Origin of the sequence: Mucilaginibacter dorajii, from assembly GCF_024808255.1 — a bacterium.
GTDB lineage: Bacteria > Bacteroidota > Bacteroidia > Sphingobacteriales > Sphingobacteriaceae > Mucilaginibacter > Mucilaginibacter dorajii.
The window spans coordinates 1-55,390 of the sequence record NZ_JANTYS010000034.1 but is presented as its reverse complement, the minus strand read 5'-3'; the positions used below and the strand labels follow the sequence as shown (position 1 = coordinate 55,390).

General features: G+C 42.6%; 43 protein-coding genes, 1 tRNA gene and 1 pseudogene. 19 read left to right on the top strand and 26 right to left on the bottom strand.

Going from position 1 to position 55,390, the window contains the following annotated elements; all coding sequences use genetic code 11:
* Positions 1–95 (bottom strand): annotated as a pseudogene (locus FHS10_RS29350) (glucosamine-6-phosphate deaminase); the annotation flags it as partial.
* Positions 96–199: 104 nt separating this feature from the next.
* Between FHS10_RS29350 and FHS10_RS27420 the strand changes: the two are divergent.
* Positions 200–1,387, top strand: coding sequence for an anhydro-N-acetylmuramic acid kinase (locus FHS10_RS27420; protein WP_259097222.1), 1,188 nt, complete (start codon positions 200–202; stop codon positions 1,385–1,387).
* Here the strand turns inward: FHS10_RS27420 and FHS10_RS27415 are convergent.
* Positions 1,358–1,612 (bottom strand): ISAon1 family transposase N-terminal region protein, encoded by a 255-nt coding sequence (locus tag FHS10_RS27415; RefSeq protein ID WP_259097221.1) that lies wholly within the window; start codon positions 1,610–1,612, stop codon positions 1,358–1,360. The genes FHS10_RS27420 and FHS10_RS27415 overlap by 30 nt on opposite strands.
* A gap of 552 nt (positions 1,613–2,164) precedes the next feature.
* Between FHS10_RS27415 and FHS10_RS27410 the strand changes: the two genes are divergently transcribed.
* Positions 2,165–4,111 carry a hypothetical protein gene (locus FHS10_RS27410; protein ID WP_259097220.1) on the top strand — a complete coding sequence of 649 codons (1,947 nt, stop codon included), beginning with the start codon at positions 2,165–2,167 and terminating at the stop codon, positions 4,109–4,111.
* 91 nt (positions 4,112–4,202) lie between these two features.
* Here FHS10_RS27410 and FHS10_RS27405 read toward each other — a convergent pair whose 3' ends face one another.
* Both FHS10_RS27405 and FHS10_RS27400 read right to left on the bottom strand, forming a co-directional pair.
* Positions 4,203–5,702, bottom strand: coding sequence for a hypothetical protein (locus FHS10_RS27405; protein ID WP_259097219.1), 1,500 nt, complete (start codon positions 5,700–5,702; stop codon positions 4,203–4,205).
* Positions 5,699–6,757: a nucleoid-associated protein gene (locus tag FHS10_RS27400; RefSeq protein WP_259097218.1), complete on the bottom strand. Its 1,059-nt coding sequence runs from the start codon at positions 6,755–6,757 to the stop codon at positions 5,699–5,701. The genes FHS10_RS27405 and FHS10_RS27400 overlap by 4 nt, the downstream gene beginning before the upstream one ends.
* 257 nt (positions 6,758–7,014) lie before the next feature.
* Here FHS10_RS27400 and FHS10_RS27395 point away from each other — a divergent pair, with 257 nt between their 5' ends.
* On the top strand, positions 7,015–9,231 hold the full coding sequence (locus FHS10_RS27395; RefSeq protein WP_259097217.1) for an AAA family ATPase: 2,217 nt from the start codon (positions 7,015–7,017) through the stop codon (positions 9,229–9,231).
* Positions 9,218–10,441 carry a hypothetical protein gene (locus tag FHS10_RS27390; protein WP_259097216.1) on the top strand — a complete coding sequence of 408 codons (1,224 nt, stop codon included), beginning with the start codon at positions 9,218–9,220 and terminating at the stop codon, positions 10,439–10,441. The genes FHS10_RS27395 and FHS10_RS27390 overlap by 14 nt, the downstream gene beginning before the upstream one ends.
* Here the strand turns inward: FHS10_RS27390 and FHS10_RS27385 are convergent.
* The 3 genes from FHS10_RS27385 to FHS10_RS27375 are packed head-to-tail and all read right to left on the bottom strand — an operon-like array spanning position 10,438 to position 16,337.
* Positions 10,438–11,637, bottom strand: a complete 1,200-nt coding sequence (locus tag FHS10_RS27385; RefSeq protein ID WP_259097214.1) for a GIY-YIG nuclease family protein — start codon at positions 11,635–11,637, stop codon at positions 10,438–10,440. The genes FHS10_RS27390 and FHS10_RS27385 overlap by 4 nt on opposite strands.
* Positions 11,630–13,627 carry a DEAD/DEAH box helicase gene (locus FHS10_RS27380; protein ID WP_259097212.1) on the bottom strand — a complete coding sequence of 666 codons (1,998 nt, stop codon included), beginning with the start codon at positions 13,625–13,627 and terminating at the stop codon, positions 11,630–11,632. The genes FHS10_RS27385 and FHS10_RS27380 overlap by 8 nt, the downstream gene beginning before the upstream one ends.
* Entirely contained in the window at positions 13,620–16,337 is a 2,718-nt protein-coding gene (locus tag FHS10_RS27375) for a class I SAM-dependent DNA methyltransferase (protein WP_259097211.1), read from the bottom strand. The genes FHS10_RS27380 and FHS10_RS27375 overlap by 8 nt, the downstream gene beginning before the upstream one ends.
* A 252-nt stretch (positions 16,338–16,589) precedes the next feature.
* On the opposite strand from FHS10_RS27375, the gene FHS10_RS27370 reads away from it, so the two are divergent.
* Genes FHS10_RS27370 through FHS10_RS27355 form a run of 4 tightly spaced genes read left to right on the top strand, consistent with a single transcriptional unit; the run spans position 16,590 to position 19,987 of the window.
* Positions 16,590–17,291 carry a uracil-DNA glycosylase family protein gene (locus FHS10_RS27370; protein WP_259097210.1) on the top strand — a complete coding sequence of 234 codons (702 nt, stop codon included), beginning with the start codon at positions 16,590–16,592 and terminating at the stop codon, positions 17,289–17,291.
* Entirely contained in the window at positions 17,245–18,177 is a 933-nt protein-coding gene (locus tag FHS10_RS27365; protein WP_259097209.1) for a hypothetical protein, read from the top strand. Before FHS10_RS27370 ends, FHS10_RS27365 begins: the two co-directional genes overlap by 47 nt.
* A 37-nt stretch (positions 18,178–18,214) precedes the next feature.
* On the top strand, positions 18,215–19,102 hold the full coding sequence (locus FHS10_RS27360) for a DUF488 domain-containing protein (RefSeq protein ID WP_259097208.1): 888 nt from the start codon (positions 18,215–18,217) through the stop codon (positions 19,100–19,102).
* Between the two features lie 6 nt (positions 19,103–19,108).
* Positions 19,109–19,987: a DUF8757 domain-containing protein gene (locus FHS10_RS27355; RefSeq protein ID WP_259097207.1), complete on the top strand. Its 879-nt coding sequence runs from the start codon at positions 19,109–19,111 to the stop codon at positions 19,985–19,987.
* Between the two features lie 67 nt (positions 19,988–20,054).
* Here the strand turns inward: FHS10_RS27355 and FHS10_RS27350 are convergent, their stop codons facing one another.
* On the bottom strand, positions 20,055–20,762 hold the full coding sequence (locus tag FHS10_RS27350; RefSeq protein ID WP_259097206.1) for a hypothetical protein: 708 nt from the start codon (positions 20,760–20,762) through the stop codon (positions 20,055–20,057).
* A gap of 289 nt (positions 20,763–21,051) precedes the next feature.
* On the opposite strand from FHS10_RS27350, the gene FHS10_RS27345 reads away from it, so the two are divergent.
* The 3 genes from FHS10_RS27345 (at position 21,052) to FHS10_RS27335 (ending at position 24,201) form a co-directional block, all read left to right on the top strand.
* The gene (locus FHS10_RS27345) at positions 21,052–21,318 is read left to right on the top strand and encodes a helix-turn-helix domain-containing protein (RefSeq protein ID WP_259097205.1); all 267 of its coding nucleotides are present in this window, start codon (positions 21,052–21,054) and stop codon (positions 21,316–21,318) included.
* A gap of 937 nt (positions 21,319–22,255) precedes the next feature.
* Positions 22,256–23,152, top strand: a complete 897-nt coding sequence (locus tag FHS10_RS27340) for a tyrosine-type recombinase/integrase (protein ID WP_259097203.1) — start codon at positions 22,256–22,258, stop codon at positions 23,150–23,152.
* Positions 23,149–24,201, top strand: a complete 1,053-nt coding sequence (locus tag FHS10_RS27335; protein ID WP_259097202.1) for a hypothetical protein — start codon at positions 23,149–23,151, stop codon at positions 24,199–24,201. The genes FHS10_RS27340 and FHS10_RS27335 overlap by 4 nt, the downstream gene beginning before the upstream one ends.
* Positions 24,202–24,296: 95 nt before the next feature.
* Here FHS10_RS27335 and FHS10_RS27330 read toward each other — a convergent pair whose 3' ends face one another.
* From FHS10_RS27330 to FHS10_RS27285, 10 genes are all read right to left on the bottom strand, one after another.
* Entirely contained in the window at positions 24,297–24,815 is a 519-nt protein-coding gene (locus FHS10_RS27330) for a hypothetical protein (protein ID WP_259097200.1), read from the bottom strand.
* A gap of 190 nt (positions 24,816–25,005) precedes the next feature.
* Positions 25,006–25,707, bottom strand: coding sequence for a nucleotidyl transferase AbiEii/AbiGii toxin family protein (locus FHS10_RS27325; RefSeq protein WP_259097198.1), 702 nt, complete (start codon positions 25,705–25,707; stop codon positions 25,006–25,008).
* Positions 25,665–26,165 carry a DUF6922 domain-containing protein gene (locus FHS10_RS27320; protein WP_147054148.1) on the bottom strand — a complete coding sequence of 167 codons (501 nt, stop codon included), beginning with the start codon at positions 26,163–26,165 and terminating at the stop codon, positions 25,665–25,667. Before FHS10_RS27320 ends, FHS10_RS27325 begins: the two co-directional genes overlap by 43 nt.
* Before the next feature lie 65 nt (positions 26,166–26,230).
* Entirely contained in the window at positions 26,231–27,451 is a 1,221-nt protein-coding gene (locus tag FHS10_RS27315; RefSeq protein WP_259097197.1) for a site-specific integrase, read from the bottom strand.
* Between the two features lie 251 nt (positions 27,452–27,702).
* Positions 27,703–27,776: transfer RNA gene (locus FHS10_RS27310), tRNA-Asp, on the bottom strand.
* Positions 27,777–27,963: 187 nt separating this feature from the next.
* A complete protein-coding gene (locus tag FHS10_RS27305; protein WP_259097196.1) occupies positions 27,964–30,345 on the bottom strand; it encodes a hypothetical protein in 2,382 nt (793 codons plus the stop codon).
* 61 nt (positions 30,346–30,406) lie between these two features.
* Positions 30,407–31,579: a DUF4249 domain-containing protein gene (locus FHS10_RS27300; protein WP_259097194.1), complete on the bottom strand. Its 1,173-nt coding sequence runs from the start codon at positions 31,577–31,579 to the stop codon at positions 30,407–30,409.
* A 5-nt stretch (positions 31,580–31,584) separates the two neighbouring features.
* On the bottom strand, positions 31,585–32,799 hold the full coding sequence (locus FHS10_RS27295; protein WP_259097193.1) for a DUF4249 domain-containing protein: 1,215 nt from the start codon (positions 32,797–32,799) through the stop codon (positions 31,585–31,587).
* A 4-nt stretch (positions 32,800–32,803) separates the two neighbouring features.
* Positions 32,804–35,581 (bottom strand): TonB-dependent receptor, encoded by a 2,778-nt coding sequence (locus tag FHS10_RS27290; protein ID WP_259097192.1) that lies wholly within the window; start codon positions 35,579–35,581, stop codon positions 32,804–32,806.
* A 92-nt stretch (positions 35,582–35,673) separates the two neighbouring features.
* Entirely contained in the window at positions 35,674–36,330 is a 657-nt protein-coding gene (locus tag FHS10_RS27285) for a hypothetical protein (RefSeq protein WP_259097191.1), read from the bottom strand.
* A 260-nt stretch (positions 36,331–36,590) separates the two neighbouring features.
* On the opposite strand from FHS10_RS27285, the gene FHS10_RS27280 reads away from it, so the two are divergent.
* Positions 36,591–37,205, top strand: a complete 615-nt coding sequence (locus tag FHS10_RS27280; RefSeq protein WP_259097190.1) for a hypothetical protein — start codon at positions 36,591–36,593, stop codon at positions 37,203–37,205.
* Positions 37,206–37,342: 137 nt separating this feature from the next.
* On the opposite strand, the gene infB is transcribed toward FHS10_RS27280, so the two are convergent.
* The 5 genes from infB to FHS10_RS27255 form a co-directional block, all read right to left on the bottom strand.
* Entirely contained in the window at positions 37,343–40,405 is a 3,063-nt protein-coding gene (gene infB, locus FHS10_RS27275; RefSeq protein WP_259097189.1) for a translation initiation factor IF-2, read from the bottom strand.
* 59 nt (positions 40,406–40,464) lie between these two features.
* A complete protein-coding gene (gene nusA, locus FHS10_RS27270) occupies positions 40,465–41,700 on the bottom strand; it encodes a transcription termination factor NusA (RefSeq protein WP_259097188.1) in 1,236 nt (411 codons plus the stop codon).
* Between the two features lie 4 nt (positions 41,701–41,704).
* Positions 41,705–42,169, bottom strand: coding sequence for a ribosome assembly cofactor RimP (gene rimP, locus FHS10_RS27265; RefSeq protein WP_259097187.1), 465 nt, complete (start codon positions 42,167–42,169; stop codon positions 41,705–41,707).
* 125 nt (positions 42,170–42,294) lie between these two features.
* On the bottom strand, positions 42,295–42,717 hold the full coding sequence (locus FHS10_RS27260) for a hypothetical protein (RefSeq protein ID WP_259097185.1): 423 nt from the start codon (positions 42,715–42,717) through the stop codon (positions 42,295–42,297).
* A gap of 454 nt (positions 42,718–43,171) precedes the next feature.
* Positions 43,172–45,535, bottom strand: a complete 2,364-nt coding sequence (locus FHS10_RS27255) for a S9 family peptidase (RefSeq protein WP_259097184.1) — start codon at positions 45,533–45,535, stop codon at positions 43,172–43,174.
* Positions 45,536–45,626: 91 nt separating this feature from the next.
* On the opposite strand from FHS10_RS27255, the gene FHS10_RS27250 reads away from it, so the two are divergent.
* On the top strand, positions 45,627–46,154 hold the full coding sequence (locus FHS10_RS27250; RefSeq protein WP_259097183.1) for a GNAT family N-acetyltransferase: 528 nt from the start codon (positions 45,627–45,629) through the stop codon (positions 46,152–46,154).
* A 25-nt stretch (positions 46,155–46,179) separates the two neighbouring features.
* Here FHS10_RS27250 and FHS10_RS27245 read toward each other — a convergent pair whose 3' ends face one another.
* A complete protein-coding gene (locus tag FHS10_RS27245; protein WP_259097181.1) occupies positions 46,180–46,674 on the bottom strand; it encodes a GNAT family N-acetyltransferase in 495 nt (164 codons plus the stop codon).
* Between the two features lie 30 nt (positions 46,675–46,704).
* Positions 46,705–47,955, bottom strand: coding sequence for a peptidase T (pepT, locus tag FHS10_RS27240; RefSeq protein ID WP_259097180.1), 1,251 nt, complete (start codon positions 47,953–47,955; stop codon positions 46,705–46,707).
* A gap of 76 nt (positions 47,956–48,031) precedes the next feature.
* Here pepT and FHS10_RS27235 point away from each other — a divergent pair, with 76 nt between their 5' ends.
* From FHS10_RS27235 to FHS10_RS27220, 4 genes are all read left to right on the top strand, one after another.
* A complete protein-coding gene (locus FHS10_RS27235; protein WP_259097179.1) occupies positions 48,032–48,790 on the top strand; it encodes a hypothetical protein in 759 nt (252 codons plus the stop codon).
* Complete coding sequence (locus tag FHS10_RS27230) at positions 48,787–49,143, top strand: MmcQ/YjbR family DNA-binding protein (RefSeq protein WP_259097178.1); 357 nt, start codon at positions 48,787–48,789, stop codon at positions 49,141–49,143. The genes FHS10_RS27235 and FHS10_RS27230 overlap by 4 nt, the downstream gene beginning before the upstream one ends.
* Before the next feature lie 76 nt (positions 49,144–49,219).
* Positions 49,220–50,962: a M14 family zinc carboxypeptidase gene (locus FHS10_RS27225; RefSeq protein WP_259097177.1), complete on the top strand. Its 1,743-nt coding sequence runs from the start codon at positions 49,220–49,222 to the stop codon at positions 50,960–50,962.
* Positions 50,963–51,592, top strand: a complete 630-nt coding sequence (locus FHS10_RS27220) for a rhomboid family intramembrane serine protease (RefSeq protein ID WP_259097176.1) — start codon at positions 50,963–50,965, stop codon at positions 51,590–51,592.
* Here the strand turns inward: FHS10_RS27220 and FHS10_RS27215 are convergent.
* Positions 51,561–52,577: a hypothetical protein gene (locus FHS10_RS27215; protein WP_310504206.1), complete on the bottom strand. Its 1,017-nt coding sequence runs from the start codon at positions 52,575–52,577 to the stop codon at positions 51,561–51,563. The two genes, FHS10_RS27220 and FHS10_RS27215, sit on opposite strands and share 32 nt — an antisense overlap.
* A 27-nt stretch (positions 52,578–52,604) precedes the next feature.
* On the opposite strand from FHS10_RS27215, the gene FHS10_RS27210 reads away from it, so the two are divergent.
* Together FHS10_RS27210 and crtD are read left to right on the top strand one after the other, a co-directional pair.
* Positions 52,605–53,618, top strand: a complete 1,014-nt coding sequence (locus tag FHS10_RS27210) for a dipeptide epimerase (protein WP_259097175.1) — start codon at positions 52,605–52,607, stop codon at positions 53,616–53,618.
* Positions 53,587–55,098, top strand: coding sequence for a 1-hydroxycarotenoid 3,4-desaturase CrtD (gene crtD, locus FHS10_RS27205; protein ID WP_259097173.1), 1,512 nt, complete (start codon positions 53,587–53,589; stop codon positions 55,096–55,098). The genes FHS10_RS27210 and crtD overlap by 32 nt, the downstream gene beginning before the upstream one ends.
* The last annotated feature ends 292 nt before the right edge of the window (positions 55,099–55,390 follow it).

Below are 55,390 nucleotides of genomic sequence, written 5' to 3'. Positions count from 1 at the left end.
CCTGCTACCGCCAGTGATGCTTCCTGCTGGTTGCCATAAACGCTCACCGGCAGCTTCTCGTACCGGGTCTCTTCCAATAAATTTAATCGGGCCATGGGATGGGGTTGAATTTGGTTGAAAACAAATATATCAGATATTTACTTAGCGCATCCATTATTTAAACTTTTGTAAACGGGCAACAAATAAGTAATTTAACCGGATGTTACCTTTAAATCAAAATCTGCAAAAACTTTTTAATGTAACCCAAAAAACAAGCCGGTTGGGCATCGGTCTTATGTCTGGCACCTCCCTCGATGGCCTCGACATTGCACTGTGCCGGTTTACAGGTAACGGAACGAACACCCAATTTGAATTGATACAATTTACAACCATCCCGTATTCTCACAGTTTTAAAAGTGAAGTGCAAAGCGTATTCGCAAAAAAAACTGTCGATTTAGAGAAGCTAACTTTACTCAATGCCTTCATCGGCAACTATCATGGTGAACTAGTGTTAGAGGCGCTTTCGGATTGGCATATTACCCCATCTTCGGTTGATTTTATTGCAAGCCACGGGCAAACCATTTATCATGCTCCTAAAAGGCTGCATAAGCAAATAGGGTATCCAAACGCCACACTTCAGATAGGCGACGGCGATCACCTGGCTGTAAAAACAGGCATATTAACTATCAGTGATTTCAGGCAAAAGCATATAGCAGCCGGTGGCGAAGGTGCACCTTTAGCTTTATATGGCGATGTGCTGTTAGGAAGCAGACCCGGCGAAAACAGGATCCTCCTCAATATTGGTGGTATTGCCAACCTTACTTATTTACCTGCCGATGGTGACACCAGTAAAGTTTTATGTACCGATATTGGGCCAGGCAATACCTTGATCGACGCGGCCTGCAGGCTGCATTTTGGTAAAGATTATGACGAAGATTCAAAAATAGCCAATAGCGGTTCTGTAAATGAGAGCCTGTTAACTGCTTTATTAAACCACGCATTTTTTACAGAACAAGCGCCCAAAACAACCGGTCCCGAACTGTTTAATTTAATGTATGTCGACCAAGCTCAAAAAGCATCCGGAACGGAAAATATCCCGAAGGAAGACCTGGTTAGCACGTTGAGCACTTTTACCGCTGTATCGATCATCAATTTTATAAATACAAACATTGCTGCTGCTGATCTTAAAATATTTGTAAGCGGTGGTGGCGCAAGAAACCCATTTGTAATAGCCGAATTAAAAAATACTTTTGGGCGTATCGCCGATACAAACGAATTGGGCATCGAGCCCGATGCTAAAGAGGCCATTTTATTTGCACTATTGGGCAATGAAGCGCTGTGCGGTGAGCCTATCGGCATTGGCAATAACCCGAAGGTTTTAATGGGGAAGTTTAGTTTTGGAGTCTGATCCTACTTTATGGCCCCGGATAGGGAAATCCTGAATAGCTGTCTCCGGTAAAAAACCTTTAGACTCCAATTGGGATTTATCGTAACCAGATGGGGCAAGGTTCTTCTCCTCCAGGTAAATATTCAACTCTCCATTTTCAGATGTGAGGACATCGGTAAGTTCAAAATATTCTAAAAGGCCTTCTGGTAAGATAAGGCGGACAAGTGTTTCGTATGCTGATGACAAGAGTATTCGGATTGATTGTTTATATCCACAAAACAAATGCTTTTTTATTCTCCCACAACTTTTCTGCTTGATCCTCCCTTAATGACTCAGAAATCTAAAAAGTTGCAAACGCAAAAAAGCCCTACTTTTCAGTAAGGCTTTTGCTCTTTTCTGCGGAATGGACGGGACTCGAACCATGCCCTTATATCTTTGAAAATCAATGATTTTACTTTCTAAAAACCTGGCGCTCACCAGATGCTCACCTATTTTTTGCAACTAATTGAATGCAAATGGGTTACTTCAAAAATAAGAATTATATCATTTATATCAGAATTTTATTCTAGTAAAATATTCTTTTAACTTGTAAAGTTCAGTTCTTAATTTGCTGTTGATACCACTGCAAATAACGTTCAATTTAAAAAACTACGCAATACACTTCAGAAAATTAAGAAGCACCCGCTTCTATAGTACAGAGGAAATAGATACTATCTGGCCAAATCAAAATCACTAGCTTATGATAGCAAAGGTACTCAACACAACAGAATAGCTGGGTCCTATTTCCTAAATTTGAAAGTGAAAAAGTTCTACTTTCTTAATAAAGATAAGCAATGGCAGGGACCTTACTGGTTTCCCCGGATATTGCTATTTGCATTAAACGGAACAATTGAGCCTGCGACTTACGTATGGAATGATAAGCTAGCCACAGATATTGGCAGTCATCCCGAAAACTCCATTTATGCACGCCTGAAAGCAAGTGAATACAGGTCGCTCCCCATGTGGGTATTTGGGTACAATTTAAAAATCCTCATTACTAATGCTACAAAAAGAATGAAAACGACATTTCAGAAAAAGGATGACTGGGAAACTATAGCAGCAAAGCCAATAGAAATATCTTCTATCCTTGAAGAAGCCTCAAAAGTGTATTTAGTTCCTTCTATTACAGCAATACATGATTTTGCTGCACCTGGTGAATATGCGATCAAACTGATTTATATTGATACGGAGCAAACCGTAAAACTATCGGAATATCCTATAGCGTTATCCAGTGATAACGAACCTGGTATCAAGTTTGAGATTACGATGGTAGAGCCGCCAGAGGTTGGCGGAGTTCAACATAAAGAATCTTATGGACTGCACAGAAGCTTGGGGATATTCGGAAAAAACGAGAACATTGCAGTTGTAAAAAACAGTGTATTTGACTTTTCGACCCGCTTTCCATATAAACCGCAGATTTTAAAGGGGCGTTTCCGGCAGGCCAGTTTAGTTTCAGCTAATGATTATAAAAATAGGTACAACAGGCTGGTTTTAAAAATTGCAGACGATAAGATAACGAGCCCACAAAGCATTTTAGACTTTACAGGAATGCAGCTGTACGATCACGAAAAATTTAATGTGCACGGCTCCCTGATGGGCTTGTCATTTAAAACAGGAGGAAGTTACACCGAAGTAATTATCGCGGGAATCCATTATCATTTTTATACGGTAACCGGTGATATTCTGATTATCGACGGCAGGGGCAGGGAGGATTTGGAAGATTTTAAGCTGAAAGCTGAAATTATAAAAATTGCTTTCGCGGTAATCAGCGGTAAGTATTACGGAGGTACTTGTAATTATGTTACTTCTGAAGATACTGATTTCAGGCAAATAGATGGCTTATGGTACGAAATGCAAAAAGAATCGATTCTTTCAGAGAGGCAGTTGATTAACCTTCCTATCTTTAGGAGAGCATTTGAGGGAAAGGATGATGAAAATACTGAAAAGCAAAAGGCTTTCGACGGCCCGGTAGATCCCACCATTTTTTCCGGATTATGCGAAGCTTTGTATAATGATGAAACATTGCTTCATGCCGCAAACCTCGTGATCAGCGCGATGGGCAACAATGATCCTCTGCAACAGGGTGCACTATATTCAGTTGCACTGGAAACGCTGACGGCGACCCTTGGTGAAGCAAAGTCCGCAGAACTAAAACCAATTACGAATAAACCCATATCAAGGGCTTTTGTTGCTGAGCTGAAAGCAGTATTAGCAACCTATGAAGGCCGGATACCGGCAGAGAGCCTGGATATCCTCCGTAAGAATATTGAAGGGATAAATCGTCCTACCAATAGGGATAAACTAGTTAAAACCTTCGAGATTTATGGAATCATGCTGTCTAACGAGGACAAAGAAACCATTGATAAAAGAAATGACTACTTGCACGGGCGTAACCCCCTTGATATGGAGCATATATTTGAGCTCACTCAGATTTCATTGAGGCTCCACACCCTCATTGTAGCATTGCTATTAAAATCAATCGGCTATAGCGGGCATATCGTTAACCTGGATATTCATTTATATCTCACCAATGAAGAAAAGATGGTGGAAATGATAAAAGAAGGTCAGGAAACGGCGGCCGGATTGATCAACCAGATTGAGCAGGCAAAGGAAGAAAGGGACGAAGCGAAATTTAATGCTGCAAAAGCAGAATTAGGCAGGCATATTGAAAACAATAAAATAGGCAACCTGATTAGAATAATTTAGAAGGCTCGTTTAAAGCCAGGTTTGACTTAATGTTTTTGAAAGCAATAATCCTTCAACAGTTGGGTTTGTTGTAACGGAGAGTTAATTCGGGTTACCGGGGTTCGGACTTTGTTTTCACCTGCACGGATACCTTCTTTTCCTTTGCCTGCTCTTTATTGATTAATTTCTCGAAAAAAGAAGGGTATTTGAAACAGCAGAAGGCAATTAAAAGGTACAAAGCCGCGATTATTGGATATAAAGTGTACAAGCTGTTCCGCCTGTTTTTCAATGATGCTTTAAAATGTTTTTCGAAAGTAGCATCTGCAATCAACTCCTTGGAAACCGACTTCCAGTATTTTAGCTCTTTGGAGGTAATAATAATATCTGTCCAGTCGTGAACAGCCTGCATGATGATGGAGAATAGGAAATATGCCCCCAGCGCCCAGAATACATAAGTCAGTAACTGGTGCTTATTCAGCGTCAGATCCTCTGAAAACTTTGTAAATATTGTAAAGCCTACCAGTACCAATGATGCGAGTGCATCCCGTAGAAAATTACCCAGCAGCGTTCTGATCTTCCCTGAATATAAGTCTGATTGTCCCCGCAGGTCTTTTAGCAAGTCCTTTAACTCCTTCACATAAGCATCCTTACGTTCCGTAATGACAAAGATGTAACGTTCTTGTGCCTGCTCAAGCGCCACACCGGCATAGATCTTCAGGTTAAACGCAAGGGAAAGTGTCTCATCAGCATCCAAGGTAAAACGCTCGTTAAACAGCTTTTTCCTGACCGCAGCCTTGTCTTCATATATCCAGCTGACAACTGCTTTAAGATGAACATAATCATCAAGGGTAAAAACATCATTATCCGATATCATTTTATCGAAAATAACACGCCTTCCCCCAGCAAAAATCAGTTTGTCCTGCGAATAAACCTCATCTGCCAAGCCGCAGGCCATCGCCCGAATGGCATGCCGGACAAGCGTAGGCAGCAGTAACGCTTCAGTCGTTTGCTCTAGCAAGAACTTTCCAGGATCGACATAGAAGTGCGCCGCAGTAATAAAATGTATCACCTCTTTAAGGGTGTCGAAATGCGGCAGGCTATTATCTGCAGGGGCAAGCTTAACTACCGATTGCACATCGCAGGGACAAAAGCCGAATAAAGAATTTCCCAATTGCACCTTCAGGCCATCAACGAAAATGATCAAAGGCCCGGAATATATGGGGCTTCGATCATCAAATATGTCTACCCCTTGTAGCCAGGTCTGACAAGCGCTTACCGATAAAAAGAAATTCATTTTCACGGCTTCCCCAGATTGGTGGGAAAAGAAAGTATCTTTTAAGAAGGTGGCTGTCCAGTTGTTGTCGGTAAAATTTCCTCTAGTATACGGTTGTAAATCCTCAACTGACAACCGCTTCTCGCCGCCCTCGATCTCAAATAAAAAAAGTTTAGCAGCCTGCAATTCTTTTAGGTCCGCAGCCGACCCGCCAAGCTCCGTCAGGTCAAGGTCTTTTACCTTGCCGCTGAGCTTAAGAGTCGCCCAGGAGTCCTCTACGACCGTAACTCCCCGGATCTTAGGTAAATACCGGATGAACTTTACAAAAGCTTCCATCATGACTTGTCGGCATTGATGATCTCCCTTGTCTTAATGACGATATGGAACAACCCGTCATGCGGGTTCTTCTCCCTTGGCAAATCAATATTATTATCCGCAGCCTCACCTTCCCACTCTATTTTAACACCTTCCGCCGTTTCCCGGATATTTTTGCGTTCCGCCGTTTTTAAGCTCGTCTTATTAGGGACGAATGATTGCCCCGACATCCCAACCTCATCAAAATATTCCTTCAGTGACTGCCGCAAACGCTCCCGCCTCTCCTCGTTTTCATCCATTACTACCGCATCGATAAAGTCATCGGTTTTATACATCGCCGCACCCATCATATAACCAATAGCCCTCGCTCTATAACTAGACACATCCTGATCTGGATCGAGATCCTCCCGGTTGCTTATTGCCCAGGCACGTACAGATTTAACCGCCTTCGGCGTTAGCGTCGAAGGGACATCCTTTTCCATCACCGTCAGGAAATTGGAGAAATATACCCTCAACGCTTGTTTCGGCGGCGGGTTTCTTTCGCGCGCTAAAACATCCCATGAATAATAGTCGCTCACATCCACCAGCGCAGACTTTTGTACTGCTTTCTTATCTTCAACGAAAGTCTGGGTCAGTTCCTTTAGCAAAGCCTTCGTGCCTTTCAGGCGATACTGATAGACCTTCCGGTTATCTAGCTTTAATAAAAATATCAGGTCCCGTTTACTCTCTACATTAACCAATGCGGCGATAAACACCCCGTTACTGGTTTGTCCGCTATGGTAGGATTTAAAAGAATAGGCCAGCTTTTTAGACATCCGCAGAAAATTGGCTTCCGGATCCGCTATCAACGTTTCACAGTCCTTTACAAATTCTGATTTCTCCCGGTCAACGAAAACATGCTGCACACCTTCTGATACGTCGACAAGCCGCTGCGTAAAAAAACGTATCTGATCCTCTTCCAGCGCCACCTCATCAAGATAGATAGGCTGTAGCTGATCTTCAATAATGATATGAAAAATGAATTTCTTTATTTCGAAGGAACTTTTTTCTTCTTCAGACAGGACGCTCTCTTTTGGCATGGATATAATAATTTAGGTAAAAGCTAATATATAAATATTTAATACAATTATATATTAAGATAGCGTCAGTTAATAATATTGCATTTTAGGGTGAATTCTCACTTTAGTACCACTTTGATGATTTATCCTTGGAAAAAATGACATATCAAAAATCAAGCTCCATCTTTCAAAAGTCAGCTGCTACATAGTCAACAAATTTTGAACGCCGGTATCTAAAGCACGGATTTAGCTTATCTTAGGGCAGACGAAATTTTATCATGACCGACTTTAAACTGATTGCGATCCGGCCGATGTCCGGTTGTACTTCCCATTATACAAAAGTGCTGGAACCCGGCATCGTCTATCCTTTTTACCAGGGTTACCAGTTCTATAATGCGGGGGGACGGGAAGCCTTACCCGATGATGAGATCGCAGCGGTATCGCTGCCTGGAACCTCCGGATTGCACCTGCACGACCTTTCGACCGCAGATAACCATCCTCTGCGGATCAATATTTCTGCGGTAGTAGGCAAGAACGGATCGGGGAAGAGCACTCTAATGGAGCTATTCTTCGCGGCAGTCTACCTGATCTCGGTCAGCGAGGAGATATTAGATGATACCCCTAAAAGTTTAAGGGAACAATTGAAAAACGCGCCGGGCACTATTACCTACCGGCAAGAGCAGTTACAAAAATCAAAAGATGTCCGTGAAAAGATCGGTAATGAATATGAGCATTCGGTTAAGCAAAAAAAAGAGTTTCTAAGTTTTGAAAAGTTGACGGAGAGGATCGCTGCTGCTGATGAATTGATCAGCGTGCAGGAAGACCTGCTGAAAAAAATGGATGGAAAGGAAAAATGGCTGCGGCGGCAGTTGAGGGAAATGCTGGCCATGGCTGCGGAAGTGCAGGTAGAGATCTACTATCAGATAAACCGGGCGGTATTTTGTGTACAGGTAAAAGCGGCCGATGGCGAACCGGCCTGTAACCTGTTTAAATTGCAACGCACAACGGCAGAAGCAGCCGAGGAAGGTCGTACCGAATATGCCCGGACCTGGCTGCCCTTTTCAGCAGCAGTGATCACCAAGCATTTTTTCTACACCGTTGCGGTGAACTATTCGCACTATGCGTTGAATGCCAAACATATGGGCGACTGGATAAATAGTCTGTTCCATAAGAATGACGGCTATAAAACGCCAGTGGTAATCAATCCCATGCGCAATGACGGCAATTTTGATATCAATAAAGAACTGGCGCTGGGCAAACAGCGGCTGCTGGCTAATCTGCTGGTACAGCGCCATATGAATAAGGATTTAAAGGAACGTATCAAATTGACCGACCAACTTAAAGTTTACCGGGTATGGCTGACGGTCGATAAAGACAAAGTAAAGGAACAGCAGGTACTGCTAACGGAAGAAGGGCTTACTGGGCCCAAAAGAGAGAAAGGGCTGCTGCAGGACTTGTTCCATGTTTTCTTCCAAGACAAGGATTTCGCGGATCAGTTGCCGGTTGGTTCGGGTTTGGCCATGCTGGCGCTGAATTATATTCTCGAAAAGATAGAAAGCATCCGTGAAAACTATGACGGGCTGGGACATTTTAATTTAGACAGCGAAGGCCGTTCGGCAGAGAACCGGAGGTTCTTTAAACAGCTCAGGGATGAGCCGAGCCATATTACATTTAAGTTCAAGCAGGCGGTCAATTTTCTCAGACGATTGGCAAACCCGAAATGGCCGAAACTGTTCGAGATCGGGCAGCAGATTTTTGATAGTGGAAAAACGATCGTTTTTAAGCCCAGCCTAGAAGACCTGCTGATCTGGACGGGGGATCCCGGAGGATGGGAAATGATCAATTATTTGCCGCCGCCCATCTTCAAAATCGATTTTGAGCTGATCGGCTTGGATAAGCCCAGCTTTTTCAATGACCTGAGTTCTGGGGAACAGCAAATGATCCATACGGTGCAAACCGTACTGTACCATTTGAACAACCTGCAATCCGTCGGCTATAGTAAATTACCGCGGCTGCCTTATCGCGCCGTTAACCTGGTCTTCGACGAGATCGAGCTTTATTTTCATCCGGCCTACCAGCGTTCTTTTATCAATGAATTATACTTGGCATTGAAGCGATTGTATATCGGCGTGGACAACACGCTGGAAACGATCAATATGATCTTCCTGACCCATTCGCCTTTCATCCTATCGGATATACCACAAGACCACATCACTTTACTAGCAGTCGATAAGGATACCGGGCTTTCGCAGCCATCGGCGCCGGAAAGCCAGACTTTCGCGGCCAATATCAATGAGTTGCTGGCCGGCAGTTTTTTCCTGAATGGTACGCTTATGGGTGAATTCGCAGAAGCCAAAGTCAACGATCTGATCGAATCTATTCGGTTGGGTAATTCCCTAAGCAAACAGGAGGAAAGTATCCTAGACCTGATCGGCGATAGTTATCTGCAAAATAGTTTAAGACATTTCCTAAGGCGCCGCTATGATCAAAATTGAGTTAAAGAATATTCCAAAGTTAAAGCAGGATTATTTTAAGGCGATCGGCGTGCAGGTCATTTTCCGGCTGGAGATTCTGCAGACGGCCCTACTGCACATAACTGGTAAGGGCGTGACTCCCGCCATACCACATTTTAGGGAGGTCGCCACAGTGACCCGTAAGATCATCAACCAAATGCGCACTAGGCAGGTTGGAGCCACCCGGTTCAAGGCAAAGACCTACCGGCGCACCGTCATGTTTTACACGAACCCAAAACGGTTCACACCTTTCGTGAAATTCCAGGACCTGCTGGACCTTGTCGAAAAACTGCTCGATAAAAAGAACGGGGAAATGCTGAAACTGCTTACCTGCAGCGCTTCTCGCTTATATCAAACGAATGATGATCTGGAAACAACACATAATATACTGGGCAAAGCCGAAAAGGAGGTGTTAGCGCTGGCCTTTGATTACCAAGCATACAACAAGATCACCGATGAGATCAAGCTATTCTTCCGCACACGGAACCTGGTGCATTATTGCCCTTACTGCAATATGGAACCAGCGATGTACAGCGGCTCGCCCAGCGGTAAAACGGTACGGGTGCATCAATTGGACCATTTCTTTGATAAAGCATCCTATCCGCTACTATGTTATTCCTTGTTTAATCTGGTGCCCGGCGACTGGACCTGCAATACAATCAACAAAGGGACGACCGCATTTACGGACGAGATTTCCCTAAATCCCTACACTGCTGGATTTGGTAAGGCAATGGTCTTTGAGCCGGATTATGACCGGGCCGGGATGAAAATGGTCGAACTCAAAGTAGTGGTAGACCCAAAAGCGCCGAAGAAAATACGTCGGCAGCTACTAGGCACTAAACTACGTTTTAACGAAGATGACGAGGAAGGCAATATTAATGTGTTCGGGCTGTACAGCAAATATAATTTGCCGCACGTAACGCTTGAAGCTGCACGAGTCCACCGCCGTTTTCTGGATAACCTGAATAATTTGCCATCTCTGCACCAATTCATGAAAAAATTGCCACGCTCACAGGCTTTTGATCATTACCGTTCCTGGTACGAGGAGTATATTCGGGCGCCGTTCGAACCCAAACGTTTTCATGAACAGCGCTACTCAAAAATGTTCCGTGACCTGCATGACTTCGTTTTTGAACATGATAAGCAGCCCCATAACGATCTGATTCGCGAGATCGGGAAGCATTTTTCCTAAATGAGACGCAAAACCTTGCTTTTGGCGTCGTAGCGGTAATTGACAATATTTCCGTTCAGGATGAGGTGGATGGTCTCGTCTATAACCGACAGCGGTACTACGAACCATTCCCGGGGCGTGATTCGCATGCCTGAGGTATCATGCAGGTCTATCTGCAGGCAACAATCCCCGAAAAAGCGGTGTAGCAGGTTTTCCAGCTGGCGCGGATTGATATTAAAACAGCGATAGGTAGCGATGACCTCTACCCCAGCCATTAAATAGGTCGCTTCGCGCTCTGCGTTCCTAATCCTGACCGAAACCTCCTGAGAAGAAAAACCGATCTTAAATAAATTTTCTATATTGGAAATCTGTGCATCGGCAGATTTGGATCGCAGGACGTAGATCCAGCCGCTTTCTAGATCCTCGCCGGAAATAACTGAAGCATTGGCTTGTAGTGCCGCTTCGGCCGCCGAAGCAGTTTGAGTAACCAATTTGCCATTTTTTTGCAGGGATTTACCCAAAGAGCGGAATAGCATATTTGATTTTGTGCCGTTCTCAAATATGGTCAGTGTGCGTCCGTCCAATTGTACCCGGCCACCGGTATTTACCCCGCGCAGTTCCGGTTCAATATCAGCCGTTTCCAAATACAGCAATAAGCCGTCCAGCAGGTAAAAATTCCCTTGCTGTAGATTGTTTTCTAGGCGGTCGAATGGCAAAAGCTTACGCTTACCTGCTTTCAGATCCCGGTGGACCTGCTGGAACATGGTTTCATAGCCGGCAAATTCCTTTTCTGACAAGGGCTTCCTTTGGGCCACAAAATCTGAAGCCGCGCGTTCACTCGGTTTGGGAGTATAATTAAATTCAAAGATGGAAGTATCGCCGTTGTATTCCAATAAGCCGAGATCATCATCGGCCACTACATCATCGAAGTTCCTCGCTTCCGCAGCCAGCTGGCCTAGCAGCTGGTGCCGGTCATAGGGTTTCAATATCCTTTTTTTAGCTTCGTCACCGCGAAATGCGTTAAGTTTGCCCAGCAGCGTATACTCGGACATACTGCCGGTAGCGGGTTCCCGGCCATTCGTATCGATAAAGGTATTAATCTCTTCAAATGCAGAGATCAGCCGATCCTCATCCGTTTTGGCACCGGCCTGCCGGACATTTGGGTTGAGCAGGCCGAATTCATCGTCATCAAAAATATCATCTAAAGTATTAGCCATGCTGAATGCGTTTTCTTTTTTCCTCACGTAAAAATACCAATGCCTGTGCCATTTTCTGTTCTTTCGGGTCAAAAGACTGCAAATTTGGCGGTTCTCCAAATTTATTCACCCATTCCTTGATTCTCGGCCACAGGGAAATAGCTTCCTCTTCGGTCATATCAAATTTAGTTACGGCTATCGTATCCTGGATAGCTTTCAGCACAGCGGTCGTCACCGATTTGGAGAGGATTTCAAATGCTTTTTGAAACGGGTTAATGGCATCTATGAGGTCGATATGAATCTCATCGATATTGACAAAGCTACCGGCCATGCGGATGAATTTTTTATTGCCCTGCTCCTCAATAGTGCTGTTTTTGATTACAGAATCTACGACTACATACTGGCGGATTGCTTCCACATCACTAGCATCCAGATCGGGATAAATTTCCCTGATGATCTTAGGGATCAAGATCGTATTAATGGTTTCGGCAGGAACATTGCCCGGCATGGCACGCAGCATTGTTTCATCCTGCAGTATCCTTGCTTTCAGGTCGTTAAGGTCGGTATCGATAATATCCTTAGCCCGCTGCGATGTGGGTAATTTAAAGCCGCTTATTTTGATCGTATGGGTGTCAGGCAATTCATCTTCGTCATCCTCGGGATATTTTGGCTTAAATTTGAAATTTGGCGCCAACACCTGCTCCATCAGAAGCGAGGCGGTAATAGCCTTCAGCATATTATTGACTGCAAGTCTTACGTCATCATCCACAGCATCAGGCTGCGCGATCAGGTTGGTGAACTGGGCATGCGATTTATTATTACTGTCGCGGGTCGCGCGGCCGATGATCTGAATGATCTCGGTAAGCGAGCCGCGGTAGCCGATCGTCAGTGCGTGTTCACAGAATGGCCAGTCGAAACCTTCCTTAGCCATGCCCAATGCAATGATCATATCGATATCGTCCGGGCTACTGACTCCGCGAAGGTAGGCAACTACCTTATCTCTTTCTTTTTGGTTGTCATTTACCAGATCAGCGATCTTTAGGATGCGGCCTGTCCTTTTGCTGCGTACAAATAAAATACCGGTTTCACTGTCCTGATATTCCATGTCGCCTATACAGTCTATTACATGGCTGACCTCCTCAAGTTTTTGTTTGGAGGATTCGGCCGAGTTAACGCTTGGGATATGAATGATCGTTTTCAGCGATTCATCCAGAATCTCTTCCAGTGCCGATATATCCCGGCCGGGCTGTTTTTTATAATAACGGCCCTGGTAAAAGTGGTAACCTATGCCGAGGGAACGCAAGTGTTCATAGCCATTCAGCTGATCATAATAATTATAGGTTACCTTGGTGAATTTGGCTTCTTCCTCTGCCAGTAATACCGGTACATTATCACCCCGGAAATAAGAACCCGTCATCGCCACGATATGTGCGGTCGAGCGGGCCATAATATTACGGATCACGTCGCCGAGCCGGTTATCACCATCTGCGGATACATGGTGAAACTCATCGATCGCCAGCAAACAATCGTTCAGGTCTTTTTCATCCAATCCCTCAAAGGCAAAACGCAGGGTTGCATGAGTACAGATCAAAATACGGTCATCCCCTTTTAAAAAATTCCGAAAGGCCTGCACCTTGCTTTTATCCCCGCCAGGTGTACACAGATTGTATCGCTGGTTCGGCTCCCAGTCGGCAAAAAATCCGAATTTACTCAGCTCAGTTGGTGCAAAAGAGTTACCGATCGCACGCTCCGGCACGGCGACGATGACCTTGCGAATATTTTGATGGATGAGCTTATCCAGGGCGATAAACATCAATGCCCTTGATTTTCCGGAAGCGGGTGGCGCTTTTAGCAGAAGGTATTGCGCGGTACGTGCTTCGTAAGCCTTAGCCTGCATCTCCCGCATGCCCACCTCGTTGATTTTTTTGCTGGCGCCGGTTTGCGCATAACGCACCTCTACCAAGTTGATGGGTTTAATATACCCTGCAGCTTTATTTTCCTGATTACTCATTTAAAGTGGCTTTAACTTTCTTAATTTTTCTGCTTTTAGCGAACAAGGTATCCTTTTGTATCATCTCCTCATAGAGCCGGAACAAATACTCAAGTCTTTCGGTGTCGCTTTGAAATGGACTCAGGCGGTAAATGCGTTCGACCGCTTCGTCAAGCTGTATATGCGCCTGTTTTAGGCCAGGGGGCATAGTTTCCGGATTATACAACCAGGCCATCGTTTTTTCGGGAAATTTCGCGCGCTCGTCCAGTACCCCAAAAACATACTGGCCCAGGATTTCTTTTTGTTTTCCCGATACTTCCGGGATCGGGAATGTGTTATAACATAACTGTGATGAATACCGGTAATCCGTTTTCAACCTGCCGGCAACAGTCCGTACCCAGGTCATGTGCAGGCGGGAATTGACAATCCCGAATATCCAGGGCTGCGCATTAAAGATGGCGCTGGCCGCGTCGGAAATAACGGAATCGCCGTTTAGGAAACCCATAGGGATATATTCGCGCCGTTCAGATGAAGTTCTCGGGATGATGATGGAATCGGAATTGTCGTGAACGGAGTAATAAAATTCATGCGGCTTATCGGCCAGTTTACGAGTACTTTCCTCTGTGCTTTTGAGGCGAAACTCGGTAACCGCATCCAGCCGGGCGGCAATTTCCGGGATAGCCATAGCCATTTCCAGATCACAGTCGTCCATGTATAGGCAATAGCGATCAAGGCCTCGGATAAACTCCGCTGATCCGACAAACTTCTTAAACAAGGGCCTCGCTTGGGGGTACCGCGCCAGCAGCTTATCCTTTTGCTCCTGCTTAAAAATAAGGTGCCCCCCATCGACGACCTTGCTGCCATAGTTCATTGGCGGCAGGACCGAAAGGGGCTTCATCCGCTTGGAGACGATGGTGTTATTGCCGTTGGTAAGATAAGGCGATATATTATTGATCTGCTGATAAATGGTTTCTGCAAACAGTTTCTTCTTCTCCAGGTTCCGGGCACCGATACCGATAATGGTACAGTAAACACCGGCATTCTTTTTGGCGTTATTTGTCCATTTGAAGGATTTATAGGCGAACTGAATTTCAAGCTTCCTGGCAAAAATATATGGCCACAACAAAATAACCTGCTCACCTTGGCAAACGGAATTTGTTGTCACAAAGGCGAATTTGGCACTGGAGCCTTCTACGAATTGAGCAGCCTTTATGAACCAGCAGGCGATGTAATCCAGGTCTTTATAGGATTTGAATCCGTGGCAAACGAATGCCAGATCAGCTTTCTGCTCTTTACTTTGCAAAAAAGAGCCCAAGTATGGCGGATTGCCTAAAAGATATACTTCTTCCTTTTCACTGGCAGGGCAAGCCTCCGGCCAAGGGTAGCGTGTCGCATTGGCGCATACGATGTGTCCGGCCTCTTTTAAAGGCAAGATCGGTTTTGAGCGCCCATACCCCTCCAGCATGTCTTCAAAGACTTTGTTCATCTGATGCTCTGCCAGCCACAATGATAGTAAAGCCATCTCATGAGCGAAATCTTTGATCTCGATGCCATAGAACTGGGAAAGTTGGATACCCGTAAAATAAAGCAGCTTCACATTTTGCTGTGCGTCCAGGTCTATCAAGCATTTAATGATCTTAATCTCCAGTAGGCGTAGTTCCTTATACGTAATGATTAGGAAATTCCCGCTGCCGCAGGCTGGGTCAAAAAATTTGATGCGCGATATTCTGATTAGCAGTTTTTTGAGATTGTTTGCACTGTTTAAATGCTTTTCAAATTCCGCGTATAAGTCATTCAGGAATAGCGGCTCGATAACCTTTTTAATATTAGGCACTGAAGTATAGTGCATCCCGAGGTCGCTACGCTCCTCAGGGTCAGCCACGGCCTGGATCATAGACCCAAAAATATCGGGATTGATCTCTCCCCATTCCAGATTACCGCAATCCAGCAGAATGGCCCTTGATTTACGGGAAAAATGTGGGCTGTTGATCTCATCGCGGAATAACCCACCGTTCACATATGGAAACTCCTGTAGATGCGTGGCGAACTCTCCCTCTTTCGTATTCAGCCTTCGGAATAGGCCATTCAGGAAATTATGTACGTTGGCGCCATCTTCATCCGTATGATTGGCCAGGGTATTTGTAAAAATGCTTTCCGTTTTGAAGATGCCGGTGTCCTCGGCAAAAAAACAAAAGAGGATTCGTGAAAGAAATAAATTCAGTTGATGGCTGCCCTCGCTCAACAGGTCTGGATTGTCAACGACGAGCATATCATAAAGTTTGGCGAGCTGATATGCCGCTTCGCGGTCTGCTTTATTATCGTTAGACGCTTTGTAGATCTCGGCACCGGTCAGCGGCACGAAGAAGTCTTTGAATTTGGGCAGCTCGCCCAAGGCAAAATCTGCGTTGATTTTCTTTTTCAGGTCGCGGGCAACGATCGTTTCAAAATCGGTGATGAGGATCAGACGAGGCCCGTGTTTCAGGATATTCGGATCTAACGCGGCTTCTTCTATGGCCAGTAACAGCTGAGAGGCTGGCGCTGTTTTAAAGTAGATCTTATTTTTATATAACAACTCACCAGGCTTTTTCGCTAAATTATAGTCGCCTTTCTTTAACCGAGTAACCGAAGTTTTGGAAATGCCGTAGGCCAGCAGAAAATCATAGATGAATTCCTCGCGGTCAAATTGTTCGATTAGTAAGCTTAGTTTCCCTTCTATTTCACCGGAGGTCATTTCAATTGATTAAGTTTCGCGGCATATTCGCGTTGGTTAAGTGTAATAATTAGCTACAAAAGTAATACTCCTGAATTAAGCATACCGGATATTTTGCAAGGAACTACTTTATAAAATTTATGCGATAGTCGGGCAAAGCCAGGTTGATGAAATTAAGATTTATATTTCACATGAGGGTAAGGTTTTACTAAAGCTAAATAATAAATCGCGCAATCAGTTATATCGCTTATTTTTGATGGCAAATCTTATCCTATGGCCATCATTATTCCCCACCGTTTTTTGGATAGGCTAACTTCCACAGAAGGGATGGCCCGGGTAGATGTGATAATCATTGGCACCTTTAATCCCGGCCTGCCCGACCAGACTCAATTGAATGCAGAGGAACAAGTCCAATTCGAGCAGATTATCCAAAGCCGAAAATTTATCAAGTTCAACCTGGTCAGGAATTTTTATGACCGGCCTCAAAACCGCTTCTGGAAAGTCATGGACCATATCCACACCCCGGAATTTTACGACGGAAAAAGTTTAAAAGCGGTAAATCTTCAGGGGCTGAAATTCTACAGTCGGATGCTCGACCGCCAACAAGTCTTCGAGCGTCAACAGCAGTTTTGCCGAGATCGAGGTATCTTGATTACCGATATTGTTCAAACCATACGACCAAATACATTTGACCAGATTTATGACAATTTTCCCGATACCGCTATCGAAAGAGCGAACCCGATCTGGAACGACAATGAAATACTGACAATCATCAATAAGCACAAGCCGCAAAAAGTGATAATCAATTTCAATCCAAATAATACAAGTATCCCAATCATATCTGCAAAGATCAACGAGATTCGGCATTCCTTTCCGCACAATTCCATTATTTCCCTGCCATCCACCTCCGGAGCGGCCACCATGACCTATGAAAGCCTTATTGATCATTGGGGCATTCATTTTAAGTATATTTAGGATTATGAGAGCTGTTAAAATAGAAGTTATGGTGCCGTTTTACTCCGCAAAAATGCTGCAAGACTATGATACGCCAACGGTTGTTGACGTCCAAAACCGATCGTATGGGTATAACGGGCGGAAGGCTACTGAAGCCGAAAACATGATATTGACGGTCAATTGGGATTTACATGCCGATGAAGCGTATACTACTGATCTGCTTGTTGAAAGGGGAATCGCTGTATTAAATTATATCATTTATAATGCGCGGACATTTGATGAAGCTTCAACTAATCTGGTACTTATAGCTCCGCGAACCGTAAGTTCAGCAAAGGTTGTGGTTAAGGACGGGGATGGGTTGATCTTAAATATAGATCAACCGTTACATTATGAGGCGCCACCCGCATTCCAAGAATATTTTTATAGTATTAACGATGAAGGTTGGGCCATTGGATTTTCAGAAATGATGGAAAACGCCAGTAATCAACTATTAGAAATAAACTTATTGGTTGATGCGAACCATGCAATTTATGAAGGTCGGTATAGTGAAGCGGTCATTAACTGTGCAACAGCCGTTGAAGCGCATACATTCCCGATATTGTCACTTTGGTTCAAATCGGGATTTCTAAACCCAAGCGATAAAAATGCAGAAAATCTATTAATAGATTTATCCTCGGCAACCAAATTGGAATTGTTATTTGGTACAATTAAAGCCGAATACCTATCCACTCATAGTAAATTGCTCGAAGCTTTAAAGGGGATTAACCGGTTACGCAACAAAATTATTCATCAGGGCGGTCGAGCTAGCAGGCAGGAAGCTTTTTTAGCGTTAGACTCCGCGGCGAAACTTATTTATATCCTCCATTTTCTTGTAACGCCTGGAGATCTGGATCAGGCTGACACCTAACGGCAAGCATATAAGCTTAAATCACTACCTTTGTACCATGTACTATCGGAGGAAACTTTTATTAGGATTGCTGCAAGCTTTTGATGACGATCTGGAGAAGATTCGTCTTCAAAAATTACTGTTTCTACTGACCCGCTTTCAGAAAACTGAAGGTAGTTATGAGTTTGTTCCTTATAAATATGGTTGCTATTCTTTTCAAAGTGCAGCCGACTTAAACACTTTAGAAAAATATAATATTGTTGGACAGGAAGGCAATCGTATACACAAAACCTCTGACGTCGATTATCTAGCGCAGCTAAAGCCCACAGACCGGCAGGCAATCAAAAGCCTTAAAGTCGTCTATGGCTTAAAAACAAATGAGGAGCTTACTAAGTCTACTTATATTTCCCACCCCTATTATGCGATTAATAGTTTGATAGCAAAGGACATCCTTAGCTCGGAACAATATGAACGAGTAATAGCAGCGCGTCCGAAAAAGCTGAAAACGATGTTATTTACAATTGGCTATGAGGGGATCTCGCTTGAAGCATATCTGAATAAACTTATTGCAAATGACATTCGCCTGCTCTGTGATGTCCGCAACAATCCCATCAGTATGAAATTTGGTTTTTCCAAAAACCAGCTTAAGTCTGCCTGTGAAAGCTTAGGGATCATTTATCGACATTTACCCGAGGTCGGTATACAGTCTGCAGACCGGCAGGAGTTGAATAAACAGGCAGACTACGATCAGCTTTTTAAAGTTTATAAAGAAGTCACTTTGGCGGAAACTATTGATAATCAAAAAACTATTTTATCTTTATTGCAGGAACACCAAAGAATCGCCCTAACCTGCTTTGAAGCAAATATTTGTCAATGCCATCGGAAGCCGCTGGCAGAGGCAATAACACAGTTTGAAGGCTGGGAGTTCGAGCTTCATCACCTTTAGACTTAAATGCACAAAAAGAAAGTTCTCATCACGGTCACTACTTATCCATTGCCCTCCAGGAGCTACGACGAACTGGTTTGTACGGCTGGTATTTGTGAAGATGGCAGCTGGATCAGAATTTATCCGGTTCCTTTCAAATTTCTTTCGGGCCTGCGTAACGACGGTGTTATAGGAACGTATAAATTCACCTGGATTGAATTAAGCCTGCGTCGCAGGACCGAGGATTTTCGGCCTGAAAGCCATTCGCCTTTGAATTACAATTTTTCGGATATGATGGTTCGCGAGAGCATCGATATCAAGGGAGGCACCAAGGCCAAGATGGAAGCCTGGAAATCGCGTATTTCCCTTTGTACAAAAAAGGTATACAAAGACATGAGCTTATTAATTGAGGACAGTAAGGATCCTAAGAATGTCTCACTCGCTACCTTTAAACCTTCCAAATTGTTAAACTTTGAATTAGAAGAAGATGACAGAGAATGGAAACAGGAATGGAAAGACCAATTAAATCAATTGGAACTTTTTATCACCAATGGGGCAAACACAGAACCTCGCAAACTGATTGCCAAACTACCGTATAAATTTTTTTACAAATTTGAAGATATTAATGGCCGCGTTTCCCGCTTAATGATCGAAGACTGGGAGATTGGCCAATTATATTTTAACTGCGTGCGCACGTCAGCGAATGAACAGGAAGCGCTGGCAAAAGTAAAAGAAAAATATTGGGATTATTTTAAGGGCCGCGACTTATATTTTTTTTTAGGAACGACTAAGGAATGGCACACCCGTCGCTCCAAAAATCCATTTGTTATAATCGGTGTATTTTATCCTCCGATAATTCCCGTAGAATCTTATCCTCGAGAAAGCCAACTAAAATTAGAGTTTTAATATTATTATCCATAGCTTAACTCATGATTATTCCAAGGGGGCAGTCCCTTACTTTTTGAAAGGAACTTCAAAAAACCTTTCTACGATATTTTGGCCAGTTATTCACCTGTCCAATCAATGTTGTAGACTTTAACTTCGGATAATGTACTTCCACATATTCCTTAAAAGATTTGATCGTTTCCATATTATCCCATTCCATCGCTGTGAGGCAAACCATTGGCCATTTTTTGGTGGACATCATAAAGCTATATAGTTGGAGGTAGGGTGGTGCCTTTTCAAATGCTTGCTCAACAAGCTCATGATATAAAGTTTTTTTAAGAACTTTTTTAAAATCCATGATCAGATCATAGGTTACAAATTGAAGGGTACCCCATTTTATTAGTTCTGCCATGTGTGGCATTTTCTTGTCATCAAAGAATAGGTACAGGAAAGTGATAAAATCGAATTCAGTCACATCACAAAGGTCCTTACTAAAATAAGCATAGTTTTTTTTAAATGCATCCAAAGAAAATCCGTCCTTCATTTTATCAATAACAAAATGGATCACCTCGTTTTCCTTTTCAATAATTTGCTCAATATCAGGCCCTTTAACGCTACCATCCGGCAACTCCAGTCCATATCTGGATTTAGAGAACAATTCGAAATAATAGCTTTTAAAAAATATCGTTTTCCGTTCAAAAGTTACCTGCACGTATAGTGGATGGGTCGGCTGCCCATGGAAATCCACCTGCTTCAAACGGTCATTCAAATATGTCTTGTAACTAATTTTATTCACTTTTTTTAAAAATATTTTTTGATAGGGTTTAACTGATTTTGATATTCACCGCTTTGGTTAAGCTGCTATAATTAATCAGACTTAACCAAAAACGATCAATCCTAATTAAGTCTTTTACCGATTGATTATGGCAAAATTAATCATTTGTTTTGATATGTTTTATTTTGTCAAAACAATATTTTATATTTGTTTTAAATAAAAACAGCTGCAATTAAATCAATTGCAGATTAAAACGCGCCATTCCCATAGGTCAGCGAATGGTGAACGAACTATTTTTTAACTAAATTAAATGAGACCAAATGAGTTAGTTACAACAGAGGCCCTGGATGCCTTCGAAAAAAGAATCCTGGAAAAAATTGAAACTCTTCTTCAGCCTGAAAAAAGACAAAGCAGGCAATGGGTAAAGAGCAAGGACGTGAGAAAACTATTGGACATCTCACCAGGCACTTTGCAAAATTTACGAATTAATGGCACCCTTAGCTTTACTAAGATTGGCGGCATGATGTATTACAAGCTGGAGGACATTCAAAAAGTTCTGGAAGGGGGTAAACAATGAGGCCACCTGTAAAACTCGACAGATTCAAGGTATACAATGAGCGGGCTATGAAAATGAAGAAAGACCCGCGATTATTTATAAGTCATTCAAGCCTTTACAATGCTTTATTTATCTGCTTGCAGCAGAATGGTGGAATTACTCCTTTTCCAGTCAATCGTAGGGTATTAATGTCTTATAGCAATATTGCATCTACTGCTACCTATCACAAATGTATTAAGAAGTTGGTCGAATTAGGTTATATTAAATATAGCCCATCTTACCATCCTATAAAAGGCAGCCTGATTTCCTGGCAGGAGGCGGTATCTTGATATCTACCGATCTTACGATCATGAGATCGGTAGATCATGCTATCAATAGATCTTAATATCACGATAACAGCCTTTACAATATCAAATTGACTATTTGTATATGTTAATCTCCTATTTAAAAAAAACCGTTTTCGAGATTCTCGAAAACGATTTTTAAAATGCTCCGAGAATCATTCTTTCAGTTTTACGAAGCATCAAATAGCTTAAAATCATTATCAAAAAACATCTTGCTTTTGTTACTGCAAGATGTCTTTTTGTATGACAAAAAGTCCCTTGCCCTCCCGGGAGGATTTAAAAAAATTCGCAACTCATTTTTTCTTGGAAGTCTTTAAAAAATTGCAAGAAAGCCCTGTTCCTGATTAGTTAGATGGGCAACAACAAATAAATTAATTAATACTGTGGGATTACCTTACTCACCACTATCGCAAAGGTAGTCCAAGCCGGAATAAAACGTCAAGGGTATACAAGCGAGCCGTATTGTAAGCTTTCAGCAGCTGGCTCGCCCTTGACATTTTATCCGGCTTTGCTTTTAGTTGCTTACATGGTGATTAAGACTGTATTGTTCATAGCTGTCAAAAAAGAAAAGAATTTAATAAAGTCGATATGTGCTATAAGCGCATGTTTGCCGGATGAAAATTAAAAAAAATAACAAATCCATTGGTTTGCTTTTTCAGCAGGCGCTCGACAGAAAACTTACATCCGATATCAGTAAACTACATAGAGATAGCCTTCGGTATGCCTACAATCAGTTCATGATCTTTTTAGGGCCAGAAGGCCGTGAAATGTCAATCAAGAAATTAAAGACGTCTACAATCGAAGAATTCCTCCAACGTTACAATTCATCTCCAACGAGCTACATGAATAAAAGGCGTGAATTGAGCTCCCTTTTTAACGCGGCTACCCGACTAATCGATGAATCTTTAATGACGGTTAAGAAAACAGAAGTACAGAAAATCAAGCCTACACTTCATTTAGCTTATGAAAAGGATCAGCTAAAACCAGTGCTCAATTTTCTAAAAGCCAGGCAAATCAATCTTTATCGCTGCTGCCTGATGACCTATGGCTGCTTATTGCGGCCTCATGAGGAGATACGGCTACTGACTAAAAAGCATTTTAAGATTAACAATACCGAGATCCATTTAGATGGTAGTGAGAATAAGAGTGGCAAGATCCGGGTTGTCTATGTGCCCGATTATGTAAGGCACGAATTGGAACCAGTACTTGACGGCATTAAAAGAGATGACAATATATTCAGTTTAATTAACGAGCCATTTAATGATGATTACTTCAGCAAACAATGGTCACGGGAAAAGAAAATATTATTGAGCCATGGATTAATATACCCTAAACAGACATTATATTCTTTTCGGCATACCGCTGCGATAGATGTATTTCGCCGTACGAAAGATGTTTATATGGTTCAGAAAATGATGGGACATTCATCAGTACTTATAACGATGAAATATCTGCGAAGCCTGGGTGAATTTAACATGGATGAGCTAAAATCTGCAGCGCCAGTTTTATGATCAGATTTACACGTAAAGAAATCTACCAGATGGTATGGGAGCTACCAATGACCGAGATAGCTAAGAAATATAAGATATCGGATGTTGGTTTTCGTAAAATATGCCTTCGTATGAATATCCCTGTTCCAAAAATAGGCTCCTGGGCTAAAGTTAAAGCAGGGCATCATAGACGCCAACCAAAGTTGCCGGCAAAGTGGGACGGACAAGATTTTATTGAACTCAAAGAACGGCCTCAGGAACAACCTGTTAAAAAAGCTTCCGAGCGGGTTCAGCTCGTTAACGAAATAACACAGAAGAAATTACCATTTAAAGTACCGGAACGGTTGATAAAACCTGACTCTCTGATTATAGCCGCAAAAGAAAGTTTGGAAAAGCTGACTGATATCAATTATCCTGGAATGGCTGTAACCACAAAAGGGCAACTGGACATTCGCGTGGCACCATCCAATATTGGGCGGGCACTTCGTTTTATGGATACATTAATTAAATGCATACGTGCCAGAGGATACATTTATGAGATAACTATAGATGGGAATTATATTGTTGTTGGTGAGGTAAAACTCAAGGTCAATTTTCGGGAACGAACAACTAAATTCAAGGCGGATAAACCCTATCAGGAATTTGAGTGGCGGCCAAATGGTAAGATAGTATTTCGACTTGATGACAGGTTAAAGTCTGAATGGGGAGATTCAAAAACCAAACTATTAGAAGACCAGCTGCCAAAAATAATGGCTAAGTTGGATATATCAGCTAAACAAGAAGAGGAGTATTTAAAAAATGCACGTATATGGCAAGAGAATTGGGAAAAGCAACGCAAACTTCAGGCAAAACGTGATGCACACCAGCATGAAGAGCGAGAGAGTTTTAAAGAGTTACTAACGCAGGCAAAACGCTGGAAGCAGGCACAGCTTATTCGAGAGTACCTTGCTGCAATACCCAGCCCCAATAATGACTGGCGGGCTTGGGCCAGGCATAAAGCAGATTGGCTCGATCCAGTTACGATGGCTGAAGATGAATGGATGACTGAAGGAGATAAGGATATCTTTTAACGGCAACTGATTCTAATACACCAGAGCGGCTGTATCATATACTATGATACAGCCGCTTATTTAATTGACTATCAAGAATGGCTTCGATTGGCTCCTCAAAAAACCAATTCAAAAGATTTTTTTAATAGCTCTAAGGCTTTTTTTTGCTCCCTAACTTTACCCACGCGGATTGCATCGACTAAAGCAAGTTTATCATATAGCCGTTCATCATTCATTGCCGCCATCACTTGATTGGGGTATAGCGGTATTATCGCCTGGCCTTTTGATTTCCCATCAGCACTTGGCCATACATAGGTTTCATCAGATACAAAGTAATCTTTCAGAATGGGAGCGCTGTGTGCGGTTGGCAGCCCGCGAATAATAGGGCCTGGCTCAGCAGGGAAAACGAATTTTAATCCGTGCTCGATAAAATTATAAAGGGCTGTTTTGAAAACCACCCGTTTATCGGGACTGATTAATTTGGCAATCATCGAACGATTTAAGGATTCGCTAATCTCAGAATTACTGATATATAAGCTAGTCGCAAGATCTTTGTTCAACCAGTTCTTATCTAACGAGGTTATTTTCAGCAGCAAGACAATGTCATACGGCCTCATGCCATTATGTGCTTTCATATATTAATATAACCACTGGTTTCTAAATTCGCAAATCGAGAAATCAGTGGTTTGATTATTTCGTAATAATATTAAGTTGTTAATGCATAGTTGGTATTTCGTACGCCGCCAGGCTCCTTCTCCGCAAATTTGCGGAGAATACAACACTTGTTCTCCGCATCATTTATAAAACTGGCAGTACCCGTATCACTCATCTTCGATACCCGCCTCTGCCTCTTCCCGTATCTTCAGAATTGTCATTACCCTCTCGATTAAATCCTGGGTTGTGTCGCATCCAATCATATTCGTACACTGCACTGTTAATACTACTTTTCACAATTTCCCATGTGAGCTTTTCGTCTTTAAGAATCACAGGAACAGTTAAGTCAACTTCTCCATGATAAAGTAAAGCTAAACGTGCAATAACGAGATCAGCTTTTGGATACTTAATGTGATAAAAGTCCATTATATTCTCATAAGAAAACTTCGTAAGTAAATAATGTATATCTATGAAATCCTTGACTCTGCGTCCACTATTTACAATAGCGTTTATTTTCATAGCAGCTATATCTTCCAAAGACATTATTCGAATACCTTCTTGTGGATCTATATTTCTAATCGTTGGATATTTATGACTTATCATGTCAAAGTCAACATTTAATATACTTCCGCTAATATAATTGCCATTTTGCCGTTTGATCCGGGCATCATAATGTGTTTTTAAGTGATCTGCTAATTGCGCAGAGTCAAAATCACCTGAATTAAATAGATCAATGTCTATCGATTCCCGGTGTCCCATTTGTAGTGCCATCGCCGTTCCACCGACAAGATGAAATGAATTAATTTGCTGATCTAGCATCAGCTTTTTAATTAGATCCAGTGTCCCTGGTTTAACTGTTTCTTTGTGTAACATTTGAGCTCTTTTTTGCTCAATTGAAAATATTCACAAACAAGGTCAGTTGTCATATCAGTCAGATAAGTAATTTCCTCTTTCAGTGCGTAGATAACATTATCATGGCCATAAAATCGTATCAACTCCTTCCAATCAGATTCGTCGCCTTTATCAAGCACCCGCTCCATGATCGTCAGCCTTGACCTTCTCCAATCAATTTTATCAAAATCAAAATCCCAGAATAATACAGGCGGCAGGTTAGGCCTGGTGACTTTTTGTATCAATGGTTGCCGCTCTATTTTGACATCGTCATTTTCAAATGGGATTTTTTTCTTGGAAAGATAATTATTCAGGGTATGATAATTAAAATCAGGGTAGCTGTCGCAAAAACCTTTAAGACTTGAAAATACATCAATATCGATTCCTGCAAAACGTTTCCAATGAACTAGTACTACTCTTTTATTGATCTCTTTTATCATACTCAAAATTAACTAAAAACTATACGAACTGCCTAATATTTGTGAATATTTGTCAATTGATGGTTTTAATTAATTGCCGACAACTTAACTTTAAGTGCGGCCATATCAGAACTGATCTTATGATCCATTACCTTAGCATAGATTTGTGTGGTCTTGATGCTGGTGTGCCCCATCATCTTAGCTACACTCTCTATCGGAACGCCATTATTAAGCGTTACGGTGGTGGCAAACGTATGCCGGGCAATATGGAAAGTCAGTAATTTGGAAATACCACACAAGTCGGCTATCTCCTTTAAATAGGCATTCATTTTTTGGTTACTCATTACCGGAAGCAAAAGATCGTCGACAATACATTGTGGGTTATCCTCGTACCTTTCAATAACTTTTAATGCTGCCGGCAAAATGGGAATGCGGGATAAAGTATCTGTTTTTTGGCGGTTAGTATGGATCCAAAGGTCGCCGTCGACTCCCTTGGCCATTTCGGAACGTTTAAGCTTTTTGACATCGACATAAGCAAGCCCGGTATAGCAGCTAAACAGAAAAATATCCCTGACTAAGCGCAGCCGATCTACGGAAAATTCCTTTTCTGCAATGGCCGTCAGATCTTCCTTGGTCAGCACAACCCGGTGAACTTTTTTGGTTTTAGGCTTATAGTTCAGATACGGATCAATCGTAAGCCAGCCATTACCTAAACAGATACGGACAATTTTTCCTAAGTTTTTAATGTACTTGATCGCAGAATTGTTGGCGCACTTGCGAACACTGCGGAGGTAGTACTCAAAATCATTAAGAAATTCGAAATTGATTTTTGTGATAGGTATGTCAGAAACATTGTGCTGCCATTGCATGAAATCTTTGGTATGCATTAACGCTGTTTCATAACGTTGCAATGTGCTTTTCTCAAATTCCTGCCCTACCAGGCTGCGCATCTTTTGGTTATGGTCTTCAAAAACGGTAACCAAGGTGCGTACCTTTTCTGTTTTGCCAATAAAGCGATTTTTGAGGCTCTCGGCGGTAACCATTTCGTCATTAGCCGTCATCCATCGATGAAACTCCTGGGCTTTGGCCTGCAAGGTGTCAAGATAAGAGTTGAGGGTACGAACGTCTTCTTTGGTGCCGATAGCACGGCCTGCTTGTGTATTCCAGCGGGAAGGGTCGCAAGTTTTACCGGTTGAGGCTTCAGCTCTTTGGCCGTCAACAGTAAACCGGAGATAGATGGCCACTGGGCCATTCTTGTAGGTAGAGCGCTTCTTTAAATAAAAAAGCAAATTGATGTTAGTTCTCATTACAAATGAATTAAATAGTGAAACAAAATTGATTATTCCATCACTTGCAATCAAGATGTTCACTCGCTGAACATCTTCTAAATCAGTTACTTATGTCGTTTCTGGTGAGCATCTTTTTAGCTTTAATATGCTCACCGAATTGCTCACCTTTTTTATGCTAAAACATGCATATTTTGGTGTTTTCGGCCAAACAAAAAAGCCTGTAAATCGATGATTTACAGGCTTTTAGGCAATTTTGACATTGTTTTCAGCGGAATGGACGGGACTCGAACCCGCGACCCCATGCGTGACAGGCATGTATTCTAACCAGCTGAACTACCACTCCGTTTGGGTGTGCAAATATACGCAGCAATTTGTATTACACAAATCCTTTTTGAAAAAAAATGAATTTCGTGACGCTTTTAAGTAAAAGAACCAGTTGCCAGTCCGTTTCATACCCCTTGTAACTTGCTCTGTATCAAAATAAAATAACTCCCCATTTCAAAGAGGAACCCTGAAGAATTTATTTTTTTTTATTTCACCTCGAAATTGAAAAATTGGCTTGCTGCAGCGCCATTATTAGCTATTCCTTGTATAGAACCTACATATTTACCCTTTTGATCGGAGGTGTAAAACGATACTATAGTCGTGCCGCTATCATCGGTATCTACGTCTGGCGACCAAAACAGCAGGTTTCTGAAATCGGGCACACGGCTTTTCCCGGTCTTCTCGGTGTCATAAACCGGCGAGTAGAATACCCGTTTCATTTGCAGGCCTTCATAATCCAGTACTACAGAATGCGGGTCCATTTCAACTCCGCCAAGGTCGCCTTTATAAGTGGTGAAACTAAATATGCCTTCGTTTACCGTTGGCCCATAAAAATAGCGATAAGGCACAACTTCCAGCTTTCGCACTTTTAATGGGTCAATGGCCATTACTTTATCGATATTAAATACGGGTACATCATCCAATAGTACGATAGGATCACCATCCAGGAATCCTTTTTCGTTTAACACTTTGATATGGTACCTTCCTCTTGAGCGTACAATGTTATCCTGGCTTACATACTCGCGTAATACCTCTTCCATGGTGGTAAAGCGGGTATAGTTATCTAACAGGTAGGTTTTATAAGGTGTGGCATAAAAACCGGCGCTATCAACGCCGGCATCATAAAATCTTTTTATTTTGGTACCTGCATATATGTTTTGCACCTGCATGGCCAGGCTATGTTCTTCCAAAGCCTTTTGAACGCCTATTGATAAATTAAATTTAGGGCTGGCATATGCCGTATATTGCTCTGAGAATGGACTTAAAACGTCTATCCGATAGATTGAGTCTTTTTCGGTATTGGTTTGGGCCACTACTTCACCGGGGCCAAACATTTGCTTGGTATTAAACACCAGATGGCCTAAGGAGTCGCTTTTAGAGGCGTATAGCTGCACCCGCTTCCCGGGCACACTTAAATAAGCTATTACATCCTTTGCCGGCTGTCCTGTAAGGGTGTTGGTTATTTTAGCATTAATGAGATGATCGGTATACTCTGGCAAATAATCAAAGTGCGTTGAGGAATTGCTCAGCACTTTAGTCCACTGAAATCTGCGCCATCCCTGCGAAAGCATCAGGTTATCTATGGCCTGGTCGGCTTCGGCATTGGTGTTCCTGAAATAGTACCCGGCAGATTGAATGCTGCCCCGCAGATCTGACCGCAACCACAAAGAACTGAAAATCTCATTATCATCTATTTGCTGCAATGAATCTACCCGGTAAACAGTTACCGACATATTAGCTGGTAACGACGAGCCTGTGACGTTTTTTGTGCTCACGTTGATACTTACCTTTTTGCGTGTACCATATTGAGGCTGATCGGCCGTAGCATCTATCTGTAATAGTTGTTTGGGACGTTTGAAGTAAAGCCTTTCGCAGACTGGCTGCCTGGAGCTATTAAAAATAGTAATGTGCGAGACGCCTTCACCCAACTTGCTTTTATCAATATTAAAAACAGCCACGCCCGAACTAAGTGAAGCGCTTTCTGCAACTTTAACCAATTGCCGGGTATGAGCAAAAAGGAACACCTCTCCTCCGTTGGCATGGCTTACCGTTACTGATAGGGTTTGGCCGTTATCCTTTACCTGCATAGCATATCCATCATTGCTAACCGCAGGCAGTTCTTTTATAACCGGACTGTTGGCACCGGCTTTGATAACAGCTTTATAGGTGTTATTGGCAACCGGGGTAAAAACGAAGCTGCCAATGCCAAACTTTAAAGGTTCAAAACGGGCCACGGTGTCATTATGCTGATCGACCACTGCGCCGTGATATGTGGCAAGGCCGTTACCGTTGGGGGCGGTAACTTTAAAAGCCACTCTACTATTTACCCCTGCTACTAAATTACCGCCTTCGGGGAAAAATTGCGCATTATATACCGGAGCTATCTCTTTAGCCGCTGCCTCTGGCGATTTTAGTGGGTTTACTATGGTAATATTTTTATCGAAATAATAATCGGGTCCGAAGTTTTTCATCCAGTTGGTATAGGCCCTGAATCGATAGCTACCGTTGCTGGTTGATACAGGAATGTATAAAGATCCGCTGCCTGTGCCATCTGCTATGGCAATTTTGGCCTGTAATAAGGCGTTGTGGGCATTATCTACAACATCAACATAAACAACCTTGCTTAAATTAAAAAGCCGGTGAAAGCTCGCATCAACGACGTATACTTTAAACCATATGATTTCGCCTGGCAAGTAAGTGCTTTTATCGGTATGTACAAAAACCTTTTCCTGCACGGTTTGCTGCTGATAAAGGTTAAAGCTTTTTTTAACCTGCTCCAAAGCCTGGGCCCGGCAAAGTGTTTGCCCAAGCAAAACAGTTAAAGCTGATAAAGCGATAATTTTAATGATGCCTATATTTTTTCTCATAACCAAACCTGGTTTATTTTATGTTCTTCTTTATAGCGACGATGGTTCACAGACATTACTGCTACGGTATCCAGTATGATGGTTGTTTAACCTTACCTCTTATAGTGCAATCGGTACATTCAATACTTGAATAGGTAAACCCAATAATTATATACCCGCTCTTGGTTATTGCTTCAACCGGAATGCCGCCGCCATCTATGATGAAAGTTTGTACTTCGGCCCTATTGGTTTTGGGATTTGAATAATACGCCGAATCCAAACTACATAAATAGGGCGTTATAGGATACCAATCCAGGGGCAGTTGGTTATTGTTTATAAAAATTCGTTTTTGCTGCACGTTTGTAGCGCTTACATAGCCAATTACCGGTTCGGTGGGGTTAGTGATGCAATGAATATTACCGATAAGCTGTGATGGTTGCGCGTCAAAAATGCTCCCGAGCTGCTCGGTATTCTTTTTAATATTTTCCCAAAACTCATATTCTTCTTTACTTAAAGCATATTGTCTTAGCAAGATAGAATAGCGCAGCTCCAGTTTTTCAGAACTGGAAGGAATAGTGGTAATGAGCGACTGGGCTATAACATCCTGTACAAGTTTAGCCGATGATGCTATCAGTATATTGCTCGACGTATCTGACGCAAAACAATAATAAGTTTGCTGTGCACTTGTTCGTAACCGTATAGTTTTTGTACTATCTACCAAATAATCCGACTGAAAAGTGGAGTGAAAGCGCCAGGTTTCATCAAAATCCCAACGGTAATAACGGGTACTGTTGGTTGGATCGTGAGTATCAACGCTTATCTCAAGCTTATCGCCATTGGGTTTAAATTCGATGTTATCAATAGGCGGATTATCTTTTACTGCCACATAATCCGAGGCGTATTCTTTACCATCGGCAGTGATGTGTAACCTGTACTTTTTTGTTTTGTCCAGATTAAGCGTACTGCCCGATTCGTATTTATTGGTAGTATTATTAAAAATCAGCTGTATTTGATTGCCCGACTGGTCTTCAATAAATACAGTTGCCCCAGGCAGCGGCTGTATTTTTGTATCTGTAGACACCTTTACTGTTCTACTAAGCCTGATGGCTGTTATATCACCATTATTGATGGTGCCTTCAACTACCAGATAACTATTATCAGTACTTACAATCGTAGGGTTATAAGGTTTCCGGCAGGCGGTAACTATTGCACCCGTTGCCAGCAAACACCATATTATATATTTAATAGTTTTCATTTTTATCATTTCCAAAAGGATGGTTTTTTATTACTGCCTCTTAAAGTACAATCAACACAATAGGGGGTTGATCCGGTATGCCCTACAACCACTTTATGTCCATCTATTACGCCTATGATACTCTCATAAGGTATAAGTATGATATGAGGACCTGGCTTGTTATAGTTATAATAAAAATCCTCGTCATTATCGCCCTTGAGCGGATTTACCAGGTAATGGAAATAAGCACTGGTAAGAGAACAGCCCTGGTAGGTATCTCCTTCGCCCGAGTTTGGCAACGTAAAAAACGGCACAAATATGCGCTGGCTGGTTACTGTGCAAATGCTTAAATATCCTATAACAGGTTCGGCAGGGTTGCTTACGCAATGAATATTAGTTGGCAGCTGCGATGGTTGTGGGTCAAATATACTACCAAGCTTTTCGGTGTTTTTTTGCAGGCTTTCCCAAAACTGGTAAGCCTCTTTGGTTAACGCGTATTGTTTAACCAGTATACTATACTCTTCGCTGATTTTTTCAGAAGTTGATGGTACAACCGTTAATGACAACTGTGAAATTACATCCCTGCTTAATTTTTCTGACGAGCCAATAATCACGTGATCTGAATACGTTGTGCGCCAGCAATGATTAATATCATCGGTAATGATATTACGGGGCAAAACCGTATCGCCGTTTGATTTCCATCGCGAATCGTATGGGGTACGATATTGGTATGTTTCGGCATAGTCCCATTTATAATAAATGCTTTTGCCGGTGGCATCGTGCGTATTTACATTTACCCGCAAGCCGGCATCATAAGTATGGCTTAATACATAGGTAACGCTGTCAATAGGCGGGGTTATTTTTGACTCGGCGTAATCAGACAAATATTCGCTTGACCCACTCTTAATCCGGAGCCGGTATCTTTTGCCTGCGTTTAATACCAGCGAGGGGTTAATATAACTCCCCTTAACTGTAGTACTTTCCATCAACTGTGGAAACGTGCTGCCATCTTCGCCTTCAAGTGTTACTATAGCGCCAGTTTCGGGCTTTAGTTTGGTGGTGTCATTCAGCTTAACCGTTCTGCTCAATTTAAGAATAGTACTGTCACCGCCACTATTGATAACTCCCTCAACCACCAGGTAACTACCGGCAAAAGCAATTGCAGGCGGCGTATAGGCCTTTCTGCAAGCGGCAAGTGCCAAAAGCGACAAACAGATAATATAGGTGGTTCTCCTGCTCATTACATTAAAACCTGATATTATAATTGATGAACGGAATTGGTTTAGCAAATATGGATAGTTTATAGCCATTGATTACCCCGCCTTGCTCGGTAAAATAAGTTGAGTAAGCATTTTGCCTGCCTGTTAAATTGTAAACGCCAATGGTGAACGAGTTATGTGTTTTTTGATGCACTTTGTGGTTGCCTTCAATATTCATCGAAAGATCCGACCTGAAATAATCGGGGATGCGATACTGGTTCCTATCAGAATAATAAACCCGTTCCGATCCTCCGTATTCATATTTTGCTACAGGGAGTGTTATTGGGCGGCCGGTGCTGTAGGTTACGTTTAACGATACACTAAACCGGTGCGAAACCCGGTAATTACCAATAAAATTAAAATCATGCGGTTTATCAAAATTGGCCGGATAATATTGTCCGCCGTTTATCAGTTCACCCTCATTGGGGTTAGTTTGCCTTAAAAACGTGCGTGAGTAGGTATAGCTTATCCAGCCATTGGCTTTACCGGTTGTTTTTTTGAGTAAAAACTCAATGCCGTAAGCTTTGCCCTCGGTACCTAATACATCGTTTTCTATATGATGATTTAATACCAGGTTTGCCCCGCTCCTGTAATCAAGGTAGTCCCTTAAACGTTTGTAATAAACTTCTACCGAAGTTTCAATGGTGTTTGATTTGAGGTTATGATACAAGCCAAGCGATACCTGGTCGCCGTATTGAGGTTTAATATTAGGGTCGCTTAGCTGCCATACATCGGTGGGCGCTATGGCGGTAGTATTTGATAACAGGTGGATGTATTGCCTTAACGTATTATACCCGCCCTTTAACGAGGTATTATCACCTAATTGATAGCGGCCCGAAATCCTGATCTCGGGGCCCGAATAGGTTTTTATAAACTTACCGCTGGCGTAATTGGTGCTATCAATAAGATTTGAGCTTGTTTTTGGTAGGTTTGGCGCGTAGTTATACACCAACTGCGGGCCCAGGTAGTTATATATAGAATAACGCACGCCGGCGCTTACCGAAAAATCATCACTAAAATCGTACTTATCGCCCAGGTACAGGGCACTTTCCAAAGCCTGCTGCGCCGGGATTACATCTGGTGCTACCAATGATAGCGGGTTATTTGGCTGATAATTGCCGGGATGAAGTTTATAGAAAATTGAACTTAAACCAAAGTTGATGGTGCTTTTGCGGTTTTGGTAATAAGTAAAATCAGTTTTGAAATTGGTTTGATTGATATCGAAATTTAGCTTGTAAGCATTTATCGGATTATCATAGCTGGCTATTTCATATTGGTACCTATCTATTCCGCCACCAATTACGCTAAACAGTTTATCATTAAAATTGTGCTTCCATTTAATGTTGGCGTTTTTATTGCTGTAGCTATAAGCGGTATCGCTGTTTAGTTTAAACTTATCCTTGCTAAGGTAGGTTGTAATATAAATATTGTTCTTTTCATCTATCTGATGGCTTATATCAAGGTTCAAATCGTAAAAAGATGCCTGGCTATGTTTGTAAGCCTCGGGCAGCAGCTTCAACAACCAATCTGAATAGGTGGTACGGCCGCCAAATGAAAAAGATGTTTTGTTTTTAATGATAGGCCCTTCAACATTAAGCCTGCTGGTAATTAAACCAATACCTGCCGAACCTGTAAAGATCTTTTTATTACCCTCGCGGTTGGTAACATCTAACACAGACGATAACCGGCCTCCAAATTTTTCGGGGATACTGCTTTTGTAAAGTTCAATATCCTTTACAATGTCGGGGTTAAATGACGAGAAAAAGCCGAAGAAATGCGAGGGATTGTAAATAGTAGCATCATTCATCAAAATAAGGTTTTGATCGGCCGAGCCTCCGCGAACATTAAAGCCGGTTGTGGCTTCGCCTACTGATTGTACGCCGGGGAGTGTTAAAATCACCCGTAGCACATCGGCTTCGCCAAATACGGTTGGCACCTGTTTGATGCTTTTGATATCCAGCCGGTTTACTCCTAATTGAACGTTACGTACGTTAGCCACCTTTTCGGCCGAAATTTTTACCTCTTTTAGGCTGGTAACCTGCTCTTTCATCTCAATAATAAGCTTGCCATCGCCATATAATACAATCTGGCGACGGGTATCGCGCATGCCTATGCCTCTGATACTCAAAATTTGCCTGCCTTTAGGCAACGTAATGGTGAAATAGCCAAACTGGTCTGAAGCAACTCCTGATTTTGTATTGGTTACATAAATGCTGGCCCCAAGTATGGCCTCGCCCGATTTTCCATCGCGGATATAGCCCGATAGGGTAGCGTTACCTGTACCTATGGTATTTGTTTTGGTACCTATCTCATAAAGTTTATTTTCGGTAGTAGCCTCGGGGATAACTTTGTCTTTTACATCGTTGAAATCGGCTACGGTAGTGGTAACATTGTTTTTAAAATTGTCGGCACCTGGTTTAATATCAAAGAAACCCGCTGCAAGTGCTGGCTGGATCTCACGCCATTTCGATATAAATATTTGCCCGTCATTGGTGATGGCGTAATGGAAAGCCGTGTTTTTAAATGCCGCTTCAAGTACGGTGATCACCGGTTTATTATCGGCCTGTACGGTAATTTTTAAACTATCAAGCTGGTTTGGTTCATAGTAAAAATGATATCCTGTTTTTGCTTCAATATCGGTCACAAACTGCTCCATTGTAGCCTGTTGAAAGTTCACGCTTATTAATCGCACAGGTGCTTGCTGGGCATTAGCCACTTGCAGCAGGATCAAAAAACAAAAACTTAAAAAGTAAATTTTTTTCATCAGCATATTTATTTTACACAACGCAACACTCATTTTATAAAAGAGCTATAAACTATAGCGCCAGTATGTCCCGTATTTTAACTAAAGCTCGCTTATTTGGATAATTGATCATATTGCGCTGCCATCATATACATCGCCTTCTCGGGGTTATCTTTAAATTTAATTTTATTGGCTTTTAGGTATTGCTGCAACTCCTTTTTCTTGTCTTTTAAAATATCAAGGAATGAGCCCTGGCTTCCGGTGCTGTAATAGCTGCCCCCCTTCTTTAAAAAGTAATGTTTTTTAGCTACTGTAAAATACGACTCGATGGTGTTTAGGTTGGACGTTGTTTGGATGCTTTTGGACCACTTTACCAAAACCTGGAGTTTGCCGCTGTAGATCTCTTCATAAAATCCTGCGTCTATTGCTGATGAGTTGCTGCCCGAATCGGCAGGTACGTATACAAAATGGTGATTAAACAGCTCAAAGTTTTGAACCTTAGGGTTTACAAGGCTGTATTTAGAAAAGCCGTTGTATAACAAAACCACAACCAGATCTTTATTGAGGTCATACATCATGGGCACATTGCCAAAAAACTCGCCATCGTAATTGAGCGTACCGGGTTTGAAGGCATTTATATCTAAGAAATAGGCGTTACTTTTTATGAAGGGTTCATAAAACTCGTACTCCGGCCCATTATACAAGCGGGACATTTGCCCAATGGAATTGTTATAGCCGTCAACAACATGCGCAAGGGCAATTTTTTGCATAGTGCTATCGTCCGTAACTGTTTGACATAAGGCCCGGTTAGTGAAACAAGCAAAGACGATAAAAAAGCACAGGAGTGGTTTATTTATCATTTAGGTTTTATAAAGAGGAAATGTACATTACTTTTAACTAATAATCAAACATATAGCTTGAAAATATCGGATAGAGGTATTTATGTAGTGATTATGTTACAACTGTTTTCTCAACAATAATAATAATACGCAGGTGCAAAACTGTTTGTAACACTCAACGTTAAATAATAATGATAAACGATGCAAATCAAACTATTCCGGATCAGGAAGATGGAGGGATGACCGATTTTATCCACTTTGCCGACTTTGAGACCCGGCAGGAAGCGCACAAGCTGTTCCTGTTGGCCAAAAGCCGTTTAAAAGACATATCCAATTGGCACCAGTTCAGTGGGCGGGGCTCATCTAAGTTCTCGCTTACCGATGCGCAAGGCAATGAATTATATAGAATGGCAGAAAGAGGTGATCTTTTTTATGTAAACCTCCCGGCTCCCGGTTCAATTGCAGGCGATGGGCTGGATTGGGTGATGATTGAAAACATCCAGGAACATGAAGATGCTTTGGCCGAAACGGAGTTTATAGCCATTACAGTAAGACCGGTGGTTAACCCCAGAAAAGCGAGTGAGGCAGTTGCCAACTTTTATGATCATCATGCAACAAACACTTTTATTGTTGAACGATACCTGAACCATGTAAGCGCGGCGGTACATGGACGTAACGAGGTAATCAATAATACAGAAGCCAATATTTATGATAGCATTCGCAATACCATTGTAGCATTAAGCGCGCGCAAAGGGCTATCCGGGCCGCAATGGAAAGCCTTGGCAGAGGGTTTATTGAAGGAATAGCTATAATAGATTGGATGCCCGGATTTGCGTATTGTGGTCTTCATTAACGACAAGCCTTGCCAAAACAAATTTGACAAAATACAAAAAAGGGCCGATCTGCTAAAGACCGGCCCTTTGTATTTTTATAAAAAGTTGTTTTATGACAACTTACGTTTAACTTCTACGTTTTCGTAAGCTTCAACAATGTCGCCTACTTCAATGTTGTTAAAGTTCTGGATGTTTAAACCGCACTCGTAACCGGTTAATACTTCTTTCACATCATCTTTAAAGCGTTTCAGTGAAGCAAGTTCGCCGGTGTAAATTACCACACCATCACGAACGATACGGATTTTACTGTTACGGTTAATTTTACCATCTAACACCATACAACCTGCAATGGTGCCAACTTTGCTGATTTTGAAGGTTTCGCGGATCTCAACGTTTGCAACAATCTTCTCTTCAAAGGTTGGTGCAAGCATGCCTTCCATCGCTGCCTTAATTTCGTTGATAGCATCGTAAATGATAGAGTATAACCTGATATCAATCTGCTCTGCTTCGGCCAGTTTACGGGCACTTCCTGAAGGACGAACCTGGAAACCGATGATGATAGCATCAGATGCAGATGCCAGCAATACGTCTGATTCGGAGATCTGACCTACAGCTTTCGATATAATATTAACCTGGATCTGCTCGGTAGATAGTTTCAGCAATGAATCTGATAGCGCTTCGATTGATCCATCCACGTCGCCCTTAACAATAATGTTAAGCTCCTTGAAGTTACCAACTGCCAAACGACGGCCAATTTCATCAAGTGTGATATGTTTCTGCGTACGTAAACCTTGCTCGCGTTGTAATTGTAAACGCTTGTTGGCTATTTCACGTGCTTCAGGTTCGCTTTCCAGCGCATTGAACTTATCGCCCGCTGTTGGTGCGCCCTGCATACCCAACACCTGTACAGGTGTTGATGGCCCTGCAGATTCAACCCTTTGACCACGCTCGTTGGTTAACGCTTTTACACGCCCGCTGTAACAACCTGCCAAAATAGGATCACCTACTTTTAAACGGCCGGCTTGTACCAATATAGTGGTAACAATACCGCGGCCTTTATCTAAAGCAGCCTCAATAACGGTACCTACGGCACGTTTATTAGGATTAGCTTTTAGTTCAAGCAATTCGGCCTCAAGTAATACTTTTTCAAGTAGCAACTCAATGTTTAAGCCGGTTTTAGCCGAGATCTCTTGCGTTTGGTATTTACCACCCCACTCTTCAACCAAAATGTTCATGGCCGATAATTGCTCACGGATTTTGTCCGAGTTGGCACCTGGCCTGTCAATTTTATTGAAAGCGAAGATGATTGGTGCACCTGCAGCCTGCGCGTGGTTTATGGCCTCGCGGGTTTGTGGCATCACGCTGTCATCAGCGGCAATTACTATGATAACAATATCTGTTACCTGTGCACCCCTTGCACGCATAGCGGTAAACGCTTCGTGGCCCGGTGTATCCAGGAATGTGATTTTTCCTTTATTATCTGGCAGTGTTACTTCATAAGCACCAATGTGCTGGGTGATACCACCTGCTTCGCCGCCTATTACGTTGGTTTTGCGGATAAAATCCAGTAATGATGTTTTACCATGATCTACGTGGCCCATGATGGTTACAATAGGTGCACGAGGAACAAGATCTGCCGGATCATCTGGCTGGTCAAGGTTGGCCTCTTCATCCTGGGGTTTCACAAACTCAACCTGGTAGCCAAACTCGTCGGCCACAATAGTTAACGTTTCAGCATCAAGCCTTTGGTTGATAGATACAAACATACCTAAGCTCATACAGGTAGATATGATCTGCGTTACAGACACATCCATCATCAATGCAAGCTCGTTGGCTGTTACAAACTCTGTAACCTTAAGTACTTTTGACTGCAGTTCCTGCTCCATTGCCAGTTCATCGGCATTGGCGGCAACGTCATCACGTTTTTGACGACGGAATTTAGCCCGTTGTGCAAATTTACCTGATTTACCTGCGCCGCTTAAACGTGCAAGTGTTGCTTTTATCTGATCCTGGATATCTTTTTCTGATGGTTCTTCCTTAGGACCGTTATTTTGTGGTGCGTTGTTCCGGTTGCCTCTGAAATCGGGACGGTTGCCACCGCCACCTCCTTGCTGCGGGCCTCCATTTCCTGGTGCGCCATTGGTACGGTTCCTGAAATCAGGACGGTTTGGATTAATAGTACCACCGCCTGATGGTGTATGAGGCGGATGATTGCCCCCTCCACCACCTTGTTGGTTATGCGGATGATTGCCCCCACCTTGTTGTGGATTACCCTGGCTGTCTTTACGCTTACGTTTACGCTTGTTATCGGCGCTATTAGTATTTGATGACGATGCTATTGGGTTCCGTTTCGGTGTATTTACAGGTAACTGTATTTTACCAATAATATTAGGGCCAGTTAGGCGCTCGGCCTTGGCCCTAATTACTTCGTCTTCATTTTCTGCTACAGGAGCTGATGCTTCTGCCACCGGAGTTTCTGCAACAACAGATGCTTGTACCACAGGTGGTTTTGGTGCTTCTGGTACCGGCGCCTTAGGTGCCTCAGCCACAACAGGTTTTGGCTCTTCTGCCACAGGTGCCTTAGGTGCCTCAGTTATAACAGGTGCTTTTGGTACTTCGGCAACAGGCTCTGGTTTTGGCTCAGGAGCTGCAACAGGTTCCGGTTTCTTAACTTCCTCTACTTTGGGCTCAACAACAGGTTCCGGTTTTTCGGCAGCAGGCTGTGGCTTTGCATTAAGGTTGTTAAGGTCAATTTTGCCAATTATTTTAACACCAGGCAACACATCACTGCGTTCGTCGGTTTTAACGGGAGCTGCTGGCTCAACCGGTTTTGGCTTTTCTGCCTGCGGCGCAGTATATTGACCGGCATTTTTGATCAGGATCTCCTCGCTCTCAAAATCTCTTGAACGACGGTTTTCCACCGGCTTTTCAGGAATTGGTGCAGTTTCTTCCTTCCTTATCTTTCCGATACTGATCTGCTTGGCTTCCTCTTTAATACTTTTGTCGAAAGCAAATTCCTTCAACAGGGCATTGTACATGTCGCCATCCAGCTTGGCCATAGGTTGCTTATCAACCTTGTAGCCTTTAGTAGCCAAAAAATCGACAATGGTACCCATACCAATGTTGAGTTCTTTTACTGCCTTAATTAATTTTATTGATTTGTCTTCTGACATTTATTATATTTTCTCTGCTAATTATCGCAAAAATACGATTTTAATTTTGGTTATTATGCTTATTCAAACTCAGCATTCAATATTGATAGCACTTCTTTTACCGTTTCTTCTTCCAGATCGGTCCGTTTTACCAATTCTCCCACTGTTAAAGCCAAAACCGATTTTGCTGTATCTAAACCAATTCGTTTAAATTCGTCAATGATCCAGCTATCAATTTCATCTGTAAATTCTTCAATATCCACATCCTCGTCGTGCTCATCTGCCTCGCGGTAAACGTCAATTTCATATCCTGTCAATTTACCCGCCAGCTTAATATTGTGCCCGCCACGACCGATAGCTAATGAAACCTGGTCGGGTTTTAGATATACAGCGGCTGTTTTTTTCTCATCATCTAATTTAATAGAAGTGATTTTAGCCGGCGATAACGCACGCTGAATATATAATTGAAGATTGTTGGTAAAATTAATTACGTCGATATTTTCATTTTTCAACTCGCGAACGATACCGTGGATACGTGAACCTTTCATCCCTACGCAGGCACCAACAGGGTCAATACGGTCGTCATATGATTCAACGGCAACTTTAGCCCTTTCGCCCGGCTCACGTACAATTTTCTTGATCGTGATTAATCCGTCAAAAATTTCTGGCACTTCCAATTCAAACAAACGCTGTAAAAACTCAGGAGCGGTGCGCGAAATAATAATCTTGGGGTTGCTGTTCAGCATATCTACCTTATGTACAACGGCTTTTACACTGTCGCCTTTTTTAAAGTAGTCGGCCGGGATCTGCTCTGTTTTTGGTAATAAAAGCTCATTGCCTTCATCATCCAATACCAAAGTTTCTTTTTTCCAAACCTGGTAAACCTCGCCGGTAACAATTTCGCCAACGCGGTCTTTATATTTTTTGAAGATCTCGTCTTTCTCCAGTTCCAGAATTTTTGAAACCAAAGTTTGGCGTGCTGCTAATATGGCACGGCGACCAAAGCTTTCCAGTGTGATCTGTTCAATTTGCTCATCACCTACTTCCAGGTCGGCATCAAATAATTTTGCCTCTGTAAGTTCAACTTCCAGGTCATCATCTTCACTAAAGCCATCTTCCATAACCTTACGGGTGCGCCAAATTTCTAAGTCACCATTATCGGTATTCACAATTACGTCGCAGTTTTCATCTGTGCCGTATTTTTTCCTGATCATGCTTCTGAAAACGTCTTCCAGTACGCTCATCATGGTTGGGCGGTCAATGTTTTTGAAATCTTTAAATTCCTGAAAAGAATCAATTAAATTAATATTGCTCATTTCCTTACTTGAATGATATTAAAACTTTTGTTTCTGTTATTTTATCTAATGGGATAACGCTCTCAACAGTTTCGGCCTTTTTCCCTTTTTCTTTTATTACTTCTTCTATTACAATGGCGTCTTCGGTAAGTGAGGCTAAAATACCTTCTCTTTTTGTTCCGTCGGCCATTTTTATTCCTAACGTACGCCCTACGTTTTTAGCATATTGCCTTAACGAAGATAGTGGATAATCAATTCCCGGCGACGATACTTCCAGGTTATAAGCAGTTTCAATTACGTTTTCTTCCTCTAAATGGAAGCCCACATGCCTGCTTACCGCCACGCAATCATCAATCGCAATTCCTTGATCGCCATCTAATAAAACAATAAGCTTTCCGTTTGAGTGCATTTTAACGTTCACTAAAAACAAATTTGGCTTATCGACTATCTTCTCTTCTACCAGTTCTGTTACCCGTTTTTCAATGTTCATTACCCGCCTGTTTTTGATTGATAATTTTTAATTGATAAAATAAAAGAGGGGGCTAATTGCCCCCTCTTCCTTAATTAACTGCAAATATAATAAATATTATTAAAATTTCAAGTGCCCACGACAGTTTATTGCTTAAAAATCAAATCAGTATAGGGCAGGCTGCCAAGTTTGTTATGCCCAAGTATATAATCAGATGCTTTGCTGTTGGCGTCAAATTTATAATAGCGCACAAAATAGGTTTGCCGGGTAATAAAGGGAGTATCAGGTGTAAACACAACAATGCTATCTTTTACCATATACTTGCCAGGCTGGACTGGTTGATAGTTTTTAAGATCGGTATCGGCAGGCATTTTATATACGGGCACCAGGCTTTGCCAGTTGCCGCCCGATGAATCGCGGCTAATATCCTGCACAATGGCATTATCAAGGCCAGTTATGTTGATGGAGTGTTTATCGGCAGCAAGATTTATTTTAACAGTTGCACTACTATTTTTATTAGCGTTACAGCCAAAACATAGGATTACAAAAAACACAATTAGTTTATTCATGGTTGGAGTCGGAAGACCAATTTGCTGGTGTGCAAAATTAAACAGAAATTGTACTAATCCCTGTATTTAAACCGTTGATAGCATGGCAAAAGCATCTAAATAATTAATGCGAATAAGCTTAAGGAGTCGGGAAGATAAAAGCATTAAACAATACCTTGTTTTATTGCCTGGTCCTGGTTAAATGATCCAGGTATTGAAGGGACTTGTATTGGCCAATAACAGGCACAAATATTTAGATGCCCTAAATTGCGCCGGACGTCAGTTTAGTGTTAACCATGTTAAAATATAAGTCATTGATTATTAAATAATTGCATGGTATTATATCTGAAATATGTTAAGTTATGTTAACCCAATTAGATGCGTTTACCCTGTAACAAAAATTAAAATAAAATTACCGATGCATTGATCCGCAAACAAAAAAAGCATTTGCTGTTGTGGATCTATAATTAAAGTTTTATTTCTTCAACGTTTGTTCAAACAGTTTATAAATGCGTTTATACTCATCAGTCCAACTGCTGGGTTGCTCAAAGGCGTGGTCTTCTACCGGGTATGATGCCAATTCCCAGTTCTCTTTGTGCAATTCTATCAGTTTCTGGCTCAGGCGTACAATATCCTGGTAGTTTACATTCTGGTCTATCATCCCATGCAGCATCAGCAAATTCCCTTTTAAGCCATTGGCAAAATAAATGGGCGAGCTTTGGCGATAAGCGATCTCATCTGTAAATGGCTCATTCAATATATTAGATGTATACTCATGATTATAATGTGCCCAATCTGTAACCGAACGGATTGCTCCGCCCGCTGCAAAAACATTGGGCTCGGTAAACATGCCCATTAAGGTTATAAAGCCACCGTACGAGCCGCCGTATAAACCAACATGTTTGGGGTTAACACCATATTTTTCAACCAGGTATTTTACACCATCTACCTGATCGCTAAGATCTTTACCACCCATGTGGCGATAGATACCGGTACGCCAGTCGCGGCCATAGCCTGCGCTTGCGGTATAGTCAATATCTAAAACGGTGTACCCGTTATCAGCAAGCATGTTGTTAAACATAAACTCGCGGAAATAATAGCTCCAGGAATAGGTAACCTCCTGCAAGTAACCTGCGCCGTGCACAAATATCACAGCAGGTTTTGCCGGATCGGCTTTTTTAGCCTGATAGATGCGGGCGTAAACATCACTGCCATAACGGTTCTTAAAAGTAATGATCTCCGGCGCACGCCAAGGGTAAGAGTTATATTCTGCCGACACCGAATTGGTTACCTGCAAGGCCTTTGCGCCCGGTTTGTTAGCCTGCACATATAAATCCCATGGCTTATTAGAATAGGAGTAGCGGATAGCCAGCCATTTTTCATCGGGCGATAGGGTAACATCGTTGCCGCCCTTCAGGCTGGTTATTTTAACCGGCGAGCCACCGCTTACCGGCAAGCTGTAAAAATCAGTTAAACCGGGATGGTCAATATTCGCCGTAAAATAGAATGTTTTTTTATCGTTGGATAGTTGTAATGTTTGCACCTCCCATTTGCCGCTGGTTAATTGCTTTTTGGTGCCACTGGTTACATCAACTACATAAATATGTGAGTATCCGCTTGCTTCGCTCTGGTAATAAAAGTGGGTATCGTCAATCCACCCAACATTGCCCGCTGCCGAATTTTCGATGCCAGGGCCGCCAATCCAGGCTTCATCGCGCTGCCTGTCAAGCAATGCAAGTTTGCCTGTTGCAGGCTCAAGTCGCATAATCCAGCGGTCTTTATTATCCAGGGCCGAAACCACAACAACCGCAAAAGCACTGTTCTCGCTCCAAAAAGGACCTTCAATGGTCACTTGCCTATCGGCGTTTTGTTTTTTCAGTTCGGCCAGTTCATTGGGATAGTCCTTCACATAATCTGGCAGGTCTTTAATACCGGGAATCTCTTTGGTATTGATCTTATAAACCGAATCGCGTTGCCTGTCAAAAATATAAGTTTCCGAAGTTGATGACGGGCGGCCAACTTTTGACCGATTTGGAATGTCCTCTGTAAAGCCCGACGCGGTTACATAGTTTGGCACAATGGCCTCCTTAACATCGGCCGCTGGTTTGGTGAGGCGATAAATAACAAAGCGCTCATCTGGACTAATTTTAACCCGGCCCACTCTTTTTTCGCCAAAAACCAATTCCTTTAGTTGTTTGGGGGCAAGTGTAGCCTCTTCAACCGAATCCTGTCTCGCATCTTTCGCTTCCACTTTAATAATATCAAAAAGCTCCAGTTGTTGCTTTTTTAGCCATTTTTCCTCATCGTTGCTTTCATCTTTGGCCTTTTTGTTTTTTGCCGATTTTACAAAGTTAGTCAGTTGCTCCAATCCCTTGCCATTGAGCCCCAATGCAAAAAGATTATTAGCCTGCGAGAATATAACCTCGGTTTCATCGCCATTAAAAACAGGGGCGCTTTCCCGTTGTTCGGTATGGGTTAGTTGGATGGTTTTGTTGGTTTTAAGATCTTCGAGGTATAGATCGCCATTTTTTTCAAACACTTTTTGGGTGTGTTTTTTATTCCAGCTGCCGTTGCCTGTTAAATTTCGTTGATCTTCTATACTTACTTTTTGCGGCTTTACATTAGCCGGTGTCGCGCCAAACAATTCATCCGGACCGGTTTTATCGGTATTCCATTTAAAAAGGAGCTTTTTGCTATCGTCGCTCCAGCGAATTTCTGAAGGAGAGGTGCCTATCCATTTAGGATCACGCATGATCTTTTCAATGGTAAGGGTATCCAGTTTTTGAGCATTAGCATTGGCTGCGCCGGCTATAAGTAGCAGCGTAAATAATTTTTTCATCGATCAGTCATTATGCGGCGCAGCAATTACGCCAACGCAATTTAGCAGTTTCCATCAGGATTGCTAATTTTAAGCATCTTATTGTTACAAAATGGAAATTACCGGAGCGGATTTTATATTGAGAGAGTTACGTTTAGGCGATGCCGCCGCGCTACAAAAACAGGCGGATAATCCGAATATCGCCTGCTTTTTATTTGATCGTTTTCCATCGCCATATAATTTACCCGATGCTATTGATTTTATCAGGTTGCGCATAGCCGACGAAATACAAACTAAGTTCGCCATTGTTATTGATGGTGAGCTTGCCGGCGTTATCGGGATAGATTTCAGGGACGACATTTACCGTAAAGCGCCTTTACTTGGCTACTGGCTGGGGCAGCAATATTGGGGCAAAGGGATTATGACCCAGGCGGTGAGGCTGATGATTGATTATGGCTTTACAAACCTGGATGTTGTACGCTTGCAAGCGGGGGTATTTAGCAACAATCCGGCATCAATGCAGGTGCTCGAAAAAGCAGGCTTCAAAAAAGAGGGGATCCTGAGGAGTGCCATCATTAAAAATGATGTGATTTTGGACGAACATATATACGGAATATTAAAAAGCGATTGGGCCGGATAAAAGTAACCGGCGCAATCGTTTTTGACTATAACTCTTTCCGCATTACGTAATCATTCATCCAGTAGGGGCCAATGGCGATATCTTCTTCATAAGCCACTTCAAAGCCCATTTTTTCATAAAAACTTTGGGCTTTATTGTATCGGTTTACATTCAATTCAAGCACCTGTTTGCCCGCATCTTTGGTCTTTTGTACAACCTCGTTAATAAGTATTTTGCCGTAGCCCTTACCTTGTGTTTGGGGCAGGCAATAAAGTTTGTGCAGCTTATAAATGTCGGCATTTTCTTCGCGGGGCGAATAGGCGGCAAAGGCCACCGGCTCGCCTTCTTCCTCCAACAATAAATAGGTTTGCTGGTTTTCGGCTACCTGCTTACCAATTTTATCTGCCGAATAGATTTCGCTCAGCATAAACTCAATTTGCTCACGCTCCAAAATTGGTGAGTAGGTAGCCCACCAGGTAGTATCGGCAATGCTTAAAATGGTATCAACGTCGTTTACGGTTGCTGTTCTTATCGAGTACATTTTTTATTATTTAGGTTGATAGTTATTTGGTTAGGCTTTTTCTTCCCAGATCATGCAAAGGTGCAAAATGGTTTCCACCGCTTTTTGCATATCCTGTACAGATACCCATTCCTGCTTGCTGTGAAAAGCGTGTTCGCCTGCGAAAATATTAGGACAGGGCAAGCCCATAAATGACAGGCGTGAGCCATCGGTCCCCCCTCTGATGCTGCAAAGTTTAGCTTTAAGGCCGGTGCGGTTAATGGCTTCCATCGCGTTAGCAACAATTTCGGGGTGTTGCTCCAATACGTTTTTCATGTTACGATATTGCTCGCTGATGGCTAAGGTATAGGTGGAGTTGGGGTATTGTTTTAAAACCCCATCTGCTGTTTTGCGGATCACATCGGCATGGGCTTTTAAATTTGCTTCATCAAAATCGCGGATGATAAAATCTATCCCGGCGGTTTCTACATGGCCTTCTATGGCCACGGGGTGTACAAAGCCCTCCATTTCTTCTGTATGCTCCGGTGAAAGTTCATTGGGCAAAGCCGCAACAATTTCACCTGCTATTTTAATGGCGCTTTCCATTTTACCTTTGGCAAACCCGGGGTGCGAGCTAACTCCTTGTATCGTGAGCCTTGCGCCATCGGCACTAAAGGTTTCGTTTTCCATATTTCCCGCACTTTCGCCATCAATGGTATAACCTGCGTAAGCTCCTAATTTGGCAATATCAACATGGTCAACCCCGTGGCCTACTTCCTCATCCGGAGTAAACAAAATGCGGATATTGCCATGTTTAATTTCGGGATGATTCATCAATTGGTAGCAGGCATCCATAATTTCGGCAACACCGGCTTTATTATCAGCGCCCAATAAAGTAAGACCGCTGGCGGTAATTACATCATGTCCTATTTGATTTTTCAGGTCTTCATGTTCTGATAATTTGATTACCTGGGTAAGGTCATCGGGCAGAACAAGATCCTGCCCGTGGTAATTTTTATGTACAATGGGCTTAACGTTAGCGCCGCTGCAATCGGGTGCGGTATCTACGTGCGAGCAAAAACAAATAACCGGTACATGTTTAGTTGTATTTGATGGAATGGTGGCGTACACATAGCCGTAGTCATCAAGATGTGCGTCGGTAACGCCAATGGCTAGTAACTCTTCAACCAATAAGCGGCTTAAGTTTTTTTGCTTTTGGGTAGATGGGAATGAAACCGAAGCAGGGTCTGATTGCGTATCAATGGTAACGTATCGAAGAAAACGATCTGTTACCGTAAAATTTAGCGGCGAATTAAAACTCATAAGCTATATTAGTAAAATTTTTTTGACTGCTTATCACTAACCAGCCATCATTGTAAATATTGACTAAATTTTAACATTGAAAAAATATATTCTGTTTTTTGTTTTGGCTTTTGCCTCGGTTGTTGTAAAAGCTCAAAGCGGATTTAATTACTACGAATTTGGTGTGGGCACGGGTGCAAGTTACGGGAAAGCAGAAGCAGATTTGAAGAAGCAGGATTATCACCCCGCCTTTAATTTAAACTTTGTTTATAACTACAGCCCCTATTTGCCCATTACGGCGGAACTTCAAAAGGGCACATTTTCTGGCGGTGGGGCAACAAGAGCCGAGGATTTCTCTGGCAGGTACTTTACCAACTCCTATGTATCTTTTAACCTTCATGCCGATTTGCAAGCCGGTGAAATTATGGATTATGCCGATAGTTGGTTTTTAGATAGAGTTAAGAACTTTTATGTGGGTACCGGCATAGGCTTTATTTATAATAATATGACCCGGATTGAACGTTTTAACAGGTTTCCGGAGAATGGCCCTGTTTTTCCCGATCCAAATTCTGGAGAAGGATTTCAAGGCGTAAACAAGGGATTCAATCTTATTTTGCCGCTGCGATTTGGTTACGAATTTAAAATATTTGACGATTATGATCAGCCCCGTTACGGTATTGATATAGGCATACAGCATTATTATGATATAGGCGAAGGTATTGACGGATATAATGACAATCCGAATAAATTCAAAAATAATGCGCTTGATCAGTATACTTTTATAACTGTTGGCTTTAAATATAACTTTGGTAATACCACTTCATACAATAAACTTATCCGCAAGTTTCAATATTGAACATAGAAGAATTACGTGATTACTGCTTGCAAAAGCCAGGTGTTACCGAAGGTTTTCCCTTTGGTGAGGAAACGCTTGTTTTTAAAATAGCCGAAAAGATTTTCCTGTTGATAGGCTTGACTGATGGCAACCGTTTTAATGTAAAATGCGATCCCGAACTGGCCATTGAACTACGGGAACGCCACAGAGAGGTGATCCCCGGTTATCACATGAATAAAAAAATGTGGAACACCGTTTATATGGATGGAGCGCTGACTAACAAAGAGCTTCGCGATATGATCAACCACTCTTATGATCAGGTGATAAAAAGCCTTCCAAAGAAAACCCAGGCAGAAATTGCCGCGTTGCAATAGCATTATCCATCAAATTGTGACAGTAAAATTAGGGCCTTGGCTCTTAATTATAAGCGCTTGCATATATCTTTGAGCCATGAGATCATTTTTATCAATCATCTTAGCCTGCTGCGTGCTATCGGCCAAAGCGCAGCTAACCCCTTTTGAACTTAGTAAAGATAAAAACTACACTGCTACCTACAACGAGGTAATTAGCTATTATCAGAAGCTGAACAAGCTGTATCCGCAGCAAATGAAAATGATCAACTACGGCACTACTGATGTAGGTAAGCCTTTAACATTGATCGTTTTATCGAAAGATAAAGTTTTTGAGCCGGCAACCATCAAAAAGCTGGATAAACGAGTACTGCTGATCAACAACGGCATTCACCCCGGCGAACCGGAAGGTATTGACGCCAGCATGATGCTGGTGCGCGACCTGTTGAAGAAAAGCGCGTTACCAAAAGATGTAGTACTTTGTTTTATAGCGCTATATAATATAGATGGTAACCTTAACCGTGGCCAAAGCAGGGTAAGTCAGAATGGCCCTGTAGCTTATGGCTTCCGTGGCAACTATCGTAATCTTGATTTGAACCGCGATTTTATTAAGGCAGATAGCCGCAACGCATTGGCTTTTACCCAGATACTCACCACCTGGAAACCCGAAATTTTCCTGGATAACCATACCAGCGATGGTGCCGATTACCAGTATGTGATGACGCTCATTGAAACCCAAAAAGATAAACAAAACCCTATCCTGGCCGACTATACTGCAAAAACGCTTACGCCGTACCTATACAGCCATATGAAAAAAAGTGGCTACGAAATGATCCCTTACGGTGCCGGCGAAGAAGGCCTGCCCGATTCTGGTATTGTTAGCTTTTTGGAAACCCCACGGTTTGCCACAGGTTTTACAGCGCAGCATAACATCATCAGCTATATTACAGAAACGCACATGCTCAAATCTTTTGATAAACGGGTATACGCCACTTATGATTTTATGCAACACCTGATTGATATTAACCAGCGTGATGCTAAACTGATAGGCGAATTAAAGAAAAAGGCCGATGAGTCGGTCATCAACCAAAAAACATTCCCTTTAAAATGGGAAGTAGATATGAAAGCCGTAGATACCATTACCTTTAAAGGCTACGAAGCCGCCTATAAAACCAGTGATGTAAGCGGTTTAAAGCGTTTATATTACGATAGGGATAAGCCTTATACCAAGATCATTAAATTTTATAACACCTATAAAGCTACCGCCTTTGCCGATAAGCCTGTTGCCTATGTGATCCCGCAGGCCTGGGGCAAGGTTATCGATCTGTTTAAACTGAACGGCGTAAAAATGCAGCAGCTGGCTCATGACACTACCCTTAACCTGCAGATGTATTACTTTGGTGACATTAAAACGCCTACGCGCCCTTTTGAGGGCCATTACCTGCACAGCAACGTTCAGTTAAACCCGGTTGATATGCCAGTGAAATTTTATGTCGGCGATTACGTTGTATACACCAACCAGGCCATTAACCGTTACATTGTGGAAACCCTGGAACCACAGGGTGTAGATTCATTTTTTGCCTGGAACTTTTTTGATTCGGTACTGGGCGAAAAGGAATACTTTTCTGACTACGTATATGAAGATATTGCCGCCGCCATGCTAAAAAAGGATCCTGCGCTTAAACAAAAATTAGACGATGCCAAAGCTAAAGCCCCTGCTTTGGCCAATAGCGCGCAAGCACAGCTGTTTTTTGTGTACCGCAATTCTGCTAACTTTGAAAAAACCTATATGCGCTACCCGGTAGGCCGGCTATTAATCAACACCAAACTCGATTTAAACTAAATGGAACAACTAATGCAGGCCCCTGTGGCCGCTGTGATATTTGTAATTACTATAATCACCTCTTTAATAGCGTTCTCCAATCAAAACCTGTACGGTAAGCTCATGCTGCATCCCTACAATGTTTCAAGAGGGCGCCATGTGTACACCATTATTACAAGCGGCTTTATCCATAAGGATTTGATGCACTTGTTTTTTAACATGATGTCGTACTACTTTTTTGCTTTTCAGCTGGAGCCGGTTTTAGGCCATTTGCAGTTTGGGGTGTTGTATATGCTAAGCCTTGTATTGAGTGATATGCCATCGGTAGTAAAACACAAGGAAGATTACAGCTATTATAGTCTTGGCGCATCGGGTGCGGTAAGCGCGGTGGTTTTTAGCGCGATACTTTACAATCCACTGAATGGTATGATGATCATGCCAATCCCGGTATCTATTCCTGCAGTGATTTTTGGCGTGCTGTACCTTGTTTATTGTAGCTACGCCACCAAGTACGCCCGTGATAATATTAATCACGATGCCCACTTTTATGGCGCGCTTAGCGGCTTAATGATCACTATTCTTTTTCATCCCGGTGTACTGATTGGCTTTTTTCACCAGATTAGCGAGAAAGTTCAATCGATGATGCATTAACAAAATTGCCATTGGCATCAAACAAAAAGCTCATAGGTTGTTCGGGGTTTTTAATGATCTCGAACAACAGGTAGCCCCAGTTTTTCCAGAAATTTTCCAGCACCTGCCCGTAAATTTTGTTCATCCAATCATCAAATAGTGGTTTGCTGCTGGTACCGCGCAAGGGGGCAGCTTCAATATAAATGGTATCGCCTACAGGCATCACATCGTACTCTGGCAGGCGGTTAAACAGGTAGGCCGAGTAAAAGAACTTCGCGTTAAGTTCTTCAAACTGGATAGGATGTAGTGTCCGTCCGTCCACTTTATCCAATACCTCTTTATGATAGCGGCCATTGGCACCGTTATCCTGCAGGCAAATGATCAACCCAAAATCTTTTATCCGCAATGAAAAAGTGAGGGTATTGATCTCATCGCGATAGCCGAAAATGTCTTCAGAATTATCAACCTTAAACAGCACCAGACTAAAGGGCTTAAAGCCGTCCAGTTGAATAGGCAAATTAAGGCACTGCAGCATCAAATGCAGGTTGCTGAACTTATGGATGAGGGATTCTGATATGTTAAACTGCTCGCCCTGGGCATGTTGCTGCCTTATGCCGGCCTGTATCTCGTTAAAAACAATCCCATACAACATCTTCCCGGCCCATTGAAAAAGCTTTACATCATCAAGCGCTTTTACAGCTTCATAGCCGGTATCAAACGCGGCGGCTATTTCGGCTTCTAAGGGCTCCAGGTATTGCTCATTGAGGGCTGCCGAACAAGGTAGTTTCAAATCTTTATAGGTAGCCATGCTTTCGTCAAGCAGCTTAAAGGGCTTATCTTCCAGGCTATAGCGGCTCATGAGCCATTGCGGAAAAACCTGGATGCGCTCTTCGGGCGAGTTAAGCAAATCTCCGGTTAGGAAGCATTTGCTGTTGCTGAAATTAAAACTCTTGAACGGTGAATAAATTTGTGCCGGCATGGCCGCAAAGATAAGCAGGTTTTTCATTCTAAAATTTTAGCTTTGGTTTTTAACATGGAACTGACATATCAACCCTTTGAGCTTCAACTAAAGCACGCTTTTACCATAGCCAAGTTTTCGCGTACCACTACACCGGTTATGCTGGTGCAGATAAAACATGAAGGATACACCGGCTATGGCGAAGCCTCCATGGTGCCCTACATGGGCGAGAGCCATCAAAGCGCTATAGATTTTTTAAGTAAAGTAGATATTGGGCAGTTTAGCTATCCGTTTGACTTTGACACTATAATCAGCTATTTGGATAGCATTGCCCCCGGCAATCCCGCTGTAAAAGCGGCCATTGACATCGCCCTGCATGATCTGGATGGCAAGATCAAAAACCAGCCCTGCTGGCAGCTATTAGGTAGCAATCCCGCGTTGATGCCGGTAACAAGTTTTACTATCGGCATCGATACGCCCGAAATGATCATCAAAAAAGTTAAAGAAGCCGAAGGCTTTAAGGTTATTAAAGTAAAGCTTGGCCGGGATACGGATAAAGAACTCATCAGTACTATTCGCTCGGTTACCGATGTGCCGTTATATGTAGATGCCAACCAGGGCTGGACAGACCTGCAGCAAAGCCTGGATATGACCTATTGGTTACAAGAACAAGGCGTACAACTCATAGAGCAACCCATGCTGAAATCCGACCCCGACAGCAACGCCTGGCTCACCGAACGCAGCCCCATCCCCATTATTGGCGACGAGGCTGTACAACGTTTTGACGATGTGGAAAAGGCCAAAGGCGTATACACTGGCATCAACATTAAGCTTATGAAATCGGCAGGGGTGTATGAAGCTAAACGAATGATAACCAGGGCGCGGGAACTTAACTTACAGGTGATGATAGGCTGCATGACCGAAACCAGCTGTGCCGCTTTAGCCGGCCTTGCCCTTGCCCCGCAATGCGATTGGGTTGACCTTGACGGCCCCTTCCTGGTGAGCAACAATCCCTACCAAATGCCCGGCTTTGCCGATGGCAAGTATATATTGAACAATGACCCTGGACTGGGACTACGTAATGCCTAAAGCAATCATCATAGGTGCCGGGATCGCAGGCATCGCTACGGCGATAAGGCTTGCAGTTCAGGGTTGCCAGGTGGAGATTTTTGAAGCTAATAGCTATCCCGGCGGCAAATTAACCGAGTTTGAGCAGGACGGTTTTCGCTTTGATGCCGGGCCGAGTTTATTTACCATGCCCCGGTATGTGGATGAGCTTTTTGAACTGGCCGGTAAGCATCCCAAAGACTTTTTTATCTACCAAAAGCTCAACAAAGTTTGCCAATATTTTTATGAAGACGGCACCCAATTGACCGCCTATGCTGACGCTGAACGATTTGTCGAAGAAGTGCAAAACACTACCGGCGAATCCGTAACTTCTGTTCGCAAATACCTGGATAACAGTGCGGATATCTACAATGTCACCAACCACGTTTTCCTGGAACGATCACTGCATCAGCTAAAAAACTTCCTGAGATCAGACATCTTAAAATCCGTTTTTAGGTTTGGGAAGATCGACGCTTTCCGCACGATGCACCAGGCTAATGCGGGCTTTTTTAAGGACGACAGGATGGTACAGTTTTATGACCGCTATGCCACCTACAACGGCTCCAACCCGTACCAGGCCCCGGCAACCCTCAATGTGATCCCGCATTTGGAGCAGCATTTTGGGGCTTATTTCCCGCAGGGAGGCATGCATAGTATTACTACCTCATTAGTCAAATTAGCCGAATATTTAGGGGTTAAATTCAACTACAATACGCCTGTTAGCCAGTTACTTGTCAATGGGTATAAACTCACAGGTGCAGTAGTCAATGGCAGTATAGTTTATGCCGATATTATGGTATCCAATATGGATGTGTGGTTCACTTACCACAAGCTGTTGAAGGGGCATGAGCACCTGTTTCCGCGCAGGATCCTGGCGCAGGAGCGCAGCAGTTCGGCATTGATATTTTACTGGGGGATCAGCAGGGAGTTTAAGGAACTCGACCTGCACAACATCTTCTTCAGTACCGATTACAAGGCCGAATTTGACCTCATCTGGAAGGATAAAACCATCAGCAACGACCCCACTATCTATCTCAATATCAGCTCAAAATATAAGCCGGATGATGCCCCTGAAGGTTGCGAAAACTGGTTTACCATGATCAACGTACCTGCCAACACCGGGCAGGACTGGGATACCCTGATCGCCACTGCCCGGGAGGATATCCTGCGCAAGCTTACCCGCATCCTGGGGCAGGATATCGGCAGCCTCATCGTGTCCGAATCCGTGCTCGATCCACGGGGAATCGAAAGCAAAACTTCATCGTACCAGGGCTCACTTTATGGTACCAGCAGCAACAACCAGTTCGCGGCATTTTTGCGGCATGCCAACCGGTCGGGCAAGGTGGATGGATTGTATTTTTGCGGGGGTAGCGTGCACCCCGGCGGCGGGATTCCACTCTGTTTGCTTTCTGCCAAAATTGTTGCGGATTGGATAAAGCAAAAAGGCCCTAAAACTTCTTAAAACAGGATTTTACTTCAAAAACGCCACTTTTAGTCCCCTTATGAGCATCTTTTCAGTACCCTTACGATAACCTTTCTCATCCTTTTCATACACCTGCGGCATCCTTTCGTGATCCTTTAAGAAGTTTTTGACCCTATTGCCACCATTTCTTCCAATATTCATGTGCCGGATACAAATCAAAAAGCTCCCCCTTCAGGGTAATGGCACTAACTTAAAATAAAAAGTGTATATTTGGTTAAACCAGAGGATCAAATGACACCAAATCAATCATTAGACTTGAGTTTGCAGTTGC

What these genes read in the sequence shown, in the direction of transcription:
- FHS10_RS27420 (WP_259097222.1), top strand. Translation starts at nt 200, where the DNA reads ATGTTACCTTTAAATCAAAATCTGCAAAAACTTTTTAATGTAACCCAA.
- FHS10_RS27405 (WP_259097219.1), bottom strand. Translation starts at nt 5,702, where the DNA reads ATGATGGAAGCTTTTGTAAAGTTCATCCGGTATTTACCTAAGATCCGG.
- FHS10_RS27400 (WP_259097218.1), bottom strand. Translation starts at nt 6,757, where the DNA reads ATGCCAAAAGAGAGCGTCCTGTCTGAAGAAGAAAAAAGTTCCTTCGAA.
- FHS10_RS27395 (WP_259097217.1), top strand. Translation starts at nt 7,015, where the DNA reads ATGACCGACTTTAAACTGATTGCGATCCGGCCGATGTCCGGTTGTACT.
- FHS10_RS27390 (WP_259097216.1), top strand. Translation starts at nt 9,218, where the DNA reads ATGATCAAAATTGAGTTAAAGAATATTCCAAAGTTAAAGCAGGATTAT.
- FHS10_RS27385 (WP_259097214.1), bottom strand. Translation starts at nt 11,637, where the DNA reads ATGGCTAATACTTTAGATGATATTTTTGATGACGATGAATTCGGCCTG.
- FHS10_RS27380 (WP_259097212.1), bottom strand. Translation starts at nt 13,627, where the DNA reads ATGAGTAATCAGGAAAATAAAGCTGCAGGGTATATTAAACCCATCAAC.
- FHS10_RS27375 (WP_259097211.1), bottom strand. Translation starts at nt 16,337, where the DNA reads ATGACCTCCGGTGAAATAGAAGGGAAACTAAGCTTACTAATCGAACAA.
- FHS10_RS27370 (WP_259097210.1), top strand. Translation starts at nt 16,590, where the DNA reads ATGGCCATCATTATTCCCCACCGTTTTTTGGATAGGCTAACTTCCACA.
- FHS10_RS27365 (WP_259097209.1), top strand. Translation starts at nt 17,245, where the DNA reads ATGAAAGCCTTATTGATCATTGGGGCATTCATTTTAAGTATATTTAGG.
- FHS10_RS27360 (WP_259097208.1), top strand. Translation starts at nt 18,215, where the DNA reads ATGTACTATCGGAGGAAACTTTTATTAGGATTGCTGCAAGCTTTTGAT.
- FHS10_RS27355 (WP_259097207.1), top strand. Translation starts at nt 19,109, where the DNA reads ATGCACAAAAAGAAAGTTCTCATCACGGTCACTACTTATCCATTGCCC.
- FHS10_RS27345 (WP_259097205.1), top strand. Translation starts at nt 21,052, where the DNA reads ATGAGACCAAATGAGTTAGTTACAACAGAGGCCCTGGATGCCTTCGAA.
- FHS10_RS27340 (WP_259097203.1), top strand. Translation starts at nt 22,256, where the DNA reads ATGAAAATTAAAAAAAATAACAAATCCATTGGTTTGCTTTTTCAGCAG.
- FHS10_RS27335 (WP_259097202.1), top strand. Translation starts at nt 23,149, where the DNA reads ATGATCAGATTTACACGTAAAGAAATCTACCAGATGGTATGGGAGCTA.
- FHS10_RS27330 (WP_259097200.1), bottom strand. Translation starts at nt 24,815, where the DNA reads ATGAAAGCACATAATGGCATGAGGCCGTATGACATTGTCTTGCTGCTG.
- FHS10_RS27325 (WP_259097198.1), bottom strand. Translation starts at nt 25,707, where the DNA reads ATGTTACACAAAGAAACAGTTAAACCAGGGACACTGGATCTAATTAAA.
- FHS10_RS27320 (WP_147054148.1), bottom strand. Translation starts at nt 26,165, where the DNA reads ATGATAAAAGAGATCAATAAAAGAGTAGTACTAGTTCATTGGAAACGT.
- FHS10_RS27315 (WP_259097197.1), bottom strand. Translation starts at nt 27,451, where the DNA reads ATGAGAACTAACATCAATTTGCTTTTTTATTTAAAGAAGCGCTCTACC.
- FHS10_RS27305 (WP_259097196.1), bottom strand. Translation starts at nt 30,345, where the DNA reads ATGAGAAAAAATATAGGCATCATTAAAATTATCGCTTTATCAGCTTTA.
- FHS10_RS27300 (WP_259097194.1), bottom strand. Translation starts at nt 31,579, where the DNA reads ATGAAAACTATTAAATATATAATATGGTGTTTGCTGGCAACGGGTGCA.
- FHS10_RS27295 (WP_259097193.1), bottom strand. Translation starts at nt 32,799, where the DNA reads ATGAGCAGGAGAACCACCTATATTATCTGTTTGTCGCTTTTGGCACTT.
- FHS10_RS27290 (WP_259097192.1), bottom strand. Translation starts at nt 35,581, where the DNA reads ATGAAAAAAATTTACTTTTTAAGTTTTTGTTTTTTGATCCTGCTGCAA.
- FHS10_RS27285 (WP_259097191.1), bottom strand. Translation starts at nt 36,330, where the DNA reads ATGCAAAAAATTGCCCTTGCGCATGTTGTTGACGGCTATAACAATTCC.
- FHS10_RS27280 (WP_259097190.1), top strand. Translation starts at nt 36,591, where the DNA reads ATGATAAACGATGCAAATCAAACTATTCCGGATCAGGAAGATGGAGGG.
- infB (WP_259097189.1), bottom strand. Translation starts at nt 40,405, where the DNA reads ATGTCAGAAGACAAATCAATAAAATTAATTAAGGCAGTAAAAGAACTC.
- nusA (WP_259097188.1), bottom strand. Translation starts at nt 41,700, where the DNA reads ATGAGCAATATTAATTTAATTGATTCTTTTCAGGAATTTAAAGATTTC.
- rimP (WP_259097187.1), bottom strand. Translation starts at nt 42,169, where the DNA reads ATGAACATTGAAAAACGGGTAACAGAACTGGTAGAAGAGAAGATAGTC.
- FHS10_RS27260 (WP_259097185.1), bottom strand. Translation starts at nt 42,717, where the DNA reads ATGAATAAACTAATTGTGTTTTTTGTAATCCTATGTTTTGGCTGTAAC.
- FHS10_RS27255 (WP_259097184.1), bottom strand. Translation starts at nt 45,535, where the DNA reads ATGAAAAAATTATTTACGCTGCTACTTATAGCCGGCGCAGCCAATGCT.
- FHS10_RS27250 (WP_259097183.1), top strand. Translation starts at nt 45,627, where the DNA reads ATGGAAATTACCGGAGCGGATTTTATATTGAGAGAGTTACGTTTAGGC.
- FHS10_RS27245 (WP_259097181.1), bottom strand. Translation starts at nt 46,674, where the DNA reads ATGTACTCGATAAGAACAGCAACCGTAAACGACGTTGATACCATTTTA.
- pepT (WP_259097180.1), bottom strand. Translation starts at nt 47,955, where the DNA reads ATGAGTTTTAATTCGCCGCTAAATTTTACGGTAACAGATCGTTTTCTT.
- FHS10_RS27225 (WP_259097177.1), top strand. Translation starts at nt 49,220, where the DNA reads ATGAGATCATTTTTATCAATCATCTTAGCCTGCTGCGTGCTATCGGCC.
- FHS10_RS27220 (WP_259097176.1), top strand. Translation starts at nt 50,963, where the DNA reads ATGGAACAACTAATGCAGGCCCCTGTGGCCGCTGTGATATTTGTAATT.
- FHS10_RS27215 (WP_310504206.1), bottom strand. Translation starts at nt 52,577, where the DNA reads ATGAAAAACCTGCTTATCTTTGCGGCCATGCCGGCACAAATTTATTCA.
- FHS10_RS27210 (WP_259097175.1), top strand. Translation starts at nt 52,605, where the DNA reads ATGGAACTGACATATCAACCCTTTGAGCTTCAACTAAAGCACGCTTTT.
- crtD (WP_259097173.1), top strand. Translation starts at nt 53,587, where the DNA reads ATGACCCTGGACTGGGACTACGTAATGCCTAAAGCAATCATCATAGGT.